A 56880-nucleotide genomic window follows, 5' to 3' on the forward strand; every position below is an offset into this window, starting at 1 on the left:
TGCGGCTGCCGATCTGCACGCGGTTGTCGGGCAGCTTGCGGTAATAAAAGCGCAGGGTACGGGTGTCGGTGATGACTTGCGTGGTCTTGAAGTTGGTGGCTGCCAGCTCTTCTTCAGTCAGGGGCCGGGTGACCAGGGAGTTCGAGAGAATCGGCATGATCTTCGAGCGCAGGCTGGGGTGCAGGCCGTTGCTGGTATAGCCGCCGGTGGCAAAGCCGACGGCGCGTGCCTTGACCGTGCCGCCCGGTGTCCGGAGGTAGTGAACGCCGTTGCGTGTCTCCATGCCCAGCACCGGGCTGGCGGGGTGCACCTTCACTCCCAGCTCGCGGGCCTTGCGCAGATAGCCGAACGCCAGCTTGAGTGGATGCACGCCAATGCCGTCGGGCTCGTGCATCGCGCCACGGCAGTCGGCGTCGTCGACATAGTCGCGGCGCACTGCGTCGATGCTGAGTATGCGGGCGTCGTAGCCGAAGACTTCGCGCATGACGCGGGTTTCGTTGCGCAGAAAATCCATCTTTCTGTCTCGGTGGGCAATATACAGATGCCCTCCCGGCTGCGGCTCGCATTCGGGAAACTCGGCGACCAGGTTCTTGAAGGTGTCGAAGCCTTCACGGATTTCCGCGTCCAGCTTCAGGGCCACATCCTTGCCCCAGCGCTCTATCCATTGGGAGCGATAGAGGCGGCCGCTGGCATTCTGGCCCTGGCCGCCGTTGCGGCTGGTGCAGCCCCAGGCGCTCTGGTTGGCTTCGAGAACCACCGCGCGGATGCCATGCTCGCGGGCGAGAAACAGGGCGGTGGACAGGCCCGTGAAGCCCGAGCCGACGATGACTACATCGGCTTCCATGTCGCCGCAGACCGGGCCATCGTCGTCGGGCGGACGGCCTGCCGTCCCTACCCAGTAGGTCGGAGCGTAGCCAGCGCCATGTCCGGGATTTCGCGCAACCAGAGGGTCGTATTGCGGGTCGTACGGGTTCAGGTGGCTGGGGCGGATGTCCTCGGCTTTCATGGCGATCGTCTCCTGGTGTGGCTGCGTTTGACGCGGCGCTCTATTGCTGTGGAATGGATGGACGCAAAGTCAATGCAGATGCCGTTGCAGGCCACTGCTTGCGGTGTCCAGAGCAGCATAGCCAGCCCCCTGCGCGGCTGGTTAGGGCCACGGCGCAGGTTTTGATGGAGCCAGCGCATCGACGGCTCATGCGAGCCGAGCCCCGGGGACGGGAAGCGGATCTTCGGGCAGTCCGCTTTCGCGCCGCCGACTGCGATACCCCTGCAGCGACTGCCGGTGTTCTCCTATCGTTTTCACCTAACTGAAGCGGGATCAGAAGCGCTTGCCCATGGCTTGGGCCTGCATCCGCAAGCGCAGCGGCAGAGTGCCGCTTCCAGAGGAGAAACGGGTTCTTTCAGGGCAGCTTCCGCGCGCGCTGCCGTCGTTTATCGAGGACCCAGCGCGGTGAAGCACCAAGGCCTTGGACTTAACGATTGCTGGTAACTGGTTCTACGAACCGGAGCCGGTGCTACCTACGATGAGCCATCGGAATTTCAGGCATTTTTCGATCCCGGGGGCCGCTTCTGCAAGGGCCGGAACCCAAGAAATGACAGCAATCTGGAGAACCTATGAGCAAGCAAGAATCCCAACCCGATGTCCAGTTCCTGGCGCGTTTTTCCGAGGCATGGAATCGCCATGACATCGATGCACTGATGGACTTCATGGCCGATGAATGCGAGTTTCATGCCGTAGCCGGTCCCGATCTGATGGGGCGCAGCTTTGTGGGCCGTGAAGCCGTGCGCGAGGGCTTTCAGCTGGCCTGGCAGGCATTTCCCGATGCTGCCTGGGTGGATGGAGAGCATTTTGTCCAGGGAGCGCGCGGCGTTTCTGAAAGCACCTTCAAAGGCACCAAGGCCGACGGCCTGCGGGTAGAGGCGCGCATGGTCGATGTGTTCACCTTCCGCGACGGCAAGATCGCCGTCAAGAACGCCTACCGCAAGGATCGTCCTCCAGTGGCGCTTTCCTGACACACGGCGGGCCTGCGTGCGCACCTTCTTGCCTTACGGTGGGAGGCGTTGCACGCAGGGCTTCTCACGACAATTTTCAAGCAGATAACTGAACGACCACGGCAGCGGCCTGCACGAGCGGCAAGGCACGACCCGATACATAAAGCCGTGGCGACCGGTATTCCGATGCCGGCAAGACAGGAGACAAAAATGATTGGAAATCCGCATTCGTCGCCGGACGGGCTGTCGCACAGTCTCAAACAGCGGCACATGACCATGATTGCTCTGGGCGGCGTCATCGGAGCAGGGCTGTTCGTCGGCAGCGGCGTGGTCATCAAGTCGGCCGGGCCGGCAGCCGTCATCTCTTTTCTGATCACCGGCCTGCTGGTGGTGCTGGTGATGCGCATGCTGGGCGAGATGGCCTGCTCCATGACAGGCGGCTCGTTTTACGAGTACGCCCGTGAAGCCTGGCGCGACCGGCCCGCCGTGGGGCAGCTGGCGGGGTTTCTGACGGGCTGGATGTACTGGTATTTCTGGGTCATCGTCGTGGCCATCGAAGCGGTGGCGGGCGCCGAGCTTGTGCGCTACTGGCTGCCCGACGTGCCGGCCTGGAGCATCAGTCTGGTCCTGCTGGTCATGATGACGCTGACCAATCTGGTCTCGGTCAAATCCTTTGGCGAGTGCGAGTTCTGGCTGGCGTCCGTGAAGGTGGCCGCCATCGTGGTGTTTCTGTTCATCGCCGGCGTCTATGTGCTGGGCCTGACACCGGCAAGCGGCGGCATGCATGTCGCCAATCTGAGCCAAAACGGCGGCTTCATGCCCAACGGCATTGTTCCAGTGCTCACGGGGGCCGTTGCAGCGACCGGCTTCTATTTCGGTGCAGAGATCGTGACGATTGCGGCGGCCGAGACCGCTGAGCCCCAGAAGGCCGTGGCCAAGGCCACGAATTCGGTCATCCTGCGCGTGCTGGTGTTCTATGTGGGATCGGTGCTGCTGGTGGCCTGCCTGGTGCCTTGGAACTCCATCGGCATGTCCACACCCTATGTCAGCGCTCTCGATGCCATGGGCGTGCCGGCGGCCGCCCAGATCATGAATGCCGTGGTGCTGACGGCCGTGCTGTCGGCGCTCAACTCCGGGCTTTATGCCTCTTCGCGCATGCTGTTTGCGCTGACGCGACGCGGCGACGCGCCCAAGGTGCTGGCCCAGGTCAGCCGCAACGGCGTGCCCGTGTATGCCATCCTGGTGGCCACCTTGTTCGGCTACGGCGCCATCGTCATGTCCTATCTGTCGCCCGACAAGGTGTTCGCCTTTCTCGTCAACTCCTACGGCACGGTGGCCATCTTTGTCTACATCCTGATTGCGATCTCCCAGCTGCGCCTGCGCTCGCGTCTGGAGCGCGAAGCGCCGCATCTGCTCAAGGTGCGCATGTGGTGCTTTCCTTACCTGACCTGGCTGGCGATTGTGGGCATGCTGTCCATCGTGGTGGCCATGGGCTTTATCCCCGAGCAGCGCACGCCGCTGGCACTGGGAGTGGCCAGCCTGTGCATCCTGCTGATTGCCTATGGCGTGCGCCAGGTGCTGCGGCGCGGGATGAATCCCGAGAACCTGCTCGACGAGCTGGCGCCGCCCAAACTGCGCAAGAACTGAGGCTTTCGTCAAGCAAAGCCCCGGACCGCAAGGCCGGGGCTTTTTGCATTCCTACATGCGCTGCATGGCTTGCGCCAGGGCCTGGATGCCCTGGGCGATCTGTGCCGCAGGAATGGACTGGTAGCCCAGGCGGATGAAGTTGCCCGTGTTGCGGGGGGAAGTGAAGAACACATCGCCAGGTTCGATCAGCACCCCATGCTCGGCGGCCTGGCGCGCCAGTGCCTGGGCGGGTATGTGGTCCGGCAGCTGGACCCAGCATGAGCCGCCGCCACGCACGGGGGTGATGCGGCATTGCGGCAGGTGGCGGGCCATGGCCGCAGTCAGCTCGGCATGACGCTCCTTCTGGGCCTGGCCGAGGCGGCGCAGCTGGGCCTCGTAATGACCCAGCGAGATGAACATGGCCAATGTGCGCTGAATGAAGGTGGAAGGATGGCGGATCATGAGACGGCGCAGCGCGCGCAGTTCCTTGATCAGCTCGGGCGGAGCCACGATATAGCCCACGCGCAGGCCCGGTGCCAGGCATTTGGAGAGGCTGCCGATATAGATCACGCGGTTGTTGCGGTCCAGGCTCTTGAGTGCCGGGATGGGCTGTTCATCGAAGCTGCTTTCGCTTTCGTAGTCGTCCTCGATGATGATGAGATCGTGCTTTTGTGCGGCCTCCAGCAAGGCTTCGCGCCGCTCCAGAGGCATGGTGACACCGGTGGGGCACTGGTGACTGGGCGTGACGTAGAGGTACTCGAGCTTGCGCATGGCCGGGACGATCGGCAGTCCATCGCCATCCACGCCGATAGCAATGACCTGCGAGGTGCGGCTGCTGAAGATATTACGCGCATCGGGGTAGCAGGGGTCCTCGATGCCGACGCAGGTGCCTTCGCGCATCAGCAGATCGGCCACCATGTACAGCGCATGCTGGGCGCCGACGGTGATGATGATCTCGTCGGGCGAGGCCCAGACGCCGCGGCGCGGCAGGATCTTGGTTTGCACCTGCTGGATGAGGCTGTCGTCGTCGCGCGTGATGTGATCGGGCGCCCACATGCGGATGTCCAGCACGCCCAGGGACTTGAGACAGCACTCGCGCCAGGCGGCCGTGGGAAACAAGTCCTTGTCGAACTGGCCGTAGAGAAACGGATAGGGAAACTGCTGCCAGTCGTCCTCCTTGACGATGCTGCGCTGCAGGCTGGGACGCAGCCACAGGCGGCGCGACCAGTCGGTATGCGCCTCGGCGTCCGTGCTCCTGCCTCCCGGCGTGCGTTCGGCCGTGCGGCCCTGCAGCACATCGGGATGGATGAAATGGCCTTTTCTCTCGCGGCTCAGCAAGAAGGCTTCCTCGGTCAGCTGCTGGTAGGCCATGACCACGGTGATGCGGCCCACGCCCAGCAGCTTGGCCAGCTCGCGACTTGATGGAACGGCGTCGCCAGGCGCGAGAATGCCGGTCAGGATGGCATCGACCAGCATTTCGCGAATCTGACCCTGAAGGCTCAGAGAGGGCCTGGCACTGCGGCGAAACAGCTGCTCCCACATGGCCACGGATGGAGGAATGGAAGGCGAGGCCGGTTGTCTGTCTGTCGTCATTGATGGTTCTGAATGCACTGCCGCAGCGCGCGGCGACCGGCTGCCCCGATGCGCGGGGTCTGGTGCTTCGGGGCCCATGAACGCGGCATCGCGGGGGCCGCCAGCAGCTTGCTGGCACCCGGCTTCAGCGCTCAAGATTAGCGCATATGCATGTGCTTGGAATCAGGCTTTTCATGTGGTTGCAGCCCCGAAGCAGCGCGTGGGATCTGAAATTTCTGGAAGACTTTTGTTCAGGTCTGAAAATAAGTATATAATTCGAGGCTTAGCGGCTGTAGCTCAGCTGGATAGAGTACTTGGCTACGAACCAAGGGGTCGTGGGTTCGATTCCTGCCAGCCGCACCAAACGACAAGCCTCAGAACTGAAAAGTTCTGAGGCTTTTTCGTTTCTGCCTTGCCTGTGGCGGCAGGATTGCCGGTGCTGGATGTCTTTGAAGAAAAATCCGGGTTTTCACCGAGCGGCTCCAAAATCTGTATATAATTCGAGGCTTAGCGGCTGTAGCTCAGCTGGATAGAGTACTTGGCTACGAACCAAGGGGTCGTGGGTTCGATTCCTGCCAGCCGCACCAAACGACAAGCCTCAGAACTGCAAAGTTCTGAGGCTTTTTCGTTTCCGGACTTTGACCGGGGCTGGCCGAGGCAGGCACGGATCTGTGTGAAGATCGGCCTCATGAGCAAGGCTTTCACCAAAGAATCGGACGGCGACGACGATGACGACGTCGGCGCTCTGCCGCCATTGCCCGCCGGCGGCAAAAACTACATCACGCCCCAGGGCTACCAGCGCATCAAGGACGAGCTGCTGGATCTGATCGACAACGAGCGCCCCAAGATCGTGGAGATCGTGCACTGGGCAGCCAGCAACGGCGACCGTTCCGAGAACGGCGACTATCTCTACGGTAAAAAGCGTCTGCGCGAGATCGACCGTCGCATTCGCTTTCTCACCAAGAGACTGGAGATTGCCGAGGTGGTCGATCCTGCCGTGCATGCGGGCAGCGACCAGGTCTTTTTTGGCGCCACGGTCAGCTATGTGGATGACGAGGGCGTGGAGCGCACCATCACCATCATGGGCATTGACGAGGCGGACAGCGCGCAGAACCAGGTCAGCTGGATTGCCCCGGTTTCGCGCACGCTGCTCAAGGCGCGCGTGGGCGACGAGGTGGCCTTGCCCACGCCGGCCGGTGTGCGCATGCTGGAGATTCTCGACGTCAGCTATCCGCAGCCTGCAGCAGGTTCCTGAGTGCACGAGCTGCAAAAAGGCGCGGCTTCCATATCGGAAGCCGCGCTTTTATTTTGTGAGCTGTATCCGCTTGATATTCAATGATTTCAGATAGTTTCAGTACTGAATTTATTGATCATCAAGCGCTAAAAGCTATTATTTTTGAGGCAGATTGCCAGCCTGAAGGCGTTGCAGCAGCTCCAGCGTGGGGTAGCCGTCTGCCACGAGACCCTCGCTTTGCTGGTATTGGCGCAGTCCGGCCCGGGTGGCCGGACCCATCACACCGTCGGCAGCGCCGGTGGCAAAGCCGCGCTGGCTGAGGGCGGTCTGCAGCGCCTTGGTCTGCTCGCGCGTCAGGGCGCCGAGCTCGCGCGGCCACTCGGCGCTGACGCCGCCACCGCCTGCCAGCTGCGAGGCGAGCAGGCTCACGGCCAGTGCATAGTTGGTGGAGTTGTTGTAGCGCAGGATGGCGCGGAAGTTGCTGCCCACCATGAAGGCCGGGCCGCGAGCGCCGGCCGGCGCGATGATGCTGGCGCCGGCCATGGCGGGCAAGGCCTGGCCGTTCACGGCCTGCACGCCTTCTGCGGCCCAGGCCGGGCTGTTCTGGCGCGTGGCGAGTTCGGCGCGCGCGTAGTCGAAATTGGCCGGCAGGCGCACTTCGATCCCCCAGGGCTCGCTGGCGTTCCAGCCCGCGCTGGCCAGATAGTTGGCCGTGGATGCGGCTACGTCGGCCATCGAGCCCCAGATGTCGCGGCGGCCGTCTCCGTCGGCATCCACGGCGTATTGCAGGAATACCGAGGGCAGGAACTGGGTGTTGCCCATGGCGCCCGCCCAGGAGCTGATCATGTGGGCTGCGTCGATATCGCCGTTGTCGATGATGCGCAGCGCGGCAATCAGCTCTTTCTGTGCCCATTCGGCACGGCGGCCATCGAAGGCCAGAGTGGCCAGCGCATCCACGGCCGAGAAGCTGCCGAAGTTGCTGCCGTAATTGCTTTCCATGCCCCAGATGGCGGCAATCACTGGCGCCGGCACGCCATAGCGCTGGCTGGCCGCCTGCAGGCTGGCGCCGTGCTCCTGCATCTTGAGCTTGCCGGTTTTGATGCGCTGTGCCGAGACCGCGCTATCCAGGTATTGCCAGGGCGTGCGTGTGAACTCGGGCTGGGAGCGGTCGAGCCTGACGATGCTGGGCTGCAGCTTGGCGCCGGCCAGGGCGCTGCCAAGCGTGCGCTCCGAAATGCCCGCGGCGCGCGCGCGCGGGGCGAATTCCTGCTTCCAGTGCGCGAAGTTGCGAGCCTGTATGGGGTTTTCCGCTGCTGTTGGCTCGCCCGTGGCTTGCTCTGCCTTGGCGGCGCTCGCCGGCTCGGGTGCGGCCGCCGCAGGAGGTTCAGGCCGGGTGGCGCAGCCTGCGAGCAGGGCTGCCGCGATGGCGGTGGCCAGCAGGTGCTGACGGGCATTCAGGAGCGAGTTGGCGGTTTGGAGCATGGCTGTGATTGTCGCTTGCAGCCGCGGCCGGGGAGTGCTTGCAGGACGCGATAGTGCTTGCAGAATGCAACAAAATCTTTCGCCCGCTTCAAAGCAAAAGGCCGCCAGCGGCGGCCTTGAACGAGCGGGCGGGCAGCGGATCAGGCCATCACGCGGCTGGCGCGGATCACCGAATGCAGGCGGCGCAGGTTGCGCAGCGCATTCTCCAGCTGCACGCTGTTCTGCACGGAGATGACAAAGCGCAGATCGGTGGTGCCGATCGCGGCTTCGTCGGTCATCTCGACGCGCACGATATCGGCTTCGGCATTCGAGAGCTCGGCCGCCACGCGGGCCAGCACGCCCTTGTTGTTCTGCACCGTGACCACGATGCCGGCTTCGAACAGGCGCGTGACGTCGTCGGACCAGTCCACGGTGATGAAACGGTCGGCATCCTTTTCGCGCAGCTTGATGGCATTGTTGCAATGGGCGTGGTGCACGACCAGGCCCTGGCCGCCGAGGTAGCCCAGAATCGGGTCGCCCGGCACGGGGCGGCAGCAGTGCGAGTAGTAGACCGAGCTGCTCTCGTCGCCGTTGAGCGTGACCGCGCCCTGGAAGGGGCGGTTGTGCGTGTTGAAGCGCTCCTGCGTGATGAGCAGCGCATCGGGGCGCACACCTTGCTTGGTCATGAAGCTGGTCATGCGCGCGGCCACCAGGGAAGCGATGCGGCGACCCATGCCGATATCGACCATGAGGTCTGCCGGCGTGCGGTTGCCCGTGATGCGCAGGATCTCGTCCCAGACGCCCTTGTTGGCATCGTCCTGCGACGGTACGCTGTCAATGCCTTCGGCTCGCAGAGCCTGGGCCAGCAGCGTTTCTCCGAGCTGGCCGGCTTCGGTCTGGGCCGCATTCTTGAGGTAGGAGCGAATCTTGGAGCGCGCGCGCCCGGTTTTCACAAAGCTCAGCCAGGCCGGATTGGGCGTGGAGGTTTCGGAAGTGATGATCTGCACCACATCGCCGCTCTTGAGCTCGGTGCGCAGCGGCACTTCCTCGTCATTGATCTTGGCCGCCGTGGTGCGATGCCCGATCTTGCTGTGGATGGCGTAGGCGAAGTCCACCACCGTGGCACCGCGCGGCATGGCCATGATCTCGCTCTTGGGCGTGAACACGTACACGGCATCGGGAAAGAGATCGACCTTGACGTGATCCCAGAACTCTGCCGCGTCGCGGGTCTCGTTCTGGATATCGAGCAGGGACTGCAGCCACTGGGTGGACAGATGCTCGGAGTCATGGCCCTGCTGGGCCTTGTACAGCCAGTGGGCCGCAACGCCGGCCTCGGCCACGATGTTCATCTCTTCCGTGCGAATCTGGAATTCGATGCTGACGCTGGAAGGGCCGACCAGCGTGGTGTGCAGCGACTGGTAGCCATTGCTCTTGGCAATGGCGATGTAGTCCTTGAAGCGGCCCGGCATGGGCTTGTACTTCTGGTGCAGCACACCGAGGGCCGTGTAGCAGTCCAGCGTCTTGGGGACGATGATGCGAAAGCCGTAGATGTCGGTGACCTTGGCAAAGCTCAGCTGGTTCTTCTGCATGCGCTGGTACAGCGAATACAGCGTGCTCTCGCGGCCCAGCAGTCGTACCGCCAGGCTGTGGGAGGCAAAGGCGGTGCTGACTTCGTCCTGCACGCGCTGCACCAGATCGCGGCGGCGCGTGCGCGAGCGGCCTATGGCTTTTTCCAGCGTGGCATAGCGCCAGGGGTGCAGATGCTTGAACGACAGGTCCTGCAACTCGCGATAGGTCTGGTTCAGACCCAGGCGGTGCGCGATGGGCGCATAGATCTCCAGCGTTTCTGACGAGATGCGGCCCCACTTGCTGCGCGGCATGTCGCTCATGGTGCGCATATTGTGGGTGCGGTCGGCCAGCTTGATCAGGATGACGCGCACATCGCGCGCCATGGCCAGCAGCATCTTGCGAAAGGATTCGGCCTGGTTTTCCTCGCGGGTATTGAACTGCAGCTTGTCCAGCTTGGTCAGCCCGTCCACCAGCTCGGCCACATCCTCGCCGAAGCGCTCCTTCAGATCCAGCTTGGTGATGCCGCAATCCTCCATGGAGTCATGCAGCAGGGCCGCCATCAGGGCAGGGGCGTCGAGCTTCCAGTTGGCGCAGATTCCCGTGACCGCGATGGGGTGGGTGATATAGGGGTCTCCACTGCTGCGCCACTGATCGGTATGTGCTTGATCTGCGTAGACATAGGCCTGGCGCACGCGCTCGGCGCTGTCGGCATCCAGATAGCCCAGATGCTCCATCAACCCGTCAAAAGCAGCAGCCGACACACGTGCAGCCTGTTCAGCGGGCATGCGCTGAGGCTTGGCCGGTGCCGTAGAAGAAGGTGCAATCGTCGAGTTCTGGGCCGCTGTCATATTCCTTAAATGTAGCCTGCAAGTACCGAGTGCAAGGTGATAGGTACAAAAAAGCACCGACGAGCGGTGCTTAATTGTCTGTTTTGGTGCTGCGATGCAACAGCTTAACCCGGCACCTTCTTCAGCATTTCCAGGCCTACCTTGCCGTCTGCGATTTCACGCAGGGCGGTAACGCTGGCCTTGTTCTTGGTTTCAATCTTTGGGGTGTGGCCTTGATTGAGCATGCGGGCGCGGTAAGTCGCGGCCAAAACGAGCTGGAAGCGGTTGGGGATTTGCTCCAGGCTATCTTCAACAGTAATGCGTGCCATCAGGAACTCCGGGAACGGTCAGTTGGATTCAGGGATATTGAGCGACTCGAAGGTGTCGGCGCGAAGGCGCCGCTGGGCCGCATATTTGAGGCGTTGCGCGTGAATGATCGCCTTGAGATCAAAGAGCGCACTCTCAAACAGTTCGTTGATTATAACGAAGTCGAATTTTGCGACCTGCGCCATTTCCTCTTCGGCGTTCTTCAGGCGCATCTCGATGACTTCGGGCGCATCCTCGCCGCGATTTTCCAGGCGCGCGCGCAGCTCGTCCCAGCTGGGCGGCAGGATGAAGATCAGCACGGCATTGGGGAAGGCCTTCTTGACCTGCAGGGCACCCTGGTAGTCGATCTCGAGCAGCACATCGGTGCCGCTCTGGATGCGCTCTTCCAGAGACCGCTTGGCCGTGCCATAGCGGCGGCTGTGCACATTGGCCCATTCGACAAAGCCGTTGTTGGCGACCATGGCGTCGAATTCGGCGTCCGAGACGAAGTAATACTCACGGCCATGCTTTTCCTGGCCGCGCGGCGCGCGCGTGGTGTGAGAGACGGAGGGGTAGACGCGTGCGTCGAATTCACGCAGGGCGCGTACCAGGGAGGATTTGCCGGCACCGCTGGGTGCCGACACGACAAATAGATTTCCGGGATGGTCCATGACTTTGGGCATGACTTTGGGCATGAATCGAGCGTACGGTGTGGGTACGCCCAGGGCTTGCTTACTCGATGTTCTGCACTTGTTCGCGCATTTGCTCTATCAGCACCTTCATGTCGACGCTGATGCGGGTCAGCTCCAGCGTGGCTGATTTGGAGCCAAGCGTGTTGGCTTCGCGGTGCAGTTCCTGGATCAGGAAGTCCAGACGCTTGCCGATGTCGCCGCCCTTTTTGAGCAGACGCTCGATTTCGTCGAGGTGAGAGCCCAGACGCGTGACTTCTTCGGCCACATCGATGCGGATGGCAAAGGCCGTGGCTTCGGCCAGGGCGCGATCCTGGGCGGCCTCGGGGGCCACCGAGCCTTCGCTCAGGGCCATCGCTTCCTTCCAGCGCTCCAGAAACTTCTGGCGCTGCTGCTCCACCAGCTGCGGCACCAGAGGCACGGCGGTCTTGGCCAGCGCGCGCAGCTGCTTGATGCGGTCGAGCAGCATGTCGGCCAGGCGTTCGCCCTCGCGGGCGCGAGCTGCAAGCAGGTCGGTGATGGCCTGTTCTGCCAGAGCCGGAGCGATTTCGCTCCAGTCCGTGGTGGCTGCACCGGTGCCGCTGCACAGACGCAGCGCGTCGGCCACGGACAGGTCGCGTGCCTTGGGCAGCCAGGCCTGGACGGCGTCCTGCAGGCTCAGCAGACGTTGCAGCTGAGAGGCAGCAGGAAGGGGAAGGGATTGGTTGCTGGAGACGTCGATGGCGGCACGCACTTCGACCTTGCCGCGCTTCAGGCGAGCGGTGAGCAAGGAGCGCAGGGCCGGCTCAAGGGCGCGCAGTTCGTCGGGAAGGCGGAAGGACAAATCCAGAAAGCGGCTATTGACCGCGCGGATCTCAAGGCCCAGACGGCTGTTGGACTGGGACTCTTGACCACCCTCAGCGGATGCGCTGTGCTGGGCACTGGCGTATCCGGTCATGCTGTAAACTGGCATTGGACTTTTGATGGATGCTTGCAATTTCCCGATTATCCGGGTTTCGAATCATCCTTGAGGTTTACCGGTAAAAAATGTCTACTAAAAACAAGCCAGCGCCCCTACCGCCGGGCAGCACAATAGGCGGATACCGGGTGGTGCGCAGGATTTCCTCGGGGGGGTTCGGGATTGTCTACCTGGCTCTGGATGGCGATGGCCAGCAGGTAGCGATCAAGGAGTATCTGCCTGCTTCGCTTGCCACTCGGGCGCCCGCCGAACTGCAGCCCGTCGTGGCGCCAGAGAAGTTGTCCCTGTATCGCCTCGGGCTCAAGAGCTTTTTCGAGGAAGGGCGCTCGCTGGCGCAGATCTCGCACGCCTCCGTGGTGAGCGTGCTGAATTTCTTTCGCGAGAACGAAACCGTCTACATGGTGATGAACTACCTGGAAGGGGCGACCCTGCAGGAGTTCATCGTCACGGCGCGCGAGCTCAAGGCCGAGAAGGTCTTCAGGGAGTCGACCATCCGCTCCCTGTTCGACGAGGTGCTGCGCGGCCTGCGCATCGTGCATCAGCACAAGATGCTGCACCTGGACATCAAGCCCGCCAATATCTTCATCACCAATGACGACAAGGCCGTGCTGATCGATTTCGGCGCCGCGCGCGAAGTGCTGTCGAAAGAGGGTAACTTCATCCGTCCCATGTACACCCCGGGCTTTGCCGCGCCGGAGATGTACCGGCGCGACTCCCAGCTGGGTCCCTGGACCGATATCTACGCCATTGGCGCCTGCATCTATGCCTGCATGCAGGGCATACCGCCCAACGAAGCACCGCAGCGTCAGGACAAGGACCGCCTGGCCCTGGCCCTGAACAAGTTGCGCGGCGTGTATTCGGACAATCTGATCGAGGTGGTGGAGTGGTGCATGGCCATGGACCCGCTCTCGCGCCCGCAGTCGGTGTTTGCCCTGCAAAAAGAGCTGAGCCGCGAGGGTGAGCGTCGCTATACCAAGCTCAGCATGCAGGAGCGCATGCGCATGCAGTTTGACAATATGGTGCATGACGCCAGGAAGAATCTTCAGAAACTCGGCGGCTCCGAACGTGGAGCAGTGACCGACAGCAATCGCAAACCATGAAATTTTCCGTCTTCCAGCTCAGCCGCCGCGGAGGCCGTGCCCTCAACGAAGACCGCATGGGCTACTGCTATACGCGAGAGGCGGCGCTGTTCGTGCTGGCGGACGGGATGGGCGGCCATCCGGACGGCGAGGTGGCCGCACAGATTGCACTGCAGGTGGTTTCCACGTTGTTTCAGCAGAAGGCCAAGCCCCTGGTGGAAGATCCGGCCGCGTTCCTGGAAGAGGCGCTGCTGCTGGCCCATCGCCAGATCCTGCGCTATGCCAGCACCAAGGGCATGATGGACACGCCGCGCACCACGCTGGTGGCGGCGGTGCTGCAAGAAGGCAAGGTGACCTGGATTCATTGCGGCGACTCGCGCCTGTACTGGGTGCGCGAGGGTCAGTTGGTGGAGCGCACGCGCGACCACTCGTACACCGAGATGCGCAAGGTCTCGGCCGTGCTCGCGCAGGCCAACCGCAATGTGCTGTTCACCTGCCTGGGCTCGCCCTCCAAGCCCATCTTCGATGTGAGCGAGACCAGGCGGCTGGAGGAGGGCGATCAGCTGATGCTGTGCTCGGACGGACTCTGGGGATCGGTGCCGACGCCGGAAATTCTCCAGATCATGAACGGCAAGGCCGTGGCCCACTTTGTGCCCATGCTGGTCGACACCGCACTCAAGCGCGCTGGTGACGGCAGCGACAATGTCACCGTGCTGGCACTGGTATGGGAAACACCGAATAATTTCGAACCGTCTTCCATCTCCACGCAGGAGATCGACGACCAGGGCTTCGAGTCCACGATACAGGTGGGGCCGCTCGAAGACTGCGAGGATGAGCTTGACGACGAGGCCATCGAGCGATCGATTGCCGAAATCAACGAGGCCATACGCCGTTCGGCGGAGCGCCAGAAAGCCAAGACCTGAATCGGTTTGCAGGCTGCAACAGGCCTGGGCCTGAAACTACTGAATCAATAGCTGATTGCGCAATCGCCACAAGCGTTTGCATGGATTTTTATGATGAAAATTGTGCTGGCATCCAACAACCGCGGCAAGCTCGTCGAGTTGCAGGCCATGTTTGCCCCGCTGGGCGTGGAGCTGATTCGCCAGGGCGATCTGTTCGAAGGCGAAGCTCCCGAGCCCTATGGCACGTTTGTCGAGAATGCGCTGTCCAAGGCGCGCTTCGCGGCCGAGAAGACCGGCTTGCCTGCCATTGCCGATGACGCCGGCATGTGCGTGGATCATTTCGGCGGTCTGCCCGGCGTGGATACGGCCTACTATTGCACCCAGTTCGGCTACGAGAAAAGCGACGACAACAATGTGCGTGCGCTGCTCGAGCAGATGCAGGGCGTGGCCAACCGCCGTGCAGCCATGGTCAGCACCCTGGTGGGCGTGCGCTCGCCCAAGGACCCAGAGCCGCTGATTGCCGTGGGCCGTGTGCAGGCCTTGCTCACGACCGAACGCCGTGGCAGCAATGGCTTCGGCTTTGACCCGGTACTGCTGATCCCCGAGCTGGGCCTGACCTTTGCCGAGATGACGCCAGAGCTCAAGCATGCCCACAGCCATCGCGGTCGTTCTTCGCGCACCATGATCGAGATGGTGAAAGAACGATGGCTGTAACCGGCGGTCTTTGACCGCACTCCCCCTGAGGCGCTCCGCGCCTTTCCCCTAGCCGGGCGCCCCTTTCTCTGCGCGCTATGGAAGGGGGACGACAGCCTCGCTGCGGGGCGGCGGAGCCGCCTAGGCCCTTGCTTGCTGTCCCCTGGTTGGGGTGTGCTAGTTTTAGCGGCGTCGGTTTTGTTTGCGCTAGAAAAGCATATTTCCCATGATCCCCATTCAGCCTCAAACAGAGACTGCCGAAGCTGCGGTGCAGCGCGACATTCAGCACTACATGCGTCCCGGCACGCTGCAGCTGGGCAGCCTGCCACCGCTGTCGCTGTATGTGCATCTGCCCTGGTGTCTCAAGAAATGCCCGTATTGCGACTTCAACTCGCATGCCTGGGCCAAGGGGGCTGCACTGCCCGAGGACCGCTATATCGATGCCCTGATGGCCGATCTGGAGAGTGCACTGCCGCTGATCTGGGGGCGCACGGTGCACAGCGTCTTCATGGGCGGGGGCACGCCCAGCCTGTTCTCGCCCGAGTCCATAGACAAGCTGATTGCCGGTCTGCGTGCGCGTCTGCGCATGGAGCCCGATTGCGAGATCACGATGGAGGCCAACCCCGGCACCTTCGAGAAGGACCGCTTCAAGGCTTTCCGGGCGGCCGGTGTGAACCGCCTGTCCATAGGGGTGCAGAGCTTTGACGACCGCTATCTGCAGGCCGTGGGGCGCGTGCACGATGCGGCGCAGGCCCAGGCGGCGGTGCGCGAGGCGGCCGACAATTTCGAGACCTTCAATATCGACCTGATGTATGCGCTGCCTGGCCAGAGCCTTGCCGATCTGCAGCGCGATGTGGACACCGCGCTGGCGTTTGCGCCGCCGCATCTGTCGATCTATCACCTGACTATCGAGCCCAACACCTATTTCGCCAAATACCCGCCCCTGGTGCCCGAGGACGATACGGCCTATGAGATGCTGGACCTGATCACGGCCAGCACCCAGGGAGCCGGCATGCAGCGCTACGAAGTCTCGGCCTATGCCAAGGAAGGCCATCAGTGCTTTCACAACAGCAACTACTGGCAGTTCGGCGACTATCTGGGCATTGGCGCGGGTGCACACAGCAAGCTGAGCTTTGCCCATCGCATCGTGCGCCAGGTGCGTTTCCGCGATCCGGCCCGCTATATGGACATGGCGCTGGCCGGCACGCCGCTGGCACAGGACAATGAGGTCAAGCGCGCAGAGCTGCCGTTCGAATACATGCTCAACGCGTTGCGCCTGCGCGGCGGTTTTGCGCTGCAGGAGTTCATGGAGCGCACGGGCCTGCCTATGTCAGCCATCGCCAAGGGACTGGATCAGGCGCAGGCCAAGGGCCTGATCACCCGCGATTTGGGTCGTGTGGTGCCGACCGAACGTGGCTTCGACTTTCTCAGCGACCTGCAGGAAATGTTCCTGTAGGTCCGGCAAAGAGATTCAGCCGCAGCGCAGCGCGGTGATCTTGCCCGCGTCATTGGTGATGACGTTCAGGCGCTCCTGGTTGTAGTCCATGGTGGCAGGCTGACCTTCGCGCAGCACGCGCAGCAGGTAAGAGCCGGACTTCTGGCGAATAGTCTCCAGTGTCGACGCCACGGTGTTGTGGCCCAGGTAGATCTGTACCGGCTCGGCATGGCATACCTGCAGCTGGCGTGCAGGCGGCGCGCGCGTGCCATCGGTGGCTGTGCCATTGCTGGCGCAGCCGGCCATCAGCAAGGCCGCAGTGGCACCGGTCAGGCCCAGCAAGGCGCGGGTGGAAATTGGCAAAGTAGTGGTTCTATGCTTCATGCCCCACACCATAGCGTCCCCAGGTGCCCGCGCCTGCCAGACCAGACCCCGATATGCAAGCGGGTGCAACAAGTTGTTTGGCGAAATTGATAGCTTTAAGCGCAATACCATCAAGTGATTGACGGTGTTTTTGCATCAATTCCTGGTGTGCTTGCGTCTGGCCTATGGCTTGTGGGTTCCGTCCGCACTCTGAAAGATGCCGGCCTCGATATTCGCTGCCTGCAGCTTGCGCGCGGCCTTTTCGGCGCGCTTGCGGCTTTCGAAGGGGCCGCTGCGTACCCGGATGACTTCGCCCTTGTTACTGCTCATCTTCTGCGTCAGTGCGGGCAACTTGGACTGGTTCAGCTGGGCCACAATTTTCTCGGCATTGCGGGCCTCCGAGTAGACGCCCAGATTCAGATAGAACTTGCCTGGAACCAGATCCGTGCCGGCTTGCGGCGCCGCTTTTGACGCTGCCTTTGACGACTCTTTTACGGGCTGCTCTTTGGTCTCTCCAGCAGGCTTGGCGGCGGGCTTGTCAGCCGGTGGTGTCGGCGGTTTTCCGCTGGGCTCGGCCTGAGCTGCCGTCTTGTCTGGCACCGGAGCAGGGGCTTGGGGCGGCGCTTTGCCGGCGCTGGCGCCCGTCTCGGCTGTTGCGGCGGGCGCGGGCTCTGGCGGACGGGTCTCGGTTTGGGTGGCAGCGGCGGCGGCAGCTGCCTGGACCGGGCTTGCCATGGGGCGAGGGGCGGTGGTGCTGGCGGCGCTGTCGGCAGCGGGCCTGGTGATGGCTGCAGGTTCCGCGCTTGGCTGCGGCGCCGGATTTTCGGCGGGCAGCAGCGCCAGGCCTGCGCCTGCGGCTGCGGCCACAGGCAGGGCCAGAACCAGCATGGCGGCAGTCCTGTTGCGCGGCGCGGAAGCCTGCTCCTGCAGGTTGGCATGGGCTGCGGCCATGTTGGGCGCGTCCGTGATCGCCTGCAGCGTCTGGGCCTTGATCTTGCGCCAGTACCAGCCATTGCCCAGCAGGCCGGGCACGGCCACGGCGACCAGCCACAGGGCAATGCCCAGGCCCAGAGCCATGGCCTCGGGCAGGGCAGGACGCAGGCCGAACCACCAGATCAGCGCGGCTGCCGTGACGGCTGCGAGGTATTTGGCAGCCTCGCGCCACAGGCCATGCAGGCTGCACCATGCCAGGGTCAGCAAGGCGGCCGCCATATTCCAGCTGGGCAGGCTGCGGTCCAGGGCGTCAAAGCGCTTGAACTGGGCCAGGTAGAAGTCGCGCGAGCGCGGGTTCAGACGGCTGGCATAGAGCTGAGGCAGCAGACCGCTGTCCTCCTCTTCGGGCGCAGCGGTCTGCCCGGCCTCGTGCTGCAGGCTGTGCTGCATGGAATAGGCCGCTGCTGCAAAGGCGCCGGCAATGGAGGCAGGCAGGGGGCTGGCGTCCGAGCGCAGAGGCTGGTCCAGCACAGGTTCCTGGCGCAGGTTGCGACCAGTGGGGGCGAGTGCAGGAGTAGGGGTGTCCGAAGCGGAAGGCATGGCTGCAATTGTGTCATGGCGTTACGAACAGGCCGAGGGCAGATTCACAACAAAAAACCGGCGCCAGGCCGGTTCTTTGCGGGATGGCCAAGGCGCTCAGGCCTGATGCGCGGGCAGCACGGTGGCGCGGCATTCGCCAAAGCCGATGCGCGCAGCACCGGGCTTTTCGCACCAGCCGGTAAAGACCACGGCGTCGCCGTCGAGCAGGAAGGTGCGGGTTTCGCCGTTGCTCAGGCTCAAGGGCTTTTTGCCGCCTTCGGTGATTTCCAGCAGGGCGCCGGCTTGGTCCATGGTGGGGCCGGACAGCGTGCCCGTGCCCAGCAGGTCGCCGGGCTGCAGATCGCAGCCGTTGACGGTGTGGTGGGCAATCAGCTGGGCCATGGTCCAGTAGGCGTGGCGGTAGCTGGTCCGGGTGATCTGCTCGGCGGCCTTGCCGTCGGCGCGCATCTTCTCGGTCTGGATGGCGACCGTGAGCTGCACATCGAGCGCTCCGCGCTGCGAGTTGGCTTCGGAGCTGAGGTAGGGTAGGGGCTGCGGGTCGTCGGACGGGCGCACGAACGCTGTGCGATAGGGCTCCAGTGCTTCCAGCGTCACGATCCAGGGCGAGATGCTGGTGGCGAAGTTCTTGGAGAGAAACGGGCCCAGCGGCTGGTATTCCCAGGCCTGCACATCGCGGGCCGACCAGTCGTTGAGCAGGCACAGGCCGAAGATATGTCGGTCGGCATCCTTGATGTCGACAGCCTCGCCCCAGGCATTGGCCGTGCCTGCGTAAATGCCCATCTCCAGCTCATAGTCGAGGCGGTTGCAGGGCTTGAGCACGGGGTCTGCATCGGGTGCCTTGAGCTGGCCATTGGGGCGCTTGAAATCCACGCCCGAGATGCGGATGCTGGAGGCGCGACCGTGGTAGCCGATGGGCACCCACTTGTAGTTTTCCATCAGCGGGTTGGTGGGGCGAAACAGCTTGCCCACATTGGTGGCGTGATGCACGGAGGTGTAGAAGTCCGTGTAGTCGCCGACCTGGGCGGGTACGCTGTACTCCACATCGGCCTGGGGCACGAGGCAGGCTTTGAGTGCTGCCTCTTCGGCAGCGCCGGCGCGCAGGGCGCGCGACAGGGCCAGGCGCAGGGCCGACCATGCCGCAGGGCCCATGGCCATCAGGCTGTTGAGCTGGCCCTGAGCCGCTGCTTCGACCTGGGCCTGCACATCGGCGCCCAGTGCCTTGGCATCGCGAACAGCTGCCATATCCAGCACTTGATCGCCAATCGCCACGCCGCCGCGGAAGTCTTCGCTGCTGCTCTTGCGGCGAAAGACGGCAAACGGCAGGTTCTGGATGGGAAAGTCGCTGCTGCCGGTGTTGGCGCTGGCGACCCAGCTTTGCAGGCCGGCGTCGTGGGTTTCGTTCAATGCCATGTTCATCTCCTTGGAACGATTTGAATCAAACACGATTTACGCAAAACGGGTTCAGGCAAGACGACTGCCTCAGGAGGCGGGACGATGATGCATTCCTGCTTGCGTAAGTCCTACTAAACAGGCTGTAGCGCTTGTCTGCCCAGCGCCATCAGCCGTGAATGGGTGACCGATAGATGGAGTCTTGCCGGTGCCGCACTCAAGCGGCGGTGAAGCCCCCGTCCATATTCCACTGTGCGCCGCGTACCTGGGCGGCGTTGTCGCTGGCCAGAAAGCCGACCAGGGCCGCTACCTGCTCCACCGTCACAAAGGCCTGCGAGGGTTGCTTGGCGCCCAGCAGCCTGGCACGGGCTGCCGTCTCGTCCAGCTGCTCGCGCTGCGCCAGGGCATCGATCTGGGCCTGGACCAGCGGCGTCAGCACCCAGCCGGGGCAGATGGCGTTGCAGGTCACGGGCGTGGTGGCCAGCTCCAGTGCCACGGATTTGGTCAGGCCCAGCAGGCCGTGCTTGCTGGCCACATAGGCGGGCTTGTGGGCCACGCCGACCAGGCCGCTGACGGAGGCCATATTGATGATGCGCCCCCAGCCGCGCTCCAGCATGGCCGGCGTGCAGGCCTGTATCGTGTGAAACGGTGCGCTCAGGTTGACGGCCAGCATGGTGTTCCATCGGTCTGGCGGAAAGCTGAGCACGGATTCCACATGCTGCATGCCGGCGTTGTTGACCAGAATGTCCACTGCGCCCAGCTCGGCGGCGATACGCCGGGCCAGCGGGGCAATGGCTTGGCCGTCGCTCAGATCCTGCGGGTAATAGCGGGCGGCCACGCCCAGTGCCTGCAGCTCGACCAGCTGGGCATCGGTGCTGGCAGACGCCTGGGCGCTGCCATGCAGGGCAATGGCGGCGCCTTCGCCGGCCAGCTGTCTGGCAACGGCCCAGCCTATGCCGCTGGTGGAGCCGGTGATCCAGGCCACACGACCAGCATGGGGTTTGGACAGAGGCGGGTTCAGGGGCAGGACGGCGGTCATTTGAGCAAGTCCATTTCCATGTGCACGTATTCGCTGATGAAGCGCACCTTGGCCCAGTAGACGACCATGCCCTGGGGGTTGCGGGCCCAGCGCAGTGCCTGCATCAGCGGCGTGCCCAGCGGCACGCCCAGGTGCTCGGCAATCAGTTCGTCGGCCGGCGCCACGCTCAGGTACTGGCGCGCAGCAGCGATCTGCGCGGGGTCGTTGCCCAGCGCCTGCGCCAGTGTGGCGCGCTCCAGCTGCTCCTGCAGCTTGGGATAGAGGTTCTGCTCCAGGTACAGCTCGGACAGGCAAAAGCGGGCCTCGCCATGTCTGTGCACGCGCAGAAAATAGGTGTAGGCCGAGGCCAGTTCGCCAGGGCTGGGAAAGCCGGCCGGAATCGGCGGCACACAGTCATTGGCCTGCTGCAGGGTGGTCTGCTGAATCTGCTCGCCAAAAGCCACAAGTTCCCGCCAGCTGGTGGGCAGCAGAAAGGACGGCGGCTTGCAGGGCTGGCTCACCACCCTGGTGCCGCCGCGCTTGCGGGTCTCCAGCAGGCCTTCGTCAACCAGTGCATGCACGGCCATGCGCACCGTGGTGCGTGAGACGCTGTGCAGCGCCTCCAGCTCTTCGACCGTGGGAATGCTGTGTCCGACCGACCATTCGCCGGTCGCGATCTTGTTGCGGAACAGCCGTGCCAGCTGCAGGTGCAGCTTGTCGCGGGATTGGGAAGCGGTGGACACAGCAGTCATGGGCGCGGATTTGACGGGGCCAGTGTAGCAAATAAAGTATCTAAATAAATACTTTATTAAGAAGGGCAAGCAGGCGCCCGCAATGGACCAATGAGAATGAGACCTGCAGCGCACCTGGCAGTGCGCAGCGCAAGAGTTCACAAATGTCACCATTCTGAGGGTGCAAATGACTTTTAAACTCCAAGCTTTTGATAGCGGACAGTGCAAGCAGCCATTGGTTGCAATGCGCTTTGATTGGGGGAGATCCCCCGACAGGGAGTTGGTAGTTTCATGCACAAGCAGTACGAGTGGCAGTTTTTCCGCGCCGGCGAGGTGGACCAGGTGGTCATTCGCACGGGCCAGGACATTGCCCATATTGGTGAGCTGGATCAAAAGCTGTGGGTGGCCCTGGCCTGTCCCACACGCGGCATCGAGTTCGACAGCGCGACGCTGGATCTGATCGACGAGAGCAAGGACGGCCGCATCCGTCCCCCCGAGCTGGTGGCCGCCTGTGAATGGGCCGTGGCCAGAGTGCGTGACCCGCAGGTGCTGGCCGATGGCGGCGATGTGCTGCAGCTGGGCAGCATCAACGATGCGACGCCAGAAGGCGCGTTGCTGCTGGCCGAAGCCAGGCGCGTGCTGGAACTCGCGGGCCTGCCCGATGCCGCAGCCATCACGCTGGCCCAGGTGCAGGAGCGCATGGCCTCGCTGCAGGCCCTGCGCTTCAATGGCGACGGCATCGTCAGTGCGGCCACGGCCGAAGGCGACGAGGCTCTGGCCGCTCTGATTGCGCGCATTCAGGAGCGTTACGGTGCCGTGGACGGCAGCGATGGCGTTCCCGGCATTGATCGCAGCAAGGCCGAGGCCTTCTGGGAGGACGTGCAAGCCCTGCAGACCTGGTTTGCCCAGGCGGCCGAGCTGGGCTGTCATTTGCAGCCGCGTGCACTGGCACTGGCGGCGGCCGAGGCCGTGAACGCCGTGCAGGCGAAGGTCGACGACTTTTTTGCGCGCACGCGACTGGTGGAGTTCGATGCCAATGCACGGGCACCGCTCAACCCCACGGAAGAAGGCTATGCCGCTCTGGGAGCGCAAGTGCTCAGCAATGCCTCGGAATCTCTGGCGGCGCTGCCGCTGGCCGCCGTCACCGGCGAGCGCAGCCTGCCGCTGGTGCATGGCGTCAACCCGGCCTGGGCAGCGGCTCTGCAGACCCTGCGCGAGCAGGCCGTGCAGCCCGTGTTCGGCGAGGCCCTGAGCGCGCTGACCGAAGACCAGTGGGAGCAGCTCAAGACCATGCTGTCCAACTGCCAGCAATGGCTGGCCGAGTGCCCGGCCACGCCACTGGGCTCGATCGCCGAGGCCGAGGTTCAGCAGCTGCTGGCCAGCGGCCTGAAGGACGCGCTGATGCAGCTGCTGGACCAGGACGATGCCGAGAAGGAGCATGCCCTGCAGGCCATGGCCCTGGAAAAGCTGATCCGGCTGCAGCGCGATCTGCTGCCTTTGCTCAACAACTTTGTCTCCTTCTCCAGCTTCTATCGCCGCGAAGGCGCGGCCTTCCAGGCCGGAACCTTGTTCCTGGACGGCCGCAGCTGCGATCTGACCGTGGAGGTGGCCGATGCTGCTGCCCACTCGGTGCTGGCCGCCATGGCGAAAACCTATCTGGCCTATTGCGAGTGCAAGCGCGAGGGGCAGAAGAAAATCATCGTTGCGGCCTTCACGGCAGGCGATGTGGATTTCCTGTTCGTGGGGCGCAACGGCGTGTTCTACGACCGTGCGGGCCAGGACTGGGATGCGACCATCGTCAAGCTCATCGACAACCCGACCAGCATCGGCCAGGCCTTCTTCTCGCCCTACAAGAAGTTCCTGCGCATGATCGAGGAGCAGGTCGCCAAGCATGCAGCGGCCAAGAACGATGTGGTGAACACCAGCCTCGGCGACAACGCGAGCAAGCTGGTGACGGCGCCCAAGGAGCTGACTGCAGCGCCGGCTGCCGCAGCACCGGCTGCCGCCGCCACGCGCAAGACCGATGTGGGCACGGTGGCTGCCATCGGCGTGGCGCTGGGTTCGCTGAGTGCCGTGATCGTCGGCATCTTCGGCAAGTTCATCGAGCTGGGGCCATGGATTCCCATGGCGATTCTGGGCATCATCCTGGCCATCTCGGGGCCGAGCATGCTGATTGCCTGGCTCAAGCTGCGTCAGCGCAGCCTGGGACCGATTCTGGATGCCAGCGGCTGGGCCATCAATGGCCGCATGAACATCAATCTGGGCCTGGGCCGCAGCCTGTCGCAGACGGCCAAGGTGCCAGCCAACGCCAAGCGCAACTTTGCCGACCCCTATGCCGACAGCCATGGCCTGCGCAACAGCCTGTGCCTGCTGGCGCTGCTGGCCCTTGCCGTGCTGCTGTCCTGGCGCATGCACTGGCTGGACGCCGTGCTGCCCGCCAGCTGGCAGCATGTCCCGGCGGCGGCCAGCGCGCCAGCGGTCACCGCACCGGCAGCGGCCGCAGCAGAGTCCGCTGTCAGGTAAGCCAGAGGCGTGCGCCATCTGCAGAGGCTGGCGGCAGGCCCATCGCTTTGCTGCACCACCCAATACCGCTTGCATGGGGGCGGTATTGGGGGCTGGAGCCGGAATCTGTCCTAGAGTGCTGTTCTGTACTCACCGAAGCATCTTGGATGTGCATGCATTCAAGGTGCTTTTTCATTGCATTTGATGACAGGAGCAAGCCATGGGACGTGCCATCCATTCCGCACATGAACTTCTCGCCACCAATGAGCGTGAGCTCTACGATCTCTCCCAGTCCGATACGGCCCTGGTCAGGCTGAGCCCGGCCCAGCGCCGCCTGCAGCTGCAGCGTGCCCGCGCCATGCGTGATCGGGCGCGTGCGCTGTACCGCCGGCAGGTCGGCCATACGCTGCACCACACGGCCACCAAGCGTGGCTTCACGGGCATGGCCAATGAGCGCACCCGCCAGAAGGCCCAGGTGCTGTCCGAGGTGGTGCGCCGGCTGGCGGGTGAGCCGGCCTGAGTTCCCCGCAATCTCTGTGGAGTTTTGTAGCTATTGAAAAGTGAGCTTATTGCGCTCGTCATTCATGGATTTCAATATCAAATTCCGTTGAAACCATTGAATGACTTGCGTAGTCAGCTCATTTTTTATGCCTGGGGCAGATGCACGGCAGACAGCAGCGGCATGCCGGTGCGGCGCGTGAACTCCTCGTAGCTGATGGGCGGGCCCATGCGGGTGTCGGCGCTGTTGGCCTGCCAGTACACCCAGCTCTTGCCGGTGCTGGCGTCATAGACCAGCTTGAAGAGGTGGTCGGGCACCGCCACCTTGCTATCACCGATGGTGGCGGCGTTCTTGTTGAAGACAGGGCCGGTGAAGACAAAGACATCACCCCGGGCGCGCAGCGCATATTTGCGCGTGGCCTGTTCCACCTGGCTCCAGGCGCCCGCGTTGTGCACCTGGTTCTGCGGCACCATGTTCGCGAGGCTGAAGCTCTGGGCCATGGCCTCGGGCGTGCTCATGTCGGCCGCCGGGGCCATGTGGCCGCGCGAGAAGCCGGAGCGCTTGTAGTCGTCCAGCTCGGAGCGCTCGGCGCGCGGCAGGCGGGCGTCGGCATAGAACTTGTCGCTGCGCTGCAAGCCCTGGGCCTGCTGCAGCACCTGGCGATTCAGGCGCTCGGCGACGAATACCGGGGTCTTGGTGCTGCCGTTGTGCAGCACGGCAAAACCCGAAAAGCACAGCTCGCGTTCGCGGGGGTGAAGCTGCAGGGCCGGAGCCTTGCCGCCGGGGAAGAACTGGGGGCAGCGGGCAAAGTGTGTGGGCAAGGCCGTGGCCGTGACATCGGCCTTGTCCACCTTGCCGCCCACGCTGGGCGTGTGGGCGCCGGAGCCGGAACCGGAACCGGAACCGGAACCGGAACGCAGACCATCCAGATCCGGCCAGCCGTTCTTGCGAAAGGCCTGCAGGGTCTGGCCGAGCGCATCGAGTGCGGGGATATGCAGGGCTGACAGCGCCTGGCCCAGCAGTTTCTCGGCGGAGACGCTGGGGTTGAAGCTGCAGCTGGCAATCTGGAAGCTGGCCAGTGCTGCAGCGCCCGCAGACAGGGCAAAGCGCCTGATGCGTGAAAAGCTGTAGCCGGCAGTCCTGGAAGCGGTGCCGCGCTTGCGCGCAGGCGTTTTCTTTTTCTTGGCGGTCGTCATTGAGGCGGCAATGGTACGCCGCCTGAATGCTGCTTGAGGCGTGATGCGGGCCGCCGGCCGAACTTTGTGTGTCCGGCAATGAAACCGTATGTGAACTGTCGGTCAAGAGGCCTGCGATTCAGGGGCAGCCTGCGTGCTTCAGGCCATGATGCTGCCGGTATTGTCCCGGCGTCAGACCCAGGTGCTTGCGAAACAGCTGGCCCATATGCGACTGGTGGTTGAAGCCGCATTCCAGCGCGATCTGCGTGAGGGGCAGTTCGGCGTCCTGCATCATGGCGCGCGCAGCCTGCAGCCGGGTCTCCGTGATCCAGGCATGCGGCGTCATGCCTATGAGCCGTGTGAACTCACGCAGAAAGCGCAAGGGGCTGGTGCCCACCATGGCGGACAGGTCGGCAATGCTCAGCGGCCGCTCGAACTCGGCGGCAATGCGGTCCAGCACGCGCGCATAGCTGGTGCCGGTGCCGGTGCCGGGGCGGGCGTCGGCCTTGCTGGCGCTACCCTCCTGACAGGCCATGAACCGTAGCGCCGTCTGCTCGATGGCCAGGGCGTCGGGCTGGGGGCTGAGCAGCAGCCGGCGCAGATGCAGTGCCATCTGCAAGGCCGAGCGCTGGCCATGTTGCGAGATGCGTCGCGACGGCCCGGGAGCGTCAGCCTCATGGGCGGCATAGCGCAGCACCAGATATTCGCCGCCGGTGGCCGATTCGGAAAATACCTCCACTCCCGGCGGCGTATAGCTCAGAGTGCCGGGCCAGGTATCGAAGTCCTCGCGCCTGTCGGAGGCAATGGCATGCACGCCTTGCTGTCTTTGCAGCGCAATGCCCAGCGCATGCATGCGCACCGGGTCGCGGCTGCTGTAGGCGGAGCGCCCGAGCAAATGGATCTGCACGGATGGCTTATCGGTTGCCGAAGGCTGAATCAGATGGGTCTTCATGGCGGGCTGAAATTTCATGATAGACGATGGCGGTCGGCCGGCCTCACACTGCTGCTCATGAATCAAGACCTGCAAACAAGCACCGGGCCGCATCGCGTCATAGGCCTGATCGGCGGCATGAGCTGGGAGTCCAGCGCCGAGTACTACCGCCTGATCAACCAGGGTGTCCGGGAGCGTCTGGGTGCGTTGCGCTCGGCCAGGCTGCTGATGTACAGCGTGGACTTCGGCCCTGTCGAACAGGCCCAGCATGAAGGCCGCTGGAACGACGCGGCGGGGCTGTTGGCCGATGCTGCCCGGCGCCTGCAAGCCGGGGGCGCCGACTGCGTGCTGCTTTGCACCAACACCATGCACAAGGTGGCGGATCAGGTGGCGGCAGCCGTGTCGATTCCGTTTGTGCACATAGCCGACCCGGTCGGGGCAGCCGCGCGCGCAGCCGGTGTGCAGGTGCTGGGACTGCTGGGTACGCGCTTCACCATGGAGCAGCCGTTCATGCGCGAGAGGCTGGAGCAGCAGTTCGGCCTGAAGGTGCTGGTGCCAGGCGAGGCCGAGCGCACGCAGGTGCATCGCATCATCTATGAGGAGCTTTGCGCGGGGCAGATCAGCGATGTGTCGCGCAAGCTCTATCAGCGAGCCATCGAGTCATTGGCGGCCCGCGGGGCCCAGGCCGTGGTGCTGGGATGCACGGAGATCGGCTTGCTCATCAAGCCCGCAGACAGCGTGCTGCCGGTGCTGGACACCACGGCCTTGCACGCGGCAGCGGCCGTGGATTTTGCGCTGCAGGCCTGAGCTTACGGAGATCAGTGCGCCGAGCCTGGCTGGAGGATTTCCGGAATGGCGCAATGCGTGCTGGCCTCGTTCATGGCGATGTCATGCTCGTGCTTGGCCACTTCCACCGACATGGCCTGCGGCAGCGGCACGGCGTTCTTCACGGCCAGAATCTCGGCCATCACGCTCACCGCGATTTCTGCCGGAGTCTTGCTGCCGATATAGAGGCCGATGGGGCCGCGCAGCTTGGCCAGCGAAGCTTCGGTCTCGCCGAAGTGCTCCATCATGCGCTCGCGCCTGGAGTGGTTGTTGCGGCGCGAGCCGATGGCGCCGACATAGAAGGCCGGGCTGTGCAGGGCTTCGAGCAGGGCCAGGTCGTCGAGCTTGGGGTCGTGGGTGAGGGCGACGATGCAGCTGCGCGCATCGGGCCTGAAGGCCGTGACCGCATCGTCCGGCATATCGGTGACGGTGTTGACCTGGGGCACCGACCAGCTGCCCATGTATTCCTCGCGCGGGTCGCAGACGGTGACTGTGAAGCCGTTGAACAAGGCCATGGTGGCCAGGTATTCGGCCAGGGCCCCCGCACCAATCAGCAGCATGCGGTAGCCGGGGCCGAGATGGTTGACGAGTTGCTGGCCGTCAAACTCCAGCGCATCGGGGTGCGCGGCTGTCTGCAGGCGGACTTCGCCGCTGCCGCAGTCGACGCTGCGTTTCACCAGTGAGCCGGCTTCCAGCTCGGCCACCAGTTGCTGCAGGCTGGCCGCATCGGGGTTGAATTCCAGCAGCAGCTCCAGCGTGCCGCCGCAGGGCAGGCCGAAGCGGTGGGCCTCGTCGGCGCTCACGCCGTAACGCACCAGTTGCGGCGGGCCGTCCGGAATGCCCAGGTTCTGGTTCAGGGCCTTGGTGTGGCGGGCGATCAAGTCGTCCTCGATGCAGCCGCCGGATACCGAGCCAATGGCACGTCCGTCCTCGCGCAAGGCCATCATGGAGCCCACGGGGCGCGGGGACGAGCCCCAGGTACGCACCACGGTGGCCAGCAAGGCATGCTGGCCGGCCGAGCGCCAGTCACGCAATGCCTTGAGTACCAAGACGTCGATATTGTCCATTGCTTGCTTTCTCTGTTTCTCTCGCTCGCCGCAATTTTGAAGCATCAGGCGGGCACCGGGTAGCGGCGCTACCCGTAAATGATCACCCGCAAAAAGGCCTTCCGAGGCCTGAAGGGCAGGGAAGGCCGGCTTGTGCAGAGCTGTGCAGCGCTTTGGCAGCGCCTGCTGTCAATGCGCCTGGGTCTGCTTGCGCAGCTGGCCTACCTTGGCAGGCAGGTCCTTCCACTCGTCCACGCCGTACTGGGTGCGCATGGTGTTGAGCAGGGTGGCGATCTGTGCATCGCTGAGCGCATGGCGGAAGGCCGGCATGGTGCCCAGGTCGGCATGGGCCGGATGCTGCACGCCTTCGAGCACGGCCATGATGGCATTGTCGGGCGATGCCGAGTGCAGGCTGGTGCTCAGCGCCAGCTGGGGGCGCACGCCGAAGCTGCTGCCCGAGGGGTCCGCCTTGTGGCAGGCCATGCAGGCGCCCTGGTACAGGCGATAGCCTTCGGTGTCTAGTGCCAGCTTGGGCTTGGCGGTCTTCTCTTCGATGAGTGCCTTGGCATCGCCAGGGGCGGCGTCGGCCTTGCGGTAGCTCATCAGATAGGTGGCAATGGCGTCGATGTCGGCATCGCTTTGTTGCGACAGGCCGTGGGCCACGGGAGCCATGGGGCCGGCTGCCACACTGTGGCGAGCCGAGAAGCCGGTCTTCATGTAGTCGACCAGATCCTGCTTGGTCCAGGGCAGGGGCGAGGCCGTCTTGTCCGTCAGAGCGGGGGCATCCCAGCCTTCGGCGCTGCCGCCGGTGAGGTGGAACTCACCCGTCTTCTCGGCGGCCAGGCCGTTGCGCGGTGTGTGGCAGGCGCTGCAGTGACCCAGGCCTTCGACCAGATAGGCACCGCGATTCCACTCGGGAGCCTGCTTTTCATCGTCCTTGACGACGCCGGGCTTGAGGTAGAGCCAGTTCCAGGCAGCAATGCCGCGGCGCACGTTGTAGGGGAAGTTCAGCGCCGTCTTGGGCGGCTGGTTCTCCACGGCGGGCTCGCTCATCAGAAAGGCGTACAAGGCCTTCATGTCCTCATCTGTCACGCGGCTGAAGGCCGTGTAGGGGAAGGCGGGGTAGAGGTACTGGCCTTCGCGGTCCACGCCGTGGCGCATGGCGCGCTCGAAGGCTTCATAGCTCCAGCTGCCGATGCCGGTCTGCAGATCGGGCGTGATGTTGCTGGTGTAGATGGTGCCGAAGGGGCTGGGCATGGCCAGACCGCCTGCATTGGTCTTGCCGTTGGCTGCCGTGTGGCAGACGGCGCAGTCGCCCATGGCGGCCAGCAGCTTGCCCTTGGCAATCTGCTGGGGCGTGAAGTCGGCAGCGGGAATGGCTGACTGGGGCGCAATCTCGCCCTGATGGGTGAGAGCCAGGCCGGCGGCAGCCAGCACGACCACTACAGCCGCACCGCCCGCCAGAATCTTTTGGAACGTTCGCATATCTATGTTCTTTATCGGTGGAGTCACTTGGACGAGGCGGCGCCGCTCTTGGCGGCCTTGAGCGCGGCCAGCACGCGGCTGGGCGTGAACGGCACTTCCAGCAGGCGCACGCCGGTGGCGTCGAAGATGGCGTTGGCCACGGCGGCGGCGCTGGGCACGGACGCCGATTCGCCGGCGCCCATGGGGGCCTCGTTGGGGCGCTCGACCAGCAGCGAGTCGATCTCGGGCAGCTCGTCAAAGCGCAGGATGGGGTAGCCGCCCCATTCCACGGAGGTGACGCCGCTCTTGTCGAAGGTGACGAACTCCTTGAGCACGCGGCTGGTGGACTGCACCACATTGCCGTGCACCTGATGACGCACGCCTGCGGGGTTGACCATGGCGCCGGTGTCCTGGGCGACAAAGACCTTGTCGACCTTGACTGCGCCGGTTTCGCGGTCCACGGTCACGTCGACCACCCAGGTCGCCCAGGCTGCACCGTAGCCGGGGAACTTGCTGTGGAAGTAGCGGGCGTAGGCAAAGCCGCGACCCTTGACCAGACGTTGATCGTCAGCTGCCGCATTGCGACGCGCCGGGCCTTCCTGCCAGTTGCACTGCTTCTTGGCTTCGGCAATCAGCGCCACGGCACGCGGGTCCTTGAGGTAGCGCAGACGGTATTCGATGGGGTCGGCCTTGGCCAGGTAGGCGCATTCGTCGATCCAGGACTCATGGGCGAACACATTGGGCAAGGCGGAGACGCCGCGCATCCAGGAGGCGCGCACGATGGGCACGGCGTCCTGGGAGATCACGCGCATCTTGGGATACTCGTACTGCGGGATGGCCGTGCGGTCGCCCATTTGCTGAGCCTCGATCTTGGCGGACACCTTGCCCGTGAGGATCAGGGCCAGTGCCGTGGCGTTGTTCGAGGGGTAGCAGGTGCGCAGCTCGTAGGCGGCGACATTGTTCTGCTCGTCCAGGCCGCCGCGCACGCGAATCAGCTGGCCCGTGCCCTTGGGCTCCCAGCCGGCTTCCTGCTCGCGCATCAGCTGCACGCGCACGGGCTTGCCCACGGCGGCAGACATCAGCACGGCGTCCGAGCAGACGTCGTCCGCACAGTTGCGGCCGTAGCAGCCGGAGGCTTCGAGGCGGGTGACGTTGATGTTGTCGGCATTCACGTCCATGAGCTTGGCAATGTCCTTGCACACGTCGTGAGGGTTCTGCGAGCCGGTCCAGACCTGGATCTGGCCGTTGCCCACTTCGGCAATCGCGCAGGACGGGCCGATGGAGCCATGAGCGTGATAGGGCCAGACATAGTCGCGGGTCAGCGCAGTCTTGACCTGCTCGACGGCCTGCAGCGCACCTTCGTCTTCCTGCAGCACGCGGTCGGTCTTGGCGTGGTCCACCAGGGTCTGGTGCAGGCCGCTCAGCGACATATCGGGCAGGCCGTTCCATTCCTTCCAGGTGACCTTGAGCTGGCGCATGGCAGCGATGGCCTGCTCTTCACGCTCGGCCACCACGCCCACGAAGTCGCCCTTGACCATGACCTTGACGATGCCGGGCAGATGGGCGATGGACTTCTCGTCCACCGACACCAGGCTGGAACCCAGCGGAGCCGTGGCATCGGCGCCGGTGTAGGGAGGACGGATCACGCGGCCGTGCAGCATGCCGGGCACGCGCAGGTCGTGGATATAGGTCAGCGCGCCCAGCACCTTGTTGGGAATGTCCACGCGCTGCACCGATTTGCCGATGTACTCGAAGCCGGACTTGCGCAGCTCAATCTTGTCGTCGACCTCGATCTGCAGATCCTGGCCCTGAACCAGTTCGCCATAGCCGTAGCGCTTGCCGCCGGCGATGACAAAGCCTTTCTGGGTGGTGATGCGGTCAGCGGGAACACCGGACTTTTCGCTGGCCAGCTTGATCAGCAGCTGGCGCACCTGCGCTGCGGCATGGCGCATGGGCAGGGACGATACCTGGATGGTGTTGCTGGCAATGGTGGGGCCCAGATCCGGGGTGCGGGCGGTGTGGCCCAGCACCATGGTCACGGCGGCAAAGTCCACATACAGCTCGTCGGCCACCAGCTGGCCCAGAGCCGTGCGCACGCCCGTGCCCAGGTCCACGTGGCCGTTGTAGGCCGTGACGGAGCCGTCGGCGCCGATTGCGATGAAGCTGTCCACCAGCTTGGCCGAAGGAATGGGGAAAGCGCCCTTGGCAGCCGCTTCGGGGGCGGTCTGGGCCATCAGCAGATGGCCGCCTGCCACGGAGCCGACCATCAGCATGCCGCCGGCCTTGAGCAGCTGGCGACGGGTCAGTTGAGCGTGATTGTCTTTGGTGAAGAATTTCATGATCAGGCAGCCTTTGCGGTAGTGGATGCGCCGGCGGCGGGGAGGGCCGGGCTGTGGCCCTTGGCAATCAGCTCGCGGGCGCGGGCGGCGGCCTGCATGATTTCCACATGGGTGCCGCAGCGGCACAGATGGCCGGACAGTGCGTGCCTGATTTCTTCGTCGCTGGCCTTGGGCTGCTGGTTGAACAGGGCGACCAGCGCCATGATCATTCCGTTGGTGCAGTAGCCGCACTGCGCAGCCTGTGCATCGACAAAAGCTTGCTGCACCACATGCAGGGTGTAGGTGCGCGGGGTGGCAGGCGCCTTTGTCTCGGTGGCGCTGACATCCAGCACGGCGCGGTCCTGCAGGGCCTGCGTGTTGGCGGCCTTGCTGGCGTCAGGCGACAGGCCTTCCAGCGTGGTGACTTTCTTGCCGTCGACGGCCTTCAGGGGCACGGAGCAGGAGCGCGCAACCTTGCCGTCGATCAGCACGGCGCAGGCACCGCACTCGCCCAGGCCGCAGCCGAACTTGGGGCCGTTGAGCTGCATGTCATTGCGCAGCACATACAAAAGAGGTGTGTCGGCAGTGGCGCTTTGCGCATCCACTTCCTGGCCGTTCAGAGTGAATTTCATGACGTAGGTTTCAAGAGTCAGTCTTATATATGTGTAGTCAATTATATGACTAGACAAAAATAAAGATGCATGGCTTGATATAAAGCAGATTCGATTGCTCTGGTGTGCGCTAGCTAGGGGGTAAGCAGACCGGTGCCGAGCGGCGGCTTCAGTGTTCGGAGCTGCGGCCCCGGGGCCAGGCAGGGCGCGCGTGGTTCCGCATGCGGCCCCGAGTGCACGGGAAACCGTCCGGGCCGCAGCCGTGGCGAGAGCCGGACTGCCAGGCTGTTTGGCAAGGGATGACCCTGCGCCTTCCGATATGGGGATTGAAGCGTTGGGGAAATGCGGCTTCAATGCACAGACGCCGAAAGCCGCCGGTGCATCGACGCATCGACGCATCGACGCATCGGCGCACCGGTGCCTCGATAGAGGGGTCCGCGGTCTGCGAGTCTGCAGACATTCATCAGTCCCTGTTCAGGAGAGCCAAGATGGTCAGCAAAAACACGATTTGTCTCTGGTACGAAAGCGAGGCCCTGGAAGCCGCCAGGTTCTACGCCCAGACTTTTCCCGACAGCGCCGTGGGCGCGGTCCACCATGCACCGGGCGACTATCCGTCCGGCAAGCAGGGCGATGTGTTGACGGTCGAATTCACGGTCATGGGCATCCCCTGCCTGGGCCTGAACGGCGGCCCTGTCTTCAAGCACAACGAGGCGTTTTCGTTTCAGGTCGCGACGGACGATCAGGAGGAAACGGACCGGCTGTGGAATGCCATCGTCGGCAACGGCGGCCAGGAAAGCCAGTGCGGCTGGTGCAAGGACCGCTGGGGGCTGTCTTGGCAGATCACGCCGCGCGTGCTGACCACGGCCATTGCCGACCCGGACCGCGCTGCGGCCAAACGGGCTTTTGAAGCCATGATGGAGATGAGGAAGATCGATATCGCCGCCATCGAGGCTGCCTGGCGCGGCTAGGCAGCCGGTGGCAATAGCAAGGCCGGGCAGGGCGGGACCTTTCATCCTCGCAGCCCAGTTGAGTCGCGCCTGACCGGTGCAAGGGCGCATCGGGGCGCCCGCATACGCTGGCGCACTTTGCCAAGACTCGAACGTCTTAGGGCAAACGCTTTGCAGACAGCTCTCCTACAGTGAAATTGCTTTCAATTTCGACGATTCGGTACCTGCCGGCCGGTGTTGCCCATGTCTTCTGAATGCCCGGCGGCATTGCACAGGGTGGGCAAGCCGCGCCCGTGGCTGTGCGTCGAAGCCTGCATTCACTTGGAGACATGTCATGAACTTTCTCGACGGCCATCTATTCCCTGAAAACCAGCAACCCCTGATCATCACGGCGGCGCCCTATGCCCCGGGCTGGCTGCCTTCGGACTTCCCTGAAGACATCCCCGTCAGCATGGAGGCGCAGATCCAGAAAGCCGTCGACTGCTATAACGCGGGCGCCACGGTGCTGCACCTGCATGTGCGCGAGCTGGACGGCAAGGGCAGCAAGCGCCTGTCCAAGTTCAACGAACTGATTGCCGGCGTGCGCAAGGCCGTGCCCGAGATGATCATCCAGGTCGGTGGCTCCATCAGCTTTGCCCCCGAGGATGAAGGTCAGGCGGCCAAATGGCTCTCCGACGACACCCGCCACATGCTGGCCGATCTGGACCCGGTGCCTGATCAGGTCACCGTGACGGTGAACACCTCGCAGATGAACGTGACCGACCAGGCCGAAGACGCGGACTTCGCGGGCACCTCGCGCGCCAATCCCACGCTGTTCAATGCCTACAAGGAAATGACCGTGCCCGCCCAGCCGGGCTGGGTGGAGGAGCATGTGCGCCGCCTGACCAAGGCCGGCATCCAGAGCGCCTTCCAGTGCTACAACCTGAACAGCTTCGAGTCGGTGGAGCGCCTGATGCGCCGCGGCTTCTACATGGGCCCGCTGGTCATGAACTGGGTGGCGATTGCCGGCGGCATGGACACGCCCAGCCTGTACAGCCTGGCCAACTTTGTGCGTGCCGTGCCCGATGGCGCCGTGCTGACCGTGGAAAGCAATGTGCGCAATGTGCTGCCCGTGAACATGTGGGGCATTGCCGCCGGTCTGCATGTGCGCTGCGGCACCGAGGACTGCCTGTGGAACCAGGCGCGCACCGAGAAGGCCAGCACGGTCTCGCAGATCGAGCAGCTGGTGCGCATCTCGCGCGAATTCGGTCGTCCTGTCGCCACCGCCAGGCTGGCGCGCGAGATCAGCAAGATCGGCGTGTTCTACGACAGCGTGGAGGAAAGCCTGGCCGCCAACGGCTTTGCGCCCAACCGGCCCGGCGCCAACCAGGGTTTCCTCAGGAAGACCTCCTGATCCTCCGGAGTCGGCTTTGCCGAATCTGAACCGACATGCGCAAGAGGCCTCCATCTGGAGGCCTTTTTTATGTCGGGATGATGATGGGCAGGTCCGCAAGAATGGCAGCGGCAAGGTCGGGGCAGAGCCTGATGCCGAAGCACGAACGCGCCTGGGCCGGGTCAGGCCCTGTCAACCGGAAAGGGGGCACGGCAGGCGCCACGGCGCGGCCGACTCGAGACAGATCCGGTCCGGGCCCGGCGAGCCGGGCGTTTAGGCTGTTGGAAATGAGGAAAAAATAATAGCTGCCCGCGCTTGTTTTCAAGGCATTTCAGGCAGCTATTTCTTTGCTTTCTAGGGTAAGCAAACGATACCAGCTATTGTTTTTGTACAGCTGTGCGACGGCGCCGGAGGCTGGCATGGCTGGTCAGAAAGGCGGCTCAGATAGCTCGCTCAAAAAGGCTTGTCACCGATGATGGCTGCGCGCTCCATCTTGCGCGCCGCGGGCCAGTAGTCTTGCACGGCGTAATGCTGGGTGCAGCGGTTGTCCCACATGGCGACGCTGCCAGGCTTCCAGCGAAAGCGCACCTGATACTCGGGGATGGCCGCCTGGCTGATCAGGTAGTTCAGCAGCATGCTGGCACCGGGCGTCTTGTCCTGGCCATAGCGCACGTTCTCGGGCGTGTGGTAGTTGGCAAAGTGGGTGGTGAAGCTGCAGACGTAGAGAACCTTCTCGCCGGTTTCGGGGTGGGTACGCACCACGGGATGCTCGACCGGAGGATGCTGGCGGCCCAGCTCCAGGCGCTTGTCTTCGGGCATTACGGCTCCGAAGCCATGCTCGATGCTGGACTTGGCCTTGAGGCCGGCTATCTTGTGCTTGATGTCTTCGGGCAGGTTGCGGTGGGCCTCGGCCATATTGACCCAGATGGTGTCGCCGCCGACGGCCGGGCCTTCGATGCAGCGCAGCACGCAGCCCATGGTCGGGTTCTCGCGCCACTGGCCGTCGCTGTGATAGGTGTTCTCGTAGTTTTCGCGCTTTTCGCTGCGGTAGATCTGCACCAGGCCGGGGTGCTCGGGGTCGCTGCCGGCCACGGGGTGGTCTTCCAGATCGCCGAAGTGGCGGGCAAAGCCCACATGCTCGGCCCGCGTGATGTCCTGATCGCGGAAGAACAGCACCTTGTGCTGCAGCAGCAGGGCGCGGATTTCCTCGGCCAGGCCCCTGTCGCGGGACGCGTCGCCGAGATGGATGTCGGAAACCTCAGCACCGATGCTGCAGGTCAGTTGTTCGACTTTCATGGTCTTCTCCTAAGTTCCCGGCAAGGCCTTGATGCGGGGCGTCGCCGTCTGATGGAAAAATTCTCGGCGCAGCAACAGCACCGGGGCTTGACCGATCGCGTCAGCTTGTTGCCCTCTTGAGTGGGTCAAAGGAAAACCCTAGGCAGGGGCAGAGAGCGTCTTGAGTTGGGGACATCGGCATGCCGGGCGCTTCCAGCGGTCGTGATCTACTGGTATCCATCGATTGACCAGCTATCCCGATATTGATAAATATCAACGTCCGAAATTGCAGGTTGCCCCAGGTCCTGTTTCCCTCCATGAAATCCGGGCCTGTCGCGCAGGACCCGGGTCAACCGTTTTCCAGGTCACGATGAAGCCCCGTATCCGAAGTGTCAGCCTGTGCAAATACGCCAAGGTGGCGAACGAACTCGGCATCGACCCGTTGCGCATGTTCCGCCAGGTGGGGCTGGATCACAGCTGTCTGAGCTCTCCCGATCTCATGGTTCCCGAAGCTGCGTTTGCGCAGTTGCTCGAGGCGTCGTCCGCCCAGGCCGGCCAGGCGTCGCTGGGCCTGCTCATGGGCTCGCATTGGCGTCTGTCCGACTTCGGGCCGATCAGCCTGCTGCTGCAGCATCAGGCCAGCCTCTCCAGCATGCTCAAGACCTTCAAGGACTACGACCACATGATCAGCACCACCGTGGGCACCGAGGTGGTGACCCAGGGGCGCTATTCCATCATTCAGCTGAACCTGGATACCGAGCGCGAGAACCCGGGGCGCCACCCGGTGGAGCTGGGCATCACGGCGCTGATGAGCCTGTGCCGCTATCAGCTGGGCAAGCACTGGAGCCCGGCCAGCATCCACTTCTCGCACAGCGCACCGGGCAGCACCCTGAACCATCGCCGCGTGCTGGGCAGCGAGATCGTGTTCGGCTCGGACTTCGATGGCATCGTGGTGAGCAACGAGGATCTGGAGGCCGTCGATACCGATCACGACAGCCTCATGGAGAGTCACGCCCGCAGCCTGATGGAGAGCCATGCACCGCGCCCCATGGCCCGGTCGCTGGAGCAGCAGGTGCGCAGCACCTTGCAGTCGCTGCTGCCCCACGGGCGCCACAGCATCGCCCATGTGGCCGGCGCGCTTGGATACACAGCCCGCTCGCTGCAGCGGCACCTCGAAACTCAGAACACCAGCTTTCAGGAAACGCTGGACGCCGTGCGCAGCCAGGCCGCGCTGCGTGCGCTGCAGAATCCGCAACTGTCGGTGAGCGAAGCGGCAGCCCAGGCCGGCTTTGCCGAGAACAGCTCGTTCACGCGCTGGTTCAGCAAGCATTTTCAGCAAAGTCCCAGCAGCTGGCGTCAGCAGAATCTGAGCCGCAGGCTGTCCTGAGAACGCAAACACGTTCCAGGACTTCTTTCCGAATGAAGACGCCAGCCTGCGCGCTGGCGTTTAACGTTGCGGCTCAGGGTTGGGGCGTCACGGCCAGCCGGCTGGCTTCGGGCTGGGCCTTGGCCAGCAGAAAATCGATACAGGTGCGCACGGCCTTGGTCTGGTGCCGGTTGGGCAGGTAGAGCAGATACATATGGGTGCCGAAGATGCTCAGCCGGTACTCGTCCAGCGTGCTCAGCACCTCGCCCGTGGCCAGCTTGTCCTGCACCACATAGTCGGGCACCAGGCCCACACCCAGACCGGCCAGGATGCCGTCGCGCAGAAAGGGGAAATGCTCGGAGATCATGGTGGGCTCCAGCATCACTTCGTGGCGCTCGGCACCCAGATAGGCGGCCAGGCGCAATTGCCGCCCCGTGACACCTGCGGTGATCAGCGGGCTGGCGCGCAAGGCATGCAGGGTTCTGGGCAGGCCGTGGGTCTGGGCGTATTCGCGCGAGGCACAGGCCAGGTAGCGGACCGTGCCCATGCTGCGCGCCACCAGGGACAGGGGCGGCTCCTGGATCACGCGCACGATGATGTCCACATCGTCGCGCAGATTGTCGGCCCGGTTCTCGAACAGCACGTCGAGCACGATGCCCGGGTACAGGCGCTTGAACTCGATCAGCCATTCGCTCATCACGATCTGGCCGTAGCCGCTGGGCACGCTGATGCCCACGCGACCCTGCAGGCTCTGGCCCAGCGCCGTGATGGCCTCGCGTGCGGCCAGCATTTCGTTGTGGATGTTGCGCCCGTGCTCATACAGGCGCATACCGATCTCCGTGGGCTCCACGCGGCGCGTGGTGCGCTTGACCAGTTGCACGCCCGCGGCCTTTTCCAGCTGGGTCAGGTGATAGCTCACATTGGCACGCGTCATCTTGAGCTTGCGTGCGGCCTGGCTGAGATTGCCACTATCAATGATTTCGACCAGCAGGGTCAGCGATTGGGAGTCCATGGCGTTTTTGTCTAATTTTCTTTGACAGTCTGTCAATGATTCATGGGATTGTTAGAAAACATTGTCGTTGTAAAAATAAAGCCCATTCCATAAAGAGATTCAGGAGACTCGCATGACCGCCGAAGCCAGCACTTCTGTCGTTGAACTCAAGCAGGACGGTGACGTCCTGCTCGTCAGCGTCAACAATCCGCCCGTCAATGCGCTGGGCGCTGCCGTGCGCCAGGGTCTGATGGCGGCCATGGAGCAGGCCGATGCCAATGCAGCAGTCAAGGCCGTGGTCATCGTGGGTCAGGGCAAGGCGTTCATCGCCGGTGCCGATATCCGCGAATTCGGCAAGCCTCCGGTCCAGCCTTTCCTGCCCGATGTCTGCAACCGTATCGAGGCCTGCAGCAAGCCCGTGGTAGCCGTGATCCATGGCGCGGCACTGGGCGGCGGTCTGGAGATCGCCATGTCGGCGCATTACCGCCTTGCACTGCCTGGCGCGAAGCTGGGTCTGCCCGAAGTCTCTCTGGGTCTGGTGCCCGGTGCCGGTGGCACGCAGCGTGCACCGCGCCTGATGGGCGTGAAGGCCGCAACCGAGCTGATGCTCAGCGGCCAGCAGATCGGCGCCAAAGCCGGACTGGCAGCCGGTCTGGTGGACAAGCTGGACGATGGCGCGGACCCCGTGGCCGCGGGCCTGGCCTATGCGCGTGAGTTGCTGGCCCAGGGCGCGCCGCTGCGTCCCGTCAGCGCCACGCCGGGCCGTCTGGCCGACAAGGCCGCCGCCCAGGCGGAACTCGATGCGCTGCGTGCCGACACCGCCAAGAAGTCGCGCGGTCTGTTCTCGCCGCTGAAGATCATCGATTGCGTGCAGGCCGCGCTGGATCTGCCTTTTGCCGAAGGCCTGAAGTTCGAGCGTGCCCAGTTTCTGGCCTGTATCGACAGCCCGCAGCGTGCCGGCCTGATCCACGCCTTCTTTGCCGAGCGCGAGACGGCCAAGATTCCCGAAGCCCGTGCCGCCCAGCCGCGCGCCTTCAGCAAGATTGCCATCATCGGCGGCGGCACCATGGGCGCGGGCATCACCGTCTCGGCGCTGGATGCCGGCTTGGTCGTGACCATGATCGAGCGCGATGCCGAATCCATTGCACGCGGCCAGGCCAATGTGGAGAAGGTCTACAACGGCCTGATCGCCAAGGGCCGCATGAGCGAGGAGGCTAAGGCCGCCATCATGGCGCGCTATACGCCCTCGACCCACTATGACGATATTGCCGATGTGGATCTGGTGATCGAGGCGGTCTTTGAAGACCTGGAAGTCAAGAAGGCGGTGTTCAAGGAGCTGGACCGCGTCTGCAAGAGCTGCGCCGTGCTGGCCACCAACACCTCGTATCTGGACATCGACGCGATTGCCGCCGTCACCAGCCGCCCGCAGGATGTGATCGGTCTGCACTTCTTCAGCCCGGCCAACATCATGAAGCTGCTGGAGATCGTCGTGCCCGCCAAGGTGGCGCCCGATGTGGTGACCACGGCCTTCGAGCTGGCCAAGAAGATGAAGAAGGTGCCGGTGCGCGCCGGTGTCTGCGACGGCTTTATCGGCAACCGCATTCTGGCCACCTACAAGCAGGCCGCCGACTACCTGATGGAAGACGGTGCCAGCCCCTACGAGATCGACGAAGCCGTGCGCGGCTTCGGCTTCGCCATGGGGCCCTTCCAGGTCACCGACCTGGCCGGCGGCGATATCGGCTGGGCCACGCGCAAGCGCCGAGCCGCCACGCGCGACCCCAAGGCCCGTTATGTGGAGATTGCCGACCGCATCTGTGAAAACGGCTGGTTCGGTCAGAAGACGGGACGCGGCTTTTATCTCTACCCGCAAGGCGCACGCATCGGTCAGCCCGACCCCGAAGTGCTGGCGATTGTGGATGCCGAGCGCGCCAAGAAGGGCGTGACACCGCGCCCGTTCACGGCCGAGGAAATCATGCGCCGCTACATGGCCGCCATGGTCAATGAAGGCGCCAAGGTGGTGGGCGAGGGCATTGCGCTGCGCCCGCTGGATGTGGACGTGACCTTCATCTCCGGCTACGGCTTTCCGCGCCACCGCGGCGGCCCCATGAAATGGGCCGATATGCAGGGCCTTGACAAGGTGCTGGCCGATATCGAAGCCTTTGCCAAGGAAGACGCGCTGTTCTGGAAGCCTGCGCCGCTGCTGCAGAAGCTGGTGGCCGAGGGCAAGAACTTCGAAAGCCTGAATAAGTAACACCCCCTGAGGCGCTCCGCGCCTTCCCCCTCTCTCGCTTCGCGGGAGGGGGACACTGCCCTCGCTGCGGGGCGGCGGGGCCGCCTAGGCCCTTGCTCGGCAGTTCGCCGATGGGGTGTGCCAGTTTTTGAGCGATTAATCAAAATAAGTAGCTTCTATCGCTTTATTTGTATTAATTTCAGTATGAAAAGTATCTGAAATCAAATAATGACAAGCGCTTGCAGCTATCAAAAATAATTTTCAACATTCACAGAGACAAGCACCATGCGTGAAGCCGTTATCGTTTCCACTGCCCGCACACCGCTGACCAAGTCGCATCGCGGCGAGTTCAACGTTACTCCCGCCGCCCAGCTGGCTGCTTTCTCCGTCAAGGCGGCGGTGGAGCGCTCGGGTGTCGATCCCGAAATGATCGAGGACCTGATTCTGGGCTGCGGCAACCCCGACGGTTTTCAGGGCCGCAATCTGGGTCGCCAGACCGTGTTGCGTGCCGGGCTGCCGCTGTCGATCGCCGGCACCACGATCACGCGTTTTTGCGCCTCGGGTCTGCAATCCATCGCCATCGCGGCGGGTCGCGTCGTGGCCGAGGGCGTGGACGTGATGCTGGCCGGCGGTATCGAAACCATCTCCGGCATACGGGCCGGCAACAACCTGCCCACCGACATGGACCCCTGGCTGGTGGAGCACAAGCCCGAGCTCTACATGGCCATGATCGACACCGCCGATGTGGTGGCCAAGCGCTACGGCATCACGCGTGAAGACCAGGATGCGTTCTCGCTGCAAAGTCAGCAGCGCACGGCAGCGGCCCAGGCCGCCGATCTGTTCAAGGACGAGATCATTGCCTGTTCCACACGCATGATGGAGAAGAACAAGGAAACCGGCGAAGTCACCTACCGCGACGTGGTGGCCAAGCAGGACAACTGCAATCGCGCCAGCACCACGCTGGAGGGGCTGGCCAAGCTCGAGCCTGTGAAGGGCCCTGGCAACTTCATCACGGCCGGCAACGCCTCGCAGCTGTCCGACGGCTCCAGCGCCTGCGTGGTGATGGAAGCCAGGCTGGCAGAGCGTCTGGGCCTCAAGCCCCTGGGCGCTTTCCGCGGCTTTGCCGTGGCTGGCTGCGAGCCTGACGAGATGGGCATTGGCCCCGTGTTTGCCGTGCCCAAGCTGCTCAAGCGCCACGGTCTCACGGTGGATGACATCGACCTCTGGGAGCTGAACGAAGCCTTTGCCTCGCAGGCCCTGTATTGCCAGCGTCAGCTGGGCATTCCCAACGAACGTCTCAATGTCAACGGCGGCGCGATTTCCATCGGCCACCCCTTTGGTATGACGGGGGCACGCCTGACCGGCCACATCCTGCTCGAAGGCCAGCGCCGCAAGGCCCGCAACCCCCAGGTCAAGTATGGCGTGGTGACCATGTGCATCGCCGGTGGCATGGGTGCTGCTGGCCTGTTCGAGATTTATTAAGACCCCCTGAGGCGCTGCGCGCCTTCCCCCAAAGGGGGACGACAGCCTCGCTGCGGGGCGGCGGGGCCGCCCAGGCTCTTGTTCGGCACCTCTGGCTCAGAGCGTGCCGGGGTCAGAGGCTGCAAAGGCGCACGGCGCCATGGATTACCAGGAAATAGCAATGGATTTGCAATTCACCCCCCAGGAAGAGGCGTTTCGCGCCGAGGTGCAGACCTTTCTCAAGGAGAAGCTGCCCAAGCATATTTCGCTCAAGATCAAGGCCGGCCAGCGTCTGAGCAAGGCCGATCAGGACGAGTGGCATGCCATCCTCAACGAGCGCGGCTGGTATGCGAATCACTGGCCCCAGGAGCATGGCGGCCCGGGCTGGGGAGCGGTCGAGAAGTTCATCTTCGACACCGAATGCGCGCTGGCCGGCGGCCCGCGCATCGTGCCCTTCGGCGTGAACATGCTGGGGCCGGTGCTGATCAAGTACGGCAACGAGCAGCAAAAGAAGTACTGGCTGCCGCGCATTCTGAGCGGGCAGGACTGGTGGTGCCAGGGCTATTCCGAGCCCGGTGCGGGCTCCGATTTGGCCTCGGTGAAGACCACGGCTGTGCGCGATGGAGACTTCTACATCGTCAACGGCCAGAAGACCTGGACCACCCAGGGCCAGCACGCCAACATGATCTTCTGCCTGGTGCGCACCAACCGCGAGGCCAAGGCTCAGGCCGGCATCAGCTTTTTGCTGGTGGACATGAACAGTCCCGGCGTGGAACTGCGTCCCATCCGTACGCTGGATGGCGACAAGGAAGTCAACGAAGTCTTCTTCACCGATGTGAAGGTGCCTGTCGAGAATCTGGTGGGCGAGGAAAACAGGGGCTGGACCTATGCCAAGTATCTGCTGACCTACGAGCGCACCGGCATTGCGGGTGTGGGCTTCTGCATCTCGGCCCTGGCCAAGCTCAAGGTCATCGCCGCCAAGGTGCACAAGAACGGCCAGCCGCTGAACCAGGACCCGCTGTTCGCCGCCCGCATGGCGCGCGTCGAGATCGACCTGGAGAACATGAAGACGACTAACCTGCGCGTGATCGCGGCCGTGGCCGGTGGTGGCGTGCCAGGTGCGGAAAGCTCCATGCTGAAAATCCGCGGCACCGAGATCCGCCAGGAGATCCTGTCGCTGATCCGCCGTGCCATGGGCGTGTATGCCGTGCCCTATATCGACGAGGCCCAGTACGAAGGTTATGACCAGGCGCCCGTGGGCGGCATCGACGAAGCCGCCACGGCCTCGGCCAACTACTTCAACTACCGCAAGCTGTCGATCTTCGGTGGCTCCAACGAAATCCAGAAGAACATCATCTCCAAGATGATTCTGGGCTTGTGAACCTGTAACCCCCTGAGTCGCTTCGCGCCTTCCCCCAAGGGGGACGACAACTTCGCGTCGGGGCGGCCCTAGCTCGGTGTCTCCCGCGAAGGGGGCATGCCAAGCGATATGGGTCTCTTGTTGGGTAGAAAGAATTTTCCATGAACTTCGTACACACTGAAGACCGCCGCATGCTGGCGGACAGCCTGAACCGCTTTGTGGCCGAGCAATACGGCATCGAGCAGCGCAACCAGCTGGCCTATGGCGCAGAAGGTCACAGCCCCGCGCTGTATGCGCAATTTGCCGAGCTGGGCGCGATCGGCGCGCTGTTCCCCGAAGCGGAGGGCGGCTTCGGCGGCTCTGGCTTTGACATCAGCGTGGTGTTCGAGGCGCTGGGCCGCGGCCTGGTGGCCGAGCCGGTGCTGGGCGCGCTGGTCGTGGGCCAGGCCCTGATTGCGGCCGGCACCGAAGCGCAGAAGCGCCAGCTGGAGGACATCATCGCCGGCGGCGTGATCGCCGCCCTGGCACACGACGAACCGGGCAGCCACTACGAGCTCAACAAGGTCACGGCCACAGCGGCCCGCAGCGCCACGGGCTGGGTGCTCAACGGCGCCAAGAGCGTGGTGGCCTTTGGCGAAAAAGCCGATCTGCTGCTGGTGTCCGCGCGCACCGCAGGCGGCATGTTCGATACTGCCGGCATCAGCCTGTTCCTGGTCGACGGCAAGGCCGCCGGCATTGCCAAGCGTGGCTATAGCCGCATGGAAGGCGGCCGCGCCGCCGAGCTGACTTTCGAGAATGTGCAGCTGGCCGAGGATGCGCTGCTGGGTGCCGAGGGCCAGGGCCATGGCGTGCTCGAGCATGTTCAGGGCTTTGCCCTGTTGGCGCTGGCTGCCGAGGCGCTGGGCGCCATGGATGTGGCCAAGCAGAGCACGCTGGAGTATCTGCAGACGCGCAAGCAGTTCGGCGTGGCCATCGGCAGCTTCCAGGCGCTGCAGCATCGCATGGCCGATCTGCTGCTGGAGGTGGAGCAGGTGCGTTCCACCGTCATCAATGCGGCCGATGCCATCGACAACGCCCAGGGCACGCAGCGCGAGAAGATGCTGTCTGCGGCCAAGTACACCGTGGGCTCCGTGGGGACCCTGGTGGCCGAGGAAAGCATACAGATGCATGGCGGCATCGGCATGACCTGGGAGCTGCCGCTGGCGCATTACGCCAAGCGACTGATCATGATCGACCACCAGTTTGGCGACGAGGACCATCACCTGGCGCGTTTCATGGCCTTGACGCAGGCCTGAGCTTCGGGGCTGAGTTGCTGCCGTTTCGCTAGACATGGAGAACATCAATGAGTGACGCTTTGCTGATCCGCCGCGAAGGTGCCGTGCTGGTGCTGAGCAATAACAACCCGGCTGCGCGCAATGCGCTGTCGCCCGCGTTCTACGCGGCCGTCACGACCGCGCTGGCGAATGCTGCGGCTGACGCCAGTGTGGGCGCGGTCGTGCTCACGGGCGAGGGCGGGCATTTCTGCGCCGGTGGCGATCTGCGCCAACTGGCCGGACGCCGGGAGCTGCCATTGGAACAGCGCCGTGAAAAGCTTGAAGGCCTGCACGACCTGATTCGCGCCGTGCGCGACTGTCCCAAGCCTGTCATCGCTGCCGTCGAAGGCGCGGCGGCGGGCGCTGGCCTGTCGCTGGCCCTGGCCTGCGATATGCTGGTGGCCGCCCGCAACAGCCTGTTCTCCGTGGCCTATGTGAAGGTGGGGTTGACGCCAGACGGCGGCGCCACGGCCTTTCTGGCCGAGTTCGTCTCGCGTCAGGTGCTGACCGAGCTGTGCCTGACCGGAGAGCGCATCAGCGGCGAACGCCTGCAGGCCCTGGGGCCCGTCAACCGGCTGGCCGAGCCCGGCCATGCCCTTGCCGATGCCGTCGCGCTGGCCGCGCAGATCGCGACCGGCCCGGACCAGGCCATGGCCCTGATCAAGGATCTGTGCCGCCAGGCACCGCGCAACACGCTGGAGCAGCAGCTGGAGCTGGAGGCGCAGCACATGGTGCGCTCCCAGGGCAGCGAGGAATCCCGTGAAGGCATTGCCGCCTTTCTCGAAAAGCGCAGCGCCGATTTCAACAAATTGCGTGCTTGAGCGCTCGACAAAACCAAGATTTTCAAGGAGACAAGGCTCATGGCCGACAGCAATACCGAACAGAATCCGGACATCGACTTCCCGCTGGAAGGAGTGAAGGTACTCGATCTGTCGCGCGTCTTCGCCGGGCCGCTGTGCGGCATGGTGCTGGCCGACTTCGGCGCCGAGGTGGTCAAGGTCGAGCACCCTGGCCGTGGCGACGATACGCGCGACTGGGGCATGCGCATCGGCAAGACCGAGACCACCTACTACAACAGCATGAACCGCAACAAACGGTCCATCACGCTGGATCTGCAGACACCCGAGGGCGTGAAGATCGTTCACGAGCTGCTGTCCCAGTTCGACGTGGTGATCCACAACTTCAAGACCGGCGGCGCCGAGAAGCTGGGCCTGGGCTATGAACAGCTCAAGGCAATCAAGCCCGACCTGATCTATTGCGCCGTGGCCGGCTACGACAGCAGCGGCCCCGAGGCCAAGCGTCCCGGCTACGACCTGGTGATCCAGGGCGAGGCGGGCCTGATGGCACTCAACGGCGATGCCAACATGCCGCCGCTCAAGTTCGGCGTGGCCGTGGTGGATCTCGTCACCGGCATGTATGCCGCCCAGGCCGTGCTGGCAGCGTTGTTCCGCCGCGACCGCACGGGCAAGGGCCGGCTCATCGAGATGGCGCTGTACGACAGCGGCATCACGGTCACCGGCTACTACGGCCTGGATGCCCTGCAGCTGGGCCACGATCCCGAGCGCTACGGCAATGCCCACCCCTCCATCGTGCCCTACGGCATGTACGAGGCCGCTGACGGGCCGTTGATCATCGCCGTGGGCAATAACAGCCAGTTCGACAAATTCTGCCGCCAGGTCGTGCTGCGTCCCGACATCGTCGAGGATCAGCGCTTTTCCACCAACGTCAACCGTGCCAGAAACCGTCTGGAGCTGCTGCCCATGCTCAAGGAGCTGATTGGCAGTTTCCCGCGCGATCTGCTGCTCGAGCGCCTGACGGCCGCCGGCATTCCCTGCGGCCGCGTGGCCGGTCTGCACGAAGCCCTGACCAGCGAGCGCACGCGCCGCAGCGGCCTGCTGCGCGACATGCCCCATCCTGTGGCCGGCACCACGCCCGTGTTCGCGCCGCCCTACCGTCTGGATGGTCAGCGTCTGCCCATCCGCCATGCGCCGCCCACGCTGGGTGAGGGCACACGCGAAGTGCTGCAGCGCCTGCTGACGCTCGATGATGCGCAATTGCAGGACCTGCAAGCCAAGGGCGTTCTCACGCTACCCCCGGAGCCTTCATGAAGCACCCCCTGAGCCGCTGCGCGGCTTCCCCTCTCTCGCTTCGCGGGAGGGGACAACACCTTCGCAGCGGGGCGGCCCTTGCTCGGTGTCGCTGCGTTGGGCCGTGTCAGGCTCACAGGCAGCGGACATCTCATAGAGCCAAAAATAACTGAAAAGCAAGTTTAAAGGCCGCATAAGACGGCAAACAAAGACAGCGACTTCATAGGAGACAAACCATGAGCATCCCAGTCACACGCCGCGATCTTCTGCAAGGATTGGCCGCCATCGGCGGCGGCAGCCTGCTGGCCACGGGCGCCAGCAGCGCCTTCGCACAGGCCGGCAAGCCGGCATGGCCCAGCAAGCCCATCCGCGTGGTCGTTCCCTTCAACGCAGGGGGCGCCACCGACATCATGGCGCGCACCATCGGAGAGGTGCTGGCCAAGCGAGTGGGCCAGCCCGTGGTAGTGGACAACAAGGCCGGTGCGGCCGGCATCCTCGGCACCGAGGCCGTGGCCAAGGCAGCGCCCGACGGCCATACGCTGCTGCTGTCGCTCAGCACCTCCATGCTGATCAACCAGTTCCTCTACAACAAGCTGCCCTACAACCCGCAAAAGGACATCGCGCTGATCACCCAGGTCGCGGCAGCGCCCGTCACGCTGGTCGTCCATCCCTCGGTGCCTGCCAACAACATGAAGGAGCTGCTGGCCTATGTGAAAGCACACAAGGGCAAGCTGTCCTATGGCTCCTGGGGCGTGGGCTCGTATGCCCATCTGGCCGGTGCCTATATGAGCAAGACCATGGATGCCGACATGAACCACGCCGCCTACAAGGGCGAGGCACCCATGATCCAGGAGCTGATCGGAGGCCAGCTGCAGCTGTGCTTTTCCAGCGCGCTCAACACCAAGCCTTTCATCGATTCTGGCCGTCTCAAGGCCATCGGCGTGACCGGCAAGGAGCGCATGGAAATCCTGCCCAAGCTGCCGACCATCTTCGAGCAGGGAGTGACCGACGACGCCTATTCGATCTACGGTTGGGTGGCCATGGGGGCGCCCGCGGGAACGCCCAGGGAGGTTGTGGATCAGCTCTATGGCCATCTGCGCGAGATCATCAAGGACCCCAAGGTGCTGGAGCGCATCACGGGCGCGGGCTTCATCCCCATGATGAACAGCCCTCAGGCCTTCCGCGACAACTACCAGCGCGATATGCCGATCTGGAAGGCGCTGGTCGAGCAAGCCGGCGCCAAGCTGGACTGATGCCACGAACACCACGGATTTTTCAGGCCTGCGGCAGCAGGCCGCTACCGACGACTGCTAAGACAGTCCAGACAGGAGACTTCATGCACAAGCGCAATCCCGCACTCCAGGCCTGCACCAGCCGGCGCAGCGTTCTGGCCCTGGCCGCCGCGCCGTTGCTGGCCGGCCTGGCCGGAGGCGCACTGGCCGAGACCGAATGGCCCGCCAAGATGCTGCGCCTGGTCGTGCCGTTCCCCGCGGGCGGCCCTACCGACACGGCATCGCGCATCGTGGGCCAGAAGCTGGGTGAGCGCCTCAAGCAGACCGTGGTCGTGGAAAACCGTCCCGGTGCCTCGGGCTCCATCGCTGCCGTGCAGGTCGCCAAGAGCCCGGCCGACGGCTACACGTTGATGATGCTGGCCACGCCCACGCTGCTGGCCCCCCATCTGTACAAGAAGTCCGGCTACGACACCGTCAAGGATTTCGCGCCCGTGGCCACGGTCTATGACCTGCCCATCGTCATCGTGGTCAACCCTGCGCTGCTGCCCGATGTCACCGACCTCAAGAGCCTGATCGCCCACGCCAAGGCCCAGAAATCAGCGCTCAACTACACCAGCTCGGGCGCCGGCAGCTTCGGCCACCTGAGCATGGAGCTGCTCAAGCAGATGGCCGGCTTCGACATGCAGCATGTGCCCTACAAGGGCGGCGTGCCCGCCATCACCGACACCATCGGCGGCCAGGTTCCCATCATGTATGCCGACCTTGTGGCCGCGCTGCCTCATATCCAGGCCGGCAAGCTGCGAGCCATCGCCGTGGGCTCGCCCCAGCGCGTGAGCATGCTGCCCGACATCAAGACCATTGCCGAGCAGGGCATCAAGGGCTATGACGCCGTTTCCTGGGGCGGTCTGCTCGCGCCCAAGGGCACGCCCAAGGCTGTGGTCGAGCGCATCGCCTCCGAAGTCCAGCAGATACTGGCCGACAAGGACGTCCAGAGCAAGCTGCTCCACGCGGGCGCCATCGCCAACTTCCAGAATCCCGCCCAGCTGGGCCAGCGCATCCAGCAGGACTACACGCGCTGGGGCCAACTGATCCGCGACAAGGGCATTGCAGTGGAGTGACAACGATATGAAGACACGCATTACCGAACTCTTTGGCATAGAGCACCCCATCATCCAGGGCGGCATGCACCATGTGGGCCTGGCCGAGCTGGCCGCCGCTGTCTCAAACGCCGGGGGACTGGGCATCATCACGGGCCTGACCCAGCGCACGCCCGAGCTGCTGGCGCGCGAGATCGCGCGCTGCCGCGAGATGACGGACAAGCCCTTTGGCGTCAACCTGACGTTTCTCCCCTCAGTCAACCCGCCCGACTACCCGGGCTATGTCAAGGCCATCATCGAAGGCGGCGTCAAGGTGGTCGAGACGGCCGGCAACAACCCGCAGAAATGGCTGCCCGCGCTCAAGGAAGCCGGCATCAAGGTGATCCACAAGTGCACTTCGGTGCGCCATGCGCTCAAGGCCGAGGCCATCGGCTGCGATGCCATCAGCGTGGATGGCTTCGAATGCGGCGGCCATCCTGGCGAGGACGACATCCCCAACTTCATCCTGCTGCCGCGCGCCGCAGAAGAACTGAAGATTCCCTTTGTCGCTTCGGGCGGCATGGCCGACGGCCGGTCGCTGGTGGCCGCGCTGGCGCTGGGCGCAGAAGGCATCAATATGGGCACGCGCTTTATCGCCACGAAAGAGGCACCTGTACACGCCAAGGTCAAGCAGGCCATCGTTGCGGCCAGCGAGCTGGACACCCGTCTGGTCATGCGACCGCTGCGCAACACCGAGCGCGTGCTTAGCAATGCGGCCACCGAACGCCTGCTGCAAAAGGAGCGCGAGCTGGGAGCGGCCATCACCTTTGCCGACATCGCGCCCGAAGTGGCCGGTGTCTATCCGCGCATCATGCACGACGGCGACATGGACGCAGGCGTCTGGTCCTGCGGCATGGTCGCGGGCCTGATCCACGATGTGCCGACGGTGGCGCAGCTGATCGCCGGCATCATGGACCAGGCCCATGCACTGATCAACGAGCGGCTCGCGGGCCTGGCCCGCTAAGCCTTTCACTCTTCAAAACCAGGAAAGAGCTTTCTCATGAAAATCCTTGTACCCGTCAAGCGTGTCGTGGACTACAACGTCAAGGTCCGCGTGAAGTCGGACGGCACGGGTGTGGACATCGCCAACGTCAAGATGAGCATGAACCCCTTTGACGAAATCGCCGTCGAAGAAGCCGTGCGCCTGAAGGAAAAAGGCGTGGTCACCGAAGTCATCGCCGTCTCCTGCGGCGTGGCCCAGTGCCAGGAAACCCTGCGCACGGCCATGGCCATCGGTGCCGATCGCGGCATCCTGGTCGAGACCGATGTCGAGCTGCAGCCCCTGGCCGTGGCCAAGCTGCTCAAGGCCCTGGTGGACAAGGAGCAACCCGGTCTGGTCATCTGCGGCAAGCAGGCCATCGACGACGATGCCAACCAGACCGGCCAGATGCTGGCGGCCCTGGCCGATCTGCCCCAGGCCACCTTCGCCTCCAAGGTCGAAGTCGCTGGCGACAGGGTCAACGTGACCCGCGAAGTGGACGGTGGCCTGGAAACCGTGGCTCTGGCCACGCCCGCCGTCATCACCACCGACCTGCGCCTGAACGAGCCCCGCTACGTCACCTTGCCCAACATCATGAAGGCCAAGAAAAAGCAGCTGGACACCTTCAAGCCCGAAGACCTGGGCGTGGACGTGACGCCTCGCCTGAAGACCGTGAAGGTCTCCGAGCCTGCCAAGCGCGGCGCTGGCGTCAAGGTGGCCGATGTGGCCGCTCTGGTCGACAAGCTGAAAAATGAAGCGAAGGTCATCTAAGGCCCCCTGAGCCGCTTCGCGTCATCCCCCGCAGGGGGACGACACCCTCGGTGCGGGGCGGCCCTTCCTCGGTGTCCCGCGCTTGAGCCGCGCCAGATGGGCCGGCTGCGGGTGATGCAGGCACCATGAAAAATTCTAGAGAAAGACGACTGAAATGACCTCTCTCGTTATTGCAGAACACGACAACGCGTCGATCAAGACTGCGACCCTGAACACCGTGACGGCTGCCAAGGCCTGCGGCGGTGATGTGCATGTGCTGGTGGCCGGCGAAGGTGCGGCCGCTGCGGCCGCCGCTGCTGCCCAGATCGCCGGTGTCTCCAAGGTCATCCACGCCGATGGCGCCAGCCTCAAGGACGGCCTGGCCGAGAACGTCGCCGCCCAGGTGCTGGCACTTGCTGGGAATGGTGCCGGCAACTACAGCCACATCCTGTTCCCCTCGACTGCCTCGGGCAAGAACGTGGCGCCTCGCGTGGCCGCCAAGCTGGATGTGGCCCAGATCAGCGACATCACCAAGGTTGACTCCGCCGACACCTTCGAGCGTCCCATCTACGCGGGCAACGCCATCGCCACCGTACAGTCCGCCGATGCCGTCAAGGTCATCACCGTGCGTACCACAGGCTTTGACGCAGCAGCTGCCACAGGCGGCTCTGCGGCCGTTGAAACCGTGGCTGCAGCTGCGGACAGCGGCAAGAGCAGCTTTGTGGGCCGCGAAGTGACCAAGAGCGAGCGCCCCGAGCTGACGGCCGCCAAGATCATCGTCTCTGGTGGTCGCGCGCTGGGCTCGGCCGAGAAATTCCAGGAAGTCATGTCGCCGCTGGCCGACAAGCTGGGAGCGGCCATCGGCGCTTCGCGCGCTGCGGTGGACGCGGGCTACGCACCCAACGATCTGCAGGTGGGCCAGACGGGCAAGATCGTGGCGCCGCAGCTGTACATTGCCTGCGGCATCTCGGGAGCGATCCAGCATCTGGCGGGCATGAAGGACTCCAAGGTGATCGTGGCGATCAACAAGGACCCCGAGGCACCGATTTTCTCGGTGGCCGATTACGGTCTGGAAGCCGATCTGTTCCAGGCGGTGCCGGAGCTGGTGAAGACGATCTAAGCGTTGCCATGGCAATGCGCGGCCCGGACAACGGTGTCCGGGCCCTGGCCAGAGCGGCACACAAGGTATGTGCCCCGGCCCCACCTGGTTCAGAGATTCAGGAGACAAGACATGCAGATTTCCTTTGACCGCCGCAGCCTGGTTCTCGCCACAGCCGCCTTTTTGACTGCCGCTAGCACCGGCGCATCAGCCTGGGCACAGTCCGGCGACTATCCTTCGCGTCCCGTCACGCTTATCGTGCCGTTCCCGGCCGGCGGCCCAACCGACCGCCATATGCGTACGCTGGCCGATATTGCGGGCAAGCAGCTGGGCCAGCCCATCATCGTCGAGAACAAGCCCGGCGCTGGCGGCACGCTGGGTCCCGGCGCCATGGCGCGCACCGCCAAGCCCGACGGCTACACCATCACCCAGTTCCCCATGTCCATGCTGCGCATGGCGCATATGCAAAAGACGGCCTGGAACCCGGTCACGGACTTCACCTACATCATCGGTGTCTCGGGCTATACCTTCGGTTTCACGGTGCGCTCGGACTCTCCCTACAAGAGCTTCAACGAGTACATTGCCGCCGCACGCAAGACTCCTGGCAAGATCGAATACGGCTCCACGGGCATAGGCTCCTCGCCCCATCTGCTGATGGAGGAGCTGGCCGAGAACGCCAAGGTCACGCTCAACCATGTGCCCTTCAAGGGCAACGCCGACCTGCAGCAGGCCCTGCTGGGCGGCCATGTGGCCGCGCAAAGCGACGCCTCGGGTTGGGACACCTATGTGAATGGCGGCCAGATGCGTCTGCTCATGACCTTTGGCGAAAAGCGCACCCAGCGCTGGCCCGATGTCCCTACGGCCAAGGAACTGGGCTATGGCGTGGTCTCCACCTCGCCCTACGGTCTGGCAGGTCCCAAGGGCATGGACCCGGCGGTGGTGCGCAAGCTGCATGATGCCTTCAGGAAGGCCATGGACGATCCGCGCCATGTCGAGGTGCTAAAGCAGCTCAACCAGGACGTCTGGTACCGCTCGGGCGCCGACTATGCGCAATGGGCCAGGGAAGCCTTTGCCAAGGACAAGATACTGATAGACCGACTGGGTCTGGCTGCCAAATAAGCCACTGTCTGCCCAAGCGCCTGCAGGGCCGGGGGCTCGCAGGCGAAGTCCGCTTGCCATTCCTGAAACGGAGCCTTCATGACTGTCTGCCTGCCTTCTCCCGATGCCCCCTTCACCACGCTGGCCGAGCTGATCCGCAGCCATGCGCGCCAGCAGCCTGACCACGCCGCGCTGCGCGACGACCAGCAGACCCTGAGCTATTCCCAGCTCGACGCCCTCATGGACCGCGTGGCCGTTGCCTTGCAGCAGGGTGGCGTGCGGCCCGGCCAGGCCATCGCCATCTGCGCGCTGAACTCGGTGTGCTATGCCGCCCTGTTTCTGGGCGCGCTGCGCGCGGGCGTGGTGGTCGCACCGCTGGCGCCATCCTCCACTGCCGAGAGCCTGGCTTCCATGCTGCGCGACGCCCAGGCGCGTCACCTGTTCCTCGACAAGGCGGCTCAGGACCTGGTGCCCGCCGACACCGGACTGCAATGCATCTCACTGGACGGCGTGGCGCCGGGCAGAGCCTTCGAGGACTGGCTGGCGCCCGAAGGAGCGCAGCCCGCTGCCGTGAGTGTGGAGCCCGAGGCTGCGTTCAACATCATCTACTCCTCTGGCACCACGGGGACTCCCAAGGGCATCGTGCAGTCGCACGGCATGCGCTGGAACCATATCAATCGGGGCGGCGTCTACGGCTACGGCCCCGAGGGCACGACGCTGCTGGCCACGCCGCTGTACTCCAACACCACGCTGGTGGTGTTCTTCCCCACGCTGGGCAGCGGCGGCTGCGTGGTGCTCATGCCCAAGTTCGACGCGGCGCGCTATCTGCAACTGGCCCAGCAGCACCGCGTCACCCACACCATGCTGGTGCCTGTGCAGTACCAGCGCATCATGGCACTGCCGCAATTCGGCGAGCATGACCTGTCGAGCTTTCAGGCCAAGTTCTGCACCAGTGCACCGTTTCGCGCCGAGCTCAAGGCCGATGTGGTGGCGCGCTGGCCCGGCAGTCTCACCGAGTTCTACGGCATGACCGAGGGTGGGGGCACTTGCATACTTGAAGCCCATCTGCACCCGGACAAGCTGCACACCGTGGGCCAGCCCGCCGAAGGCCATGACATCCGCCTCATCGACGAGGAGGGCCGCGAGCTGGGTCCCGGCGCGGACGGCGAGGTCGTGGGCCATTCGGCCAGCATGATGACCGGCTACCACGGCCAGCCCGCCAAGACGCGTGAAGCCGAATGGTTCGATGCCACGGGCAAGCGCTTCATCCGCACGGGCGATGTGGGCCGCTTCGATGCCGACGGCTTCCTGACTCTGTTCGATAGACGCAAGGACATGATCATCAGCGGTGGCTTCAACATCTACCCCAGCGACCTGGAGGTTCAGCTGCGCGCCCACCCGGCCGTGGACGACGTGGCCGTGGTCGGCGTTCCCTCCGATCAATGGGGCGAGACGCCAGTGGCCTATGTGGTGTTGCGCACGGGCCAGCCGGCCCGGCCCGAGGAGATCATGGGCTGGTACAACCAGCTGGCCGGCAAGACCCAGCGCCTGGCGGACCTGCGCTTCATCGCCGAGCTGCCGCGCAGTGCCATCGGCAAGGTACTCAAGCGCGAGCTGCGCGATCAGTACGCGGCGGGACGCTGAGCCTGCCTTCCATTCCACGATGCCCATCACGAGACCTATCCCATGAGTCATGACACCACGATGTCCGAAGTCCGCCGCCAGGTGACGCCCGAGGAGTGGCAGACCCGCGTCGAGCTGGCTGCCGCCTATAGGCTGGTAGCCCACTTCGGCTGGGACGACCTGATCTTCACCCACATTTCGGCGCGCGTGCCGGGCCAGCCCGGCCAGTTCCTGATCAACCCCTACGGCATGCTGTTCGACGAGATCACGGCATCCAGCCTGGTCAAGGTCGATCACGAAGGCCAGCCGCTGATGGACAGCGAGTACGACGTCAATCCTGCCGGCTTCGTCATCCACAGCGCCATCCACGACGGTCGGCCCGAGGTGCAGTGCGTGCTGCACACGCATACACGCTACGGCGTCGCCGTGTCGGCGCAAAAGGATGGACTGCTGCCCATCTCGCAGCAGTCCATCTTCCCACTGGTGCGCCTGGCCTACCATGACTACGAGGGCGTGGCCCTGCGCGATGACGAGAAGCCGCGTCTGGTGGACGATCTGGGTGCCAGCAACTTCCTCATCCTGCGCAATCACGGCCTGCTGACCTGCGGCCGCAGCGTGGCCGAGGCCGTGCTGGCCATGTACACGCTGGAGTCGGCCTGCCGCATCCAGATCCTGGCGCAGTCGGGTGGCGGCGAGTTGACGCGCATCCCGCAGGCCATCATTGCCGACGCGGTCAACCAGTCGCGCCAGGTCACCAAGGGCAAGGGCGCGGGCCTGGCCTGGCCGGGCCTGCTGCGCCGCCTGGACCGCATCGATCCGTCTTACAAGGACTGAAGGAAAGCATGGGAATTCTGGTCAACATCCACCCCAGCATGGGTACGCCCATCGTCGAGTCGCTGCGCGCGCTGGCGCCCGACGTACAGGTCTGGGCCCACCGCGACGAGGCGCCGGCCGACGCGGTCGAGGCCATGCTCGCCTGGAGCCTCAAGCCCGGTGTGCTGCCGGCCTATCCGAAGCTCAAGCTGCTGTGTGCGCCCAGTGCGGGCGTGGACAAGCTGCTGGCTGTGCCCGATCTGCCGGCTGGCCTGCCCGTTGCGCGTACCGTCGACCCGCAGCAACATGTGGAGATTGCCCAGTATGTGGTCGGTACCGCGCTGCGCCATACGCGAGAGCTGGAACTGTTCGCGCGCCAGCAGCAGGCGGGAGACTGGCTGCGCCGCCCCGTGCGTGCAAGCGCCGACTGCCGCGTGGGCATTCTGGGTCTGGGCGAGGTCGGCCGCTTCGTGGCTGCTGCCATGCAGGCTGTGGGCTATCCCGTCGCGGGCTGGAGCCGCAGCGCCAAGAACATTGCCGGCCTGACCACGCACAGCGGTGCCCAGGGTCTGCAGCAACTACTGTCCGGCAGCGACATTCTGGTCTGCGCCTTGCCGCTCACGCCCGAGACACGCGATCTGCTGAACCGCCGCACGCTGTCCCTGCTGCCGCGCGGTGCCTACTTCATCAACGTGGGGCGCGGCGAGCAGGTGGTCGAGGATGAGCTGCTGGCTCTGCTCGACGAAGGCCATCTGGCCGGCGCCGCGCTGGACGTGCTGCGCGAGGAGCCGCCTCAGCCCGGCAACAAGGTTTGGGGGCACGCCAAGGCCTTTGTCACGCCGCATATCGCGGCCCAGGCCTCGGCCGATACCGTGGCCCGCCAGTGCCTGGAGAACCTGCGTCGCCTGCGCGCGGGCGAGCCCTTGCTCAATCTGGTGGATGTGGCCCGCGGGTACTGAGTCATCCTTGCCCTTCACTGCCGCGCTGACGCGCGGCACCT

At 64.2% G+C, this 56880-nt stretch carries 48 protein-coding genes and 2 tRNA genes (1 of these 50 cut by a window edge); 30 read left to right on the top strand and 20 right to left on the bottom strand.

The window, feature by feature from the left end:
- A protein-coding gene (locus tag F3J24_RS09315; RefSeq protein ID WP_167005059.1) for an FAD-binding oxidoreductase crosses the window boundary here: on the bottom strand, nt 1-1006 show its 5' portion. Its footprint begins 416 nt before the window's first position; 1006 of the gene's 1422 nt are visible here — the first part of the coding sequence; its start codon is at nt 1004-1006; the stop codon falls past the left edge of the window.
- 608 nt (nt 1007-1614) lie between these two features.
- Here F3J24_RS09315 and F3J24_RS09320 point away from each other — a divergent pair.
- Nucleotides 1615-2013, top strand: a complete 399-nt coding sequence (locus tag F3J24_RS09320) for a nuclear transport factor 2 family protein (protein ID WP_043009186.1) — start codon at nt 1615-1617, stop codon at nt 2011-2013.
- 189 nt (nt 2014-2202) lie between these two features.
- The gene (locus tag F3J24_RS09325) at nt 2203-3639 is read left to right on the top strand and encodes an amino acid permease (protein WP_167005062.1); all 1437 of its coding nucleotides are present in this window, start codon (nt 2203-2205) and stop codon (nt 3637-3639) included.
- A gap of 51 nt (nt 3640-3690) precedes the next feature.
- Here F3J24_RS09325 and F3J24_RS09330 read toward each other — a convergent pair whose 3' ends face one another.
- Entirely contained in the window at nt 3691-5211 is a 1521-nt protein-coding gene (locus tag F3J24_RS09330) for a PLP-dependent aminotransferase family protein (RefSeq protein WP_167005065.1), read from the bottom strand.
- 265 nt (nt 5212-5476) lie between these two features.
- Here F3J24_RS09330 and F3J24_RS09335 point away from each other — a divergent pair.
- The 3 genes from F3J24_RS09335 (at nt 5477) to greB (ending at nt 6445) form a co-directional block, all read left to right on the top strand.
- A tRNA-Arg gene (locus tag F3J24_RS09335) sits at nt 5477-5553 on the top strand.
- 147 nt (nt 5554-5700) lie between these two features.
- Nucleotides 5701-5777: transfer RNA gene (locus F3J24_RS09340), tRNA-Arg, on the top strand.
- Between the two features lie 101 nt (nt 5778-5878).
- A complete protein-coding gene (greB, locus tag F3J24_RS09345; protein WP_167005069.1) occupies nt 5879-6445 on the top strand; it encodes a transcription elongation factor GreB in 567 nt (188 codons plus the stop codon).
- 135 nt (nt 6446-6580) lie between these two features.
- Here greB and F3J24_RS09350 read toward each other — a convergent pair whose 3' ends face one another.
- The 5 genes from F3J24_RS09350 to F3J24_RS09370 form a co-directional block, all read right to left on the bottom strand.
- Nucleotides 6581-7915 (bottom strand): lytic murein transglycosylase, encoded by a 1335-nt coding sequence (locus tag F3J24_RS09350; protein ID WP_167005309.1) that lies wholly within the window; start codon nt 7913-7915, stop codon nt 6581-6583.
- A gap of 131 nt (nt 7916-8046) precedes the next feature.
- Nucleotides 8047-10302, bottom strand: coding sequence for a bifunctional (p)ppGpp synthetase/guanosine-3',5'-bis(diphosphate) 3'-pyrophosphohydrolase (locus F3J24_RS09355; RefSeq protein ID WP_167005072.1), 2256 nt, complete (start codon nt 10300-10302; stop codon nt 8047-8049).
- A 104-nt stretch (nt 10303-10406) separates the two neighbouring features.
- Nucleotides 10407-10610 carry a DNA-directed RNA polymerase subunit omega gene (gene rpoZ / locus F3J24_RS09360; protein ID WP_003052081.1) on the bottom strand — a complete coding sequence of 68 codons (204 nt, stop codon included), beginning with the start codon at nt 10608-10610 and terminating at the stop codon, nt 10407-10409.
- A gap of 18 nt (nt 10611-10628) precedes the next feature.
- On the bottom strand, nt 10629-11258 hold the full coding sequence (gene gmk / locus F3J24_RS09365) for a guanylate kinase (RefSeq protein ID WP_167005311.1): 630 nt from the start codon (nt 11256-11258) through the stop codon (nt 10629-10631).
- Between the two features lie 61 nt (nt 11259-11319).
- Entirely contained in the window at nt 11320-12213 is an 894-nt protein-coding gene (locus F3J24_RS09370) for a YicC/YloC family endoribonuclease (protein ID WP_167005075.1), read from the bottom strand.
- A gap of 89 nt (nt 12214-12302) precedes the next feature.
- On the opposite strand from F3J24_RS09370, the gene F3J24_RS09375 reads away from it, so the two are divergent.
- The 4 genes from F3J24_RS09375 to hemW all read left to right on the top strand — a co-directional run bounded on the left by F3J24_RS09375 (nt 12303) and on the right by hemW (nt 16364).
- On the top strand, nt 12303-13334 hold the full coding sequence (locus tag F3J24_RS09375) for a serine/threonine-protein kinase (RefSeq protein ID WP_043009200.1): 1032 nt from the start codon (nt 12303-12305) through the stop codon (nt 13332-13334).
- Nucleotides 13331-14236: a PP2C family serine/threonine-protein phosphatase gene (locus tag F3J24_RS09380; RefSeq protein ID WP_167005078.1), complete on the top strand. Its 906-nt coding sequence runs from the start codon at nt 13331-13333 to the stop codon at nt 14234-14236. The genes F3J24_RS09375 and F3J24_RS09380 overlap by 4 nt, the downstream gene beginning before the upstream one ends.
- 93 nt (nt 14237-14329) lie before the next feature.
- The gene (locus F3J24_RS09385; protein ID WP_167005081.1) at nt 14330-14929 is read left to right on the top strand and encodes a non-canonical purine NTP pyrophosphatase; all 600 of its coding nucleotides are present in this window, start codon (nt 14330-14332) and stop codon (nt 14927-14929) included.
- Nucleotides 14930-15134: 205 nt separating this feature from the next.
- On the top strand, nt 15135-16364 hold the full coding sequence (gene hemW / locus F3J24_RS09390) for a radical SAM family heme chaperone HemW (RefSeq protein WP_167005083.1): 1230 nt from the start codon (nt 15135-15137) through the stop codon (nt 16362-16364).
- A 15-nt stretch (nt 16365-16379) separates the two neighbouring features.
- Here the strand turns inward: hemW and F3J24_RS09395 are convergent, their stop codons facing one another.
- The 5 genes from F3J24_RS09395 to F3J24_RS09415 all read right to left on the bottom strand — a co-directional run bounded on the left by F3J24_RS09395 (nt 16380) and on the right by F3J24_RS09415 (nt 21398).
- Entirely contained in the window at nt 16380-16727 is a 348-nt protein-coding gene (locus F3J24_RS09395; protein ID WP_230630486.1) for an I78 family peptidase inhibitor, read from the bottom strand.
- Nucleotides 16728-16889: 162 nt separating this feature from the next.
- Nucleotides 16890-18239 carry an SPOR domain-containing protein gene (locus tag F3J24_RS09400; protein ID WP_167005086.1) on the bottom strand — a complete coding sequence of 450 codons (1350 nt, stop codon included), beginning with the start codon at nt 18237-18239 and terminating at the stop codon, nt 16890-16892.
- Nucleotides 18240-18335: 96 nt separating this feature from the next.
- On the bottom strand, nt 18336-19649 hold the full coding sequence (fahA, locus tag F3J24_RS09405) for a fumarylacetoacetase (protein WP_167005089.1): 1314 nt from the start codon (nt 19647-19649) through the stop codon (nt 18336-18338).
- Between the two features lie 196 nt (nt 19650-19845).
- Nucleotides 19846-20667 (bottom strand): 3-hydroxybutyrate dehydrogenase, encoded by an 822-nt coding sequence (locus tag F3J24_RS09410; RefSeq protein ID WP_167005092.1) that lies wholly within the window; start codon nt 20665-20667, stop codon nt 19846-19848.
- On the bottom strand, nt 20664-21398 hold the full coding sequence (locus tag F3J24_RS09415) for a GntR family transcriptional regulator (protein WP_167005095.1): 735 nt from the start codon (nt 21396-21398) through the stop codon (nt 20664-20666). The genes F3J24_RS09410 and F3J24_RS09415 overlap by 4 nt, the downstream gene beginning before the upstream one ends.
- Nucleotides 21399-21668: 270 nt before the next feature.
- Here F3J24_RS09415 and F3J24_RS09420 point away from each other — a divergent pair, with 270 nt between their 5' ends.
- Both F3J24_RS09420 and F3J24_RS09425 read left to right on the top strand, forming a co-directional pair.
- Nucleotides 21669-23900, top strand: a complete 2232-nt coding sequence (locus F3J24_RS09420) for a hypothetical protein (protein WP_167005098.1) — start codon at nt 21669-21671, stop codon at nt 23898-23900.
- A 199-nt stretch (nt 23901-24099) separates the two neighbouring features.
- Nucleotides 24100-24399 carry a hypothetical protein gene (locus F3J24_RS09425; protein WP_003062668.1) on the top strand — a complete coding sequence of 100 codons (300 nt, stop codon included), beginning with the start codon at nt 24100-24102 and terminating at the stop codon, nt 24397-24399.
- 125 nt (nt 24400-24524) lie between these two features.
- On the opposite strand, the gene F3J24_RS09430 is transcribed toward F3J24_RS09425, so the two are convergent.
- Nucleotides 24525-25574 carry a DNA/RNA non-specific endonuclease gene (locus tag F3J24_RS09430; RefSeq protein ID WP_167005101.1) on the bottom strand — a complete coding sequence of 350 codons (1050 nt, stop codon included), beginning with the start codon at nt 25572-25574 and terminating at the stop codon, nt 24525-24527.
- 118 nt (nt 25575-25692) lie between these two features.
- Nucleotides 25693-26505, bottom strand: coding sequence for an AraC family transcriptional regulator (locus F3J24_RS09435; protein ID WP_167005313.1), 813 nt, complete (start codon nt 26503-26505; stop codon nt 25693-25695).
- Nucleotides 26506-26562: 57 nt separating this feature from the next.
- On the opposite strand from F3J24_RS09435, the gene F3J24_RS09440 reads away from it, so the two are divergent.
- Nucleotides 26563-27291: an aspartate/glutamate racemase family protein gene (locus tag F3J24_RS09440; RefSeq protein ID WP_167005104.1), complete on the top strand. Its 729-nt coding sequence runs from the start codon at nt 26563-26565 to the stop codon at nt 27289-27291.
- 11 nt (nt 27292-27302) lie between these two features.
- Here the strand turns inward: F3J24_RS09440 and F3J24_RS09445 are convergent, their stop codons facing one another.
- The 4 genes from F3J24_RS09445 to F3J24_RS09460 form a co-directional block, all read right to left on the bottom strand.
- On the bottom strand, nt 27303-28376 hold the full coding sequence (locus tag F3J24_RS09445; protein ID WP_167005107.1) for an XdhC family protein: 1074 nt from the start codon (nt 28374-28376) through the stop codon (nt 27303-27305).
- A 168-nt stretch (nt 28377-28544) separates the two neighbouring features.
- Complete coding sequence (locus tag F3J24_RS09450; protein WP_167005110.1) at nt 28545-29840, bottom strand: cytochrome c; 1296 nt, start codon at nt 29838-29840, stop codon at nt 28545-28547.
- 23 nt (nt 29841-29863) lie between these two features.
- Nucleotides 29864-32158: a xanthine dehydrogenase family protein molybdopterin-binding subunit gene (locus F3J24_RS09455; protein ID WP_167005112.1), complete on the bottom strand. Its 2295-nt coding sequence runs from the start codon at nt 32156-32158 to the stop codon at nt 29864-29866.
- Between the two features lie 2 nt (nt 32159-32160).
- On the bottom strand, nt 32161-32769 hold the full coding sequence (locus F3J24_RS09460) for a (2Fe-2S)-binding protein (RefSeq protein WP_167005115.1): 609 nt from the start codon (nt 32767-32769) through the stop codon (nt 32161-32163).
- Between the two features lie 467 nt (nt 32770-33236).
- Here F3J24_RS09460 and F3J24_RS09465 point away from each other — a divergent pair, with 467 nt between their 5' ends.
- Together F3J24_RS09465 and F3J24_RS09470 are read left to right on the top strand one after the other, a co-directional pair.
- Entirely contained in the window at nt 33237-33716 is a 480-nt protein-coding gene (locus F3J24_RS09465) for a VOC family protein (protein ID WP_167005116.1), read from the top strand.
- Nucleotides 33717-34029: 313 nt separating this feature from the next.
- On the top strand, nt 34030-35088 hold the full coding sequence (locus tag F3J24_RS09470) for a 3-keto-5-aminohexanoate cleavage protein (RefSeq protein WP_167005118.1): 1059 nt from the start codon (nt 34030-34032) through the stop codon (nt 35086-35088).
- Nucleotides 35089-35520: 432 nt separating this feature from the next.
- On the opposite strand, the gene F3J24_RS09475 is transcribed toward F3J24_RS09470, so the two are convergent.
- Complete coding sequence (locus F3J24_RS09475; RefSeq protein WP_167005121.1) at nt 35521-36363, bottom strand: TauD/TfdA family dioxygenase; 843 nt, start codon at nt 36361-36363, stop codon at nt 35521-35523.
- A 349-nt stretch (nt 36364-36712) separates the two neighbouring features.
- On the opposite strand from F3J24_RS09475, the gene F3J24_RS09480 reads away from it, so the two are divergent.
- The gene (locus F3J24_RS09480) at nt 36713-37729 is read left to right on the top strand and encodes an AraC family transcriptional regulator (RefSeq protein ID WP_167005123.1); all 1017 of its coding nucleotides are present in this window, start codon (nt 36713-36715) and stop codon (nt 37727-37729) included.
- 73 nt (nt 37730-37802) lie between these two features.
- Here the strand turns inward: F3J24_RS09480 and F3J24_RS09485 are convergent, their stop codons facing one another.
- Nucleotides 37803-38720 carry a LysR family transcriptional regulator gene (locus tag F3J24_RS09485; RefSeq protein ID WP_167005125.1) on the bottom strand — a complete coding sequence of 306 codons (918 nt, stop codon included), beginning with the start codon at nt 38718-38720 and terminating at the stop codon, nt 37803-37805.
- 112 nt (nt 38721-38832) lie between these two features.
- Between F3J24_RS09485 and F3J24_RS09490 the strand changes: the two genes are divergently transcribed.
- From F3J24_RS09490 to F3J24_RS09560, 15 genes are all read left to right on the top strand, one after another.
- A complete protein-coding gene (locus F3J24_RS09490; protein ID WP_167005127.1) occupies nt 38833-40950 on the top strand; it encodes a 3-hydroxyacyl-CoA dehydrogenase NAD-binding domain-containing protein in 2118 nt (705 codons plus the stop codon).
- 264 nt (nt 40951-41214) lie between these two features.
- Nucleotides 41215-42411: an acetyl-CoA C-acyltransferase gene (locus tag F3J24_RS09495; RefSeq protein ID WP_167005130.1), complete on the top strand. Its 1197-nt coding sequence runs from the start codon at nt 41215-41217 to the stop codon at nt 42409-42411.
- A 160-nt stretch (nt 42412-42571) separates the two neighbouring features.
- Nucleotides 42572-43771, top strand: coding sequence for an acyl-CoA dehydrogenase family protein (locus F3J24_RS09500; protein WP_167005132.1), 1200 nt, complete (start codon nt 42572-42574; stop codon nt 43769-43771).
- 140 nt (nt 43772-43911) lie between these two features.
- Nucleotides 43912-45045 carry an acyl-CoA dehydrogenase family protein gene (locus F3J24_RS09505; protein WP_167005135.1) on the top strand — a complete coding sequence of 378 codons (1134 nt, stop codon included), beginning with the start codon at nt 43912-43914 and terminating at the stop codon, nt 45043-45045.
- Between the two features lie 47 nt (nt 45046-45092).
- Nucleotides 45093-45884, top strand: coding sequence for an oxepin-CoA hydrolase, alternative type (locus F3J24_RS09510; RefSeq protein ID WP_167005137.1), 792 nt, complete (start codon nt 45093-45095; stop codon nt 45882-45884).
- Nucleotides 45885-45923: 39 nt separating this feature from the next.
- Complete coding sequence (locus tag F3J24_RS09515; RefSeq protein ID WP_167005140.1) at nt 45924-47171, top strand: CaiB/BaiF CoA-transferase family protein; 1248 nt, start codon at nt 45924-45926, stop codon at nt 47169-47171.
- Between the two features lie 215 nt (nt 47172-47386).
- On the top strand, nt 47387-48403 hold the full coding sequence (locus tag F3J24_RS09520) for a tripartite tricarboxylate transporter substrate binding protein (protein WP_167005143.1): 1017 nt from the start codon (nt 47387-47389) through the stop codon (nt 48401-48403).
- Nucleotides 48404-48486: 83 nt separating this feature from the next.
- Nucleotides 48487-49500: a tripartite tricarboxylate transporter substrate binding protein gene (locus tag F3J24_RS09525; protein WP_167005145.1), complete on the top strand. Its 1014-nt coding sequence runs from the start codon at nt 48487-48489 to the stop codon at nt 49498-49500.
- A gap of 7 nt (nt 49501-49507) precedes the next feature.
- The gene (locus F3J24_RS09530; RefSeq protein WP_114864676.1) at nt 49508-50482 is read left to right on the top strand and encodes a nitronate monooxygenase family protein; all 975 of its coding nucleotides are present in this window, start codon (nt 49508-49510) and stop codon (nt 50480-50482) included.
- Between the two features lie 36 nt (nt 50483-50518).
- Nucleotides 50519-51268 (top strand): electron transfer flavoprotein subunit beta/FixA family protein, encoded by a 750-nt coding sequence (locus F3J24_RS09535; protein ID WP_167005147.1) that lies wholly within the window; start codon nt 50519-50521, stop codon nt 51266-51268.
- A 154-nt stretch (nt 51269-51422) separates the two neighbouring features.
- Nucleotides 51423-52367 carry an electron transfer flavoprotein subunit alpha/FixB family protein gene (locus F3J24_RS09540; protein WP_167005150.1) on the top strand — a complete coding sequence of 315 codons (945 nt, stop codon included), beginning with the start codon at nt 51423-51425 and terminating at the stop codon, nt 52365-52367.
- Between the two features lie 111 nt (nt 52368-52478).
- Nucleotides 52479-53465 carry a tripartite tricarboxylate transporter substrate binding protein gene (locus F3J24_RS09545; RefSeq protein ID WP_167005153.1) on the top strand — a complete coding sequence of 329 codons (987 nt, stop codon included), beginning with the start codon at nt 52479-52481 and terminating at the stop codon, nt 53463-53465.
- A 78-nt stretch (nt 53466-53543) separates the two neighbouring features.
- Nucleotides 53544-55088 (top strand): class I adenylate-forming enzyme family protein, encoded by a 1545-nt coding sequence (locus tag F3J24_RS09550; RefSeq protein ID WP_167005156.1) that lies wholly within the window; start codon nt 53544-53546, stop codon nt 55086-55088.
- A 42-nt stretch (nt 55089-55130) separates the two neighbouring features.
- Nucleotides 55131-55901: a class II aldolase/adducin family protein gene (locus F3J24_RS09555; RefSeq protein WP_003063661.1), complete on the top strand. Its 771-nt coding sequence runs from the start codon at nt 55131-55133 to the stop codon at nt 55899-55901.
- Between the two features lie 8 nt (nt 55902-55909).
- Nucleotides 55910-56839, top strand: a complete 930-nt coding sequence (locus F3J24_RS09560; protein WP_167005159.1) for a glyoxylate/hydroxypyruvate reductase A — start codon at nt 55910-55912, stop codon at nt 56837-56839.
- Nucleotides 56840-56880: the final 41 nt, after the last annotated feature.

The organism is Comamonas sp. Tr-654, from assembly GCF_011752915.1.
Taxonomy (GTDB): Bacteria; Pseudomonadota; Gammaproteobacteria; order Burkholderiales; family Burkholderiaceae_C; genus Comamonas.

Bases quoted from the DNA above. Each gene is read 5' to 3' on its own strand.
- fahA (WP_167005089.1), bottom strand. From the start codon at position 19,649: ATGGCATTGAACGAAACCCACGACGCCGGCCTGCAAAGCTGGGTCGCC.
- F3J24_RS09515 (WP_167005140.1), top strand. From the start codon at position 45,924: ATGGCCGACAGCAATACCGAACAGAATCCGGACATCGACTTCCCGCTG.
- F3J24_RS09320 (WP_043009186.1), top strand. From the start codon at position 1,615: ATGAGCAAGCAAGAATCCCAACCCGATGTCCAGTTCCTGGCGCGTTTT.
- F3J24_RS09470 (WP_167005118.1), top strand. From the start codon at position 34,030: ATGAACTTTCTCGACGGCCATCTATTCCCTGAAAACCAGCAACCCCTG.
- F3J24_RS09535 (WP_167005147.1), top strand. From the start codon at position 50,519: ATGAAAATCCTTGTACCCGTCAAGCGTGTCGTGGACTACAACGTCAAG.
- F3J24_RS09440 (WP_167005104.1), top strand. From the start codon at position 26,563: ATGAATCAAGACCTGCAAACAAGCACCGGGCCGCATCGCGTCATAGGC.
- F3J24_RS09505 (WP_167005135.1), top strand. From the start codon at position 43,912: ATGAACTTCGTACACACTGAAGACCGCCGCATGCTGGCGGACAGCCTG.
- rpoZ (WP_003052081.1), bottom strand. From the start codon at position 10,610: ATGGCACGCATTACTGTTGAAGATAGCCTGGAGCAAATCCCCAACCGC.
- F3J24_RS09465 (WP_167005116.1), top strand. From the start codon at position 33,237: ATGGTCAGCAAAAACACGATTTGTCTCTGGTACGAAAGCGAGGCCCTG.
- F3J24_RS09330 (WP_167005065.1), bottom strand. From the start codon at position 5,211: ATGACGACAGACAGACAACCGGCCTCGCCTTCCATTCCTCCATCCGTG.
- F3J24_RS09485 (WP_167005125.1), bottom strand. From the start codon at position 38,720: ATGGACTCCCAATCGCTGACCCTGCTGGTCGAAATCATTGATAGTGGC.
- F3J24_RS09550 (WP_167005156.1), top strand. From the start codon at position 53,544: ATGACTGTCTGCCTGCCTTCTCCCGATGCCCCCTTCACCACGCTGGCC.
- F3J24_RS09500 (WP_167005132.1), top strand. From the start codon at position 42,572: ATGGATTTGCAATTCACCCCCCAGGAAGAGGCGTTTCGCGCCGAGGTG.
- F3J24_RS09540 (WP_167005150.1), top strand. From the start codon at position 51,423: ATGACCTCTCTCGTTATTGCAGAACACGACAACGCGTCGATCAAGACT.
- F3J24_RS09380 (WP_167005078.1), top strand. From the start codon at position 13,331: ATGAAATTTTCCGTCTTCCAGCTCAGCCGCCGCGGAGGCCGTGCCCTC.
- F3J24_RS09490 (WP_167005127.1), top strand. From the start codon at position 38,833: ATGACCGCCGAAGCCAGCACTTCTGTCGTTGAACTCAAGCAGGACGGT.
- gmk (WP_167005311.1), bottom strand. From the start codon at position 11,258: ATGGACCATCCCGGAAATCTATTTGTCGTGTCGGCACCCAGCGGTGCC.
- F3J24_RS09560 (WP_167005159.1), top strand. From the start codon at position 55,910: ATGGGAATTCTGGTCAACATCCACCCCAGCATGGGTACGCCCATCGTC.
- hemW (WP_167005083.1), top strand. From the start codon at position 15,135: ATGATCCCCATTCAGCCTCAAACAGAGACTGCCGAAGCTGCGGTGCAG.
- F3J24_RS09445 (WP_167005107.1), bottom strand. From the start codon at position 28,376: ATGGACAATATCGACGTCTTGGTACTCAAGGCATTGCGTGACTGGCGC.
- F3J24_RS09395 (WP_230630486.1), bottom strand. From the start codon at position 16,727: ATGAAGCATAGAACCACTACTTTGCCAATTTCCACCCGCGCCTTGCTG.
- F3J24_RS09555 (WP_003063661.1), top strand. From the start codon at position 55,131: ATGAGTCATGACACCACGATGTCCGAAGTCCGCCGCCAGGTGACGCCC.
- F3J24_RS09325 (WP_167005062.1), top strand. From the start codon at position 2,203: ATGATTGGAAATCCGCATTCGTCGCCGGACGGGCTGTCGCACAGTCTC.
- F3J24_RS09480 (WP_167005123.1), top strand. From the start codon at position 36,713: ATGAAGCCCCGTATCCGAAGTGTCAGCCTGTGCAAATACGCCAAGGTG.
- F3J24_RS09450 (WP_167005110.1), bottom strand. From the start codon at position 29,840: ATGCGAACGTTCCAAAAGATTCTGGCGGGCGGTGCGGCTGTAGTGGTC.
- F3J24_RS09520 (WP_167005143.1), top strand. From the start codon at position 47,387: ATGAGCATCCCAGTCACACGCCGCGATCTTCTGCAAGGATTGGCCGCC.
- F3J24_RS09435 (WP_167005313.1), bottom strand. From the start codon at position 26,505: ATGAAGACCCATCTGATTCAGCCTTCGGCAACCGATAAGCCATCCGTG.
- F3J24_RS09385 (WP_167005081.1), top strand. From the start codon at position 14,330: ATGAAAATTGTGCTGGCATCCAACAACCGCGGCAAGCTCGTCGAGTTG.
- F3J24_RS09545 (WP_167005153.1), top strand. From the start codon at position 52,479: ATGCAGATTTCCTTTGACCGCCGCAGCCTGGTTCTCGCCACAGCCGCC.
- F3J24_RS09525 (WP_167005145.1), top strand. From the start codon at position 48,487: ATGCACAAGCGCAATCCCGCACTCCAGGCCTGCACCAGCCGGCGCAGC.
- F3J24_RS09375 (WP_043009200.1), top strand. From the start codon at position 12,303: ATGTCTACTAAAAACAAGCCAGCGCCCCTACCGCCGGGCAGCACAATA.
- F3J24_RS09475 (WP_167005121.1), bottom strand. From the start codon at position 36,363: ATGAAAGTCGAACAACTGACCTGCAGCATCGGTGCTGAGGTTTCCGAC.
- F3J24_RS09420 (WP_167005098.1), top strand. From the start codon at position 21,669: ATGCACAAGCAGTACGAGTGGCAGTTTTTCCGCGCCGGCGAGGTGGAC.
- F3J24_RS09430 (WP_167005101.1), bottom strand. From the start codon at position 25,574: ATGACGACCGCCAAGAAAAAGAAAACGCCTGCGCGCAAGCGCGGCACC.
- F3J24_RS09410 (WP_167005092.1), bottom strand. From the start codon at position 20,667: ATGACCGCCGTCCTGCCCCTGAACCCGCCTCTGTCCAAACCCCATGCT.
- F3J24_RS09400 (WP_167005086.1), bottom strand. From the start codon at position 18,239: ATGCCTTCCGCTTCGGACACCCCTACTCCTGCACTCGCCCCCACTGGT.
- F3J24_RS09460 (WP_167005115.1), bottom strand. From the start codon at position 32,769: ATGAAATTCACTCTGAACGGCCAGGAAGTGGATGCGCAAAGCGCCACT.
- F3J24_RS09355 (WP_167005072.1), bottom strand. From the start codon at position 10,302: ATGACAGCGGCCCAGAACTCGACGATTGCACCTTCTTCTACGGCACCG.
- F3J24_RS09415 (WP_167005095.1), bottom strand. From the start codon at position 21,398: ATGACTGCTGTGTCCACCGCTTCCCAATCCCGCGACAAGCTGCACCTG.
- greB (WP_167005069.1), top strand. From the start codon at position 5,879: ATGAGCAAGGCTTTCACCAAAGAATCGGACGGCGACGACGATGACGAC.
- F3J24_RS09425 (WP_003062668.1), top strand. From the start codon at position 24,100: ATGGGACGTGCCATCCATTCCGCACATGAACTTCTCGCCACCAATGAG.
- F3J24_RS09455 (WP_167005112.1), bottom strand. From the start codon at position 32,158: ATGAAATTCTTCACCAAAGACAATCACGCTCAACTGACCCGTCGCCAG.
- F3J24_RS09495 (WP_167005130.1), top strand. From the start codon at position 41,215: ATGCGTGAAGCCGTTATCGTTTCCACTGCCCGCACACCGCTGACCAAG.
- F3J24_RS09370 (WP_167005075.1), bottom strand. From the start codon at position 12,213: ATGACCGGATACGCCAGTGCCCAGCACAGCGCATCCGCTGAGGGTGGT.
- F3J24_RS09510 (WP_167005137.1), top strand. From the start codon at position 45,093: ATGAGTGACGCTTTGCTGATCCGCCGCGAAGGTGCCGTGCTGGTGCTG.
- F3J24_RS09530 (WP_114864676.1), top strand. From the start codon at position 49,508: ATGAAGACACGCATTACCGAACTCTTTGGCATAGAGCACCCCATCATC.